Below are 56,690 nucleotides of genomic sequence, written 5' to 3'. Positions count from 1 at the left end.
GCGACCGGCGGCCAAGCGCGCCAGGGCGCGGGCAAAGTCCGGCAATCCTTTGAGTGCGACCCGGACCCGCTCGCGGCGAAGCGCGTCCTCATGCAGCCAGGCGACCAGTGCGAGGCGGGCATCGATCGCCGGCTTGTCCGTGAGCGGTGCGGCAATGTCCTCGCTGAGAAGGCGTCTCCCGCCCGCCGTTTGACAGCGGTCGATCTCTCCGAGCAGGCTTCCGGCGGCACTTCCGGAGACCGAGCGCACGAGTTCGAGGCTGTCGCGGCTGGCAGCGTCGATCGCCATGTGGCTGGCGCGCGAGATTCGACGCGGCGCCTCGAGCAGAATGCCCGCGCCCTTTTGAGTCGCGTCGAGATAGGTGAGAAGGCCGCCCGCGGCGGCGAGCTCGGCCCGCGAGGGCGATCCAAGGCCGTCGAGGGTCGCGAGACCGAACCGGCTCTTGAGCGACCGCTCGCCGACGACGCTGTCAAACCCGCCTTTGCCGGGAATTGTTTCGATTCCCGGAACTGCAGAGTCCGCGATCACTTCGGCCGCCGCCAGCCGTGCGAGCTCAGCGGCAAGCTCGCCGGGCCCGCAGCTGACGAGTTCAAATCTGCCCGTAGAAATGTCGGCGGCGGCGATCGCCCAGTCGTCGCCGGCGCGGCCGACCGCCGCCAGCCAGTTGGCGGATCCCGAGTCGAGCAGGGTCTCCTCGGTCAGCGTGCCTGGCGTGACGAGACGGATGATGGCGCGCTCTACGAGCGCCTTAGAGCCGCGGGCCTTGCGCGCTTCGGCTGGGCTCTCGGTTTGCTCGGCAATGGCGACACGATGCCCGCCCTTGATCAGGCGCGCGAGGTAGGATTCGGCCGAATGGGCAGGGACGCCGCACATCGGGATCGGCTCGCCGGCGTCCGCGCCGCGCTTGGTCAGCGCGATGTCGAGGCAGGCTGCGGCGACCTTCGCGTCGTCGAAGAACAGTTCGAAAAAGTCTCCCATCCGATAGAACAGCAAAGCGTCGCCGGCTTCCTCCTTGAGGCGGCGATACTGAATCATCATCGGGGTTGGAGCATCGGCGCGAGCCATGGCCTTTGGTAGCGGGCGAAGGCCAAGCGCGCGAGCATCGATTGTCGCGCGCGTGACACTTTGCGGCGCTATCCGCTAAGGCCCGCGCCATGTCCGAAAGCAACGTCAAATACACCGAGGCCGAAGCGCTCGAATATCATTCGAAGGGCCGGCCGGGAAAGATCGAGATCATCGCCTCGAAGCCGATGGCGACGCAGCGCGACCTGGCGCTTGCTTATTCGCCCGGCGTTGCCGTTCCGGTTCTGGCAATCGCGGAGACGCCGACGCGCGCCTATGACTACACCGCCAAGGGCAACCTCGTCGCGGTGATCTCCAACGGCACCGCGATCCTCGGCCTCGGCAACCTTGGCGCATTGGCTTCCAAGCCGGTGATGGAAGGCAAGGCGGTGCTGTTCAAGCGCTTTGCCGACGTCGACGCGATCGACATCGAAGTCGCGACCGAGGATGCGCAAAGATTCATCGACGCGGTCGAGCTGCTCGAGCCGAGCTTCGGCGGGATCAACCTCGAAGACATCGCCGCCCCCGACTGCTTCGTGATCGAACAGACGCTGCGCGAGCGGATGAAGATCCCGGTCTTCCATGACGACCAGCACGGGACCGCGATCATTACCGCCGCGGGACTGATCAACGCATGCCTGCTGACCAATCGCGCGCTGGCCGACGTCAAGGTCGTCGTGAACGGGGCCGGAGCCGCGGCGATCGCGTGCACCGAGCTCGCCAAGGCGATGGGGGTGCGCGGCGACAACGTCATAATGTGCGACCGCAAGGGCGTGATCCACAAGGATCGCACTGACCTCGACCAGTGGAAGTCGGCGCATGCGGTTGAGACGGAGGCGCGGACTCTGGCCGACGCCTGTGTCGGGGCCGACGTCTTCCTCGGCCTGTCCGCGGCCAACGTCCTGTCGCCCGAGATGGTGAAATCGATGGCCGACGAACCGATCATCTTCGCCATGGCCAACCCCGACCCCGAGATTTCGCCGCCGATCGCGCGTGAAGCGCGGCCCGATGCGATCATCGCGACCGGGCGCTCGGACTATCCCAACCAGGTCAATAATGTCCTCGGCTTCCCCTTCATTTTCCGCGGCGCGCTCGACGTGCGGGCGACCGCGATCAATGAAGAGATGAAAATTGCCGCGGCCGAAGCACTGGCCGAGCTCGCCCGCGAGCCGGTACCCGAGGAAGTCGCGGCGGCCTACGGCGGGCGGTCGCAAAGCTTCGGGCGCGACTACATCATTCCGGCGCCGTTCGATCCGCGGCTGATGGAGGTCGTCGCCTCAGCGGTGGCCGAGGCCGCGATCCGGACGGGAGTCGCGCAAAAGCCGATCGACGACATGGAGGCCTATCGGCAGGAATTGCGCGCTCGGCTCAACCCGACGGTCGGGGTGATGAGCCTGGCCTATGAATCTGCGCGCACGAACCCCAAGCGCGTCCTGTTCGCGGAGGGAGAGGAGCCCAACGTGCTGCGCGCCGCAATCGCCTTCAAGGAGGGCGGCTACGGAACGCCGGTGCTGGTCGGCCGCGACGAGGTGTACAATCTTCTGAAGGAGTTAGGGGTCGAAGACCCGCAATCCTACGAGGTGCTGAACAGCCGCAACTCGCCGCTGGTCGGACGCGCGGTCGACTACATTTACGAGAAGCATCAGCGCCACGGGCTGCTGCGCCGCGAGATCGAGCGCATGGTCAACCAAGACCGCAACTTCTTCGCCGCCGCGATGCTCGCGCTAGGCGAGGCGGATGCGATGATCACCGGCACCACTCGCCCGTTCAGCCAATCGCTGAAGCAGGTGCGCACCGTGATCGATGACGAGCCGGAAGCGACCCCGTTCGGGATCAATGTCATCGTCAGTCGCAGCCACACCGTGCTGATCGCCGACACCGCCGTCACCGAGCGGCCGACGTGCGAGCAATATGCGGCGATCGCCTTGCGCTCATCGGCGTTCGCGCGGCGCATGGGGCTGGAGCCGCGCGTCGCCTTCATCAGCTACACGACCTTCGGCAACCCGCCCGGGATGCATATCGAAGAGCTGCGCGGTGCGGTCACCTTGCTCGACGGCTTCCACACCGACTTCGAGTATGAGGGCGAAATGGCGCCCGACGTGGCGCTCAACTATGAAATGCAGCAGCGGTTTTATCCGTTCAGCCGCCTGTCCGGCCCAGCCAACATCCTGGTGATGCCGGGGCTCCAGTCGGCCAGCCTGTCGACCAAGCTGCTGCGCGCGGTGAGCGGCGAGAGCGTACTCGGCCCCTATGTGCTTGGCCTCGAATATCCGGTGCAAATCGCACCGATGACGGCAAGCGCCTCGGATCTGGTGATGCTGGCCGTGCTTGCCGGCGGAGACGCGCAGGCCCGCCAGCAGCGCGAAGCTGCGCGGGTGTAGTTGCCCCTCCCAGCCTTCGGCCAGGGAGAAACGTCAGATCCGCTCGACGCTCGAAACCGGCTCGGCATCCCGAAGCGCAGCGATGATCGCGTGCAGGTGCGCGAGATCGTGTACCTCGATGTCGAGGTGAAAGGTGTGGAAGTTGCCGTCGCGGTGGACGAGCTGAAGATTGATGATGTTGGCGTGCTTCGCGCCGAGGATGCCGGACATCGTTCCAAGCGCGCCCGGAATGTCGCGAAGGATCACCGCGAGCCGCGCCGCGCCGCCGTCTGAGCCTTCGCCCCAGGCGAGGTCGAGCCAATCGGCATCGACTCCGCTGGCCAGCGTGTCGCAGCCGATGACATGCACCTCGATCTCCTCGTCTTCGCGGCGCAGCCCGACGATGCGGTCGCCGGGAATCGGATGGCAGCAGCTCGCGAGATGGTAGGCGACGCCGGGTGTCAGGCCTTTGATCGAGATGGCCTGGCGTTGACCGAGCGGACGCGGGGCGACGTCGGCGCCGGCTGAGCCGGGCATCAGCGCTTCCATCAGCGCTTCGTCGTTTACGCGCTTGCGCGCGATCGCGATCATCAGCTCGTCCTCGCCCTCGATCTTCAGCTTCTTGAGCGCGCGCTTGAGCGCGTCCTTGTCGAGTTCGGCGGGCAAGCGCGCGACGATCTCGTCATAGATCTTGCGGCCAAGCTCGACCGTTTCCTCGCGCTCCTTGTGGCGGACGAATCGGCGAACGCCGGCGCGGGCCTTGCCGGTGGTGACGAAGCGTAACCAGGAGGGCTGCGGGTGCTGCGCTTCGGATGCGAGGATTTCGACCTGGTCGCCGTTCTCGAGCATCGTCCGCAGCGGGACGACGCGGCCGTTGACCTTGGCCCCGACGGTGCGGTCGCCGAGATCGGTGTGCACGGCATAAGCGAAGTCGACCGGCGTCGCGCCCTTGGGCAGCTGGATCAGCTCGCCCTTCGGAGTGAAGGCGAAGATCCGATCCTGGTACATCGCCATCCGGGTGTGCTCGAGCAGTTCTTCCGGGCTTTCCGCATGTTCCAGAATCTCGACCAGGTCATCGACCCAGGGGACATGGATATCGGCGGCCGGCTTGCCTTCCTTGTAGGCCCAGTGCGCCGCCAGCCCGCGCTCGGCCTGGTCGTGCATCCCCCGGTCGCGGATCTGGATCTCGATCCGCATCTTGGAATCGTGGATCACCGACGTGTGCAGGGAGCGGTAGCCGTTGCGCTTGGGGGTCGAGATGTAATCCTTGAAGCGGCCGGGGACCATCGGCCAGCGGCGATGGATCAGGCCGAGTGCGCGGTAGCATTCGGTGGGGTCGGCGACGATGATCCGAAACGCCATGACGTCGGACAATTGCTCGAAGCTGATGTGCCGCTCGGCCATCTTCTTCCAGATCGAATAGGGATGCTTCTGGCGGCCGATGACCTCCGCCTCGAGGCCATTGTCGGCGAGGTAAAGCTGGAGCCCGAGGCCGATGCGACTGACGAGATCGCCGCCCTGCTCGTGCAGCTGCTTGAAGCGCCGGGTGATCGAGGCGTAGGCGTCCGGCTCGAGCTCGCGGAAGGCGAGCGTCTGCATCTCGGTCATCATCTCGTACATGCCGATACGCTCGGCCAGCGGGGCATAGATATCCATCGTCTCGCGTGCGATCCGGTGGCGCTTCTCCTCCGACGGGATATGATGGAGTGTGCGCATGTTGTGCAGGCGATCGGCGAGCTTCACCAGCAGCACGCGAATGTCGTCGCTGAGCGCCAGCAGGAACTTGCGAAGATTTTCGGCGGCGCGCTCATTCTCCGATTGCGCCTCGATCTTCGACAGCTTGGTGACCCCGTCGACCAGGCGAGCGACGTCCTTGCCGAACAGCCGTTCGATTTCCTCGGTGGTGGCCAGCGTATCCTCGATCGTGTCGTGGAGGATCGCGGTGACGATCGTCTGGTCGTCAAGCTTCAGGTCGGTGAGGATCCCGGCGACCTCGATCGGGTGGCTGAAATAGGGATCGCCGGAGGCGCGAACCTGGCTGCCATGCGCCTTCATCGAGAAGACGTAGGCGCGGTTGATCAGGCCCTCGTCCGCATCGGGGTCATAGGTCCTGATCTTCTCGACCAGCTCATATTGCCTCAGCACGGCGCTAAGATGGGGCGGGCGGGCGCTTTTGTGCAAGCGCGAAAGAAGGGTGGGGCCGCGGGGAGGGGATCGAGTCGCGGCCCCGAGGGAGGTTTATTGCTTGGCCGCGAGCTTCTGGTCGGCCGCCGCCTTGGCCGAAGCGTTGCAGCGATCGAGCTCGGCCGGAGAAAGCGCAAAGCCATTGATCACGAACGAATCGACGCGCCCGGCGCGCTTGGCTAGCGACTGGCAGAGGACGACCGGACGGCCGTTGTCGGTCGCGCCCTGGCACGCCTGGGGACCACAACTCCAGACAATGTCGCGGGCGATGAAGCGGTCGGTCGTCGGCTCGGCGAGCTTTGCCGAATAGCTCGCTGCGGCTGCCGGCGCGGCCGCCAGCACAAAAGCCGAAAGGGCGAGAGCGGAACGGAACATCGCGGTGCCTCCTGTTATAGTTGCGATTTGAAACTAAATAGCGCGTTCAGTATCATTCAGCAACTGTTTTTTGGAACCGTTGTGTGCTTTGATGAGATTCGGCAGGGGAGTAAGGTGTAATGCCGGCAGACACGCTCACGTCGGACATCGATCGCTTCAAGGAAGCCGCGCTTTCGTGTCCGATCCCGGCGGCCGTGGACCTGATCGGGGAAAAGTGGGCGTTCCTCATCCTTCGCGGGACGTTCAACGGGCTTCATCATTTCGAGGAATTCCAGGCCGGCCTCGGGATTGCCCGCAACATCCTCTCCGACCGGCTGAGCAAGATGGTCGCCGGCGGGATCCTCGAGCGCTCGCCCGATCCCGCCGACCGCCGCCGTGTCATCTATTCGCTGACCCCCAAGGGCGAAGGCCTGCTCCCGGTCGTACTCGCGATGCGGCAGTGGGGCGACGAATGGGGCTATGGCAAGATGGAGATCGTGCTCGCCGACCGGCGCGACGGCAAGCCAGTGCGCAAGATCTGCGTGCTCGCCCACGACGGCCGCGAGCTTTCGCTGCATGATCTGACGTGGGTCGACCGCGAGGGCGAGCGGATCAGCTCCTTCCGCACTGCCGCCGAATAAGCGTCATTCCAGCCCGAGGATGTGATCGCGCAGCGCGCGCGCATCGTGCAGCGCGTTATGTGGCACCTTGCTGTTGGCGGCGGTGCTGAAGCCGCTGAGCTCGACGAACCTGAAGGTGATCGGCGGCACTTCGACCATCATTCCCGGCCCGGTGACGAGCAGCGCGCTGATCAGCGCGATGTCCTCGGGCCAGTCGGCGACGATCAACGGCTCGGCGTCGCCGGCGAGGAAATGCGCGACGGTTCGCGCCGCGTCTGCCCGGCTCAGCCGCGGAGAGATCAGTGGCTCGGGAACCGTGTCGAGGTACGGCACCACGTTGCGTTCGACCCATGGCTCGAGCGCGCCGTTCCAAGCCAGCGTCAGATACAGCTCCTCGCCGTGCTCGGAGACCAGCGCCAGGCTGAGCAAATTGCCGCCCCAGCCATTATATTCGGTGTCGAGGAAGTAGCGCATGCTTCGCTATTCCCGGTCGTCGGCACCCTGTCCATCTGGACTTTGCCGTCGTTCCCCTTTTAGCTGCTGGCCTGATCTTGGGGGAGAATCACGGATATGAAAATGCGCGCCTTCGCCGCCACTTGCGCGGCCCTGCTATCCACCGCTGCAATGGCCGAGACTCCGAACCGCCCGGAACTCGCGGCCGCGCTCAAGGCGGCGCACCCCGCCAGCCTCAAGCGGCTGCAGGACTGGATTGCGCATCCGACCATCGCCGCCGAAAAGCTCAACGTCGAAGGCGGCGCGGACTATATGCGCCAGTTGCTGCTCGACGCCGGCTTCCAGCAGGCGAAGGTGATCCAGACCGACGGCGTGCCCGGCGTGTTCGCGACGCTCGACGCCGGCGCCCCGACGACGCTTGGCCTCTATTTCATGTACGACGTCAAACAATACGTGCCGTCGGAATGGTCGTCGCCGCCGCTCGAAGGGCGGCTGGTCGATCGGCCCGAAGGTAAGGCGATCATCGGCCGCGGCGCGGTCAACCAGAAGGGCCCGGAGACCGCATTCCTGGCCGCGCTCCACGCGTTCAAGGCGACCGGGCGCAAGCTCCCGGTGAACCTCGTGCTGGTCGCCGAAGGCGAAGAAGAGATCGCTTCGCCGCATTTCAAGCAAATCGTCCAGAACCCCGAAGTGTTGCCGGCGATGCAGAAGGTGGTTGGGGTGTTCATCCCCGGCGCGGGGCAGGAGAGCAACGGCGCGACGACCATCGACCTGGGTGCCAAGGGCGTGATGGAAGTACAGCTGATCTCCAGCGGCGAGCATTGGGGGCGCGGCCCGGCCAAGGACGTTCACTCCAGCCTCAAGGCCAATGTCGACAGCCCGGTGTGGCGGCTGGTCAAGGCGCTCGATACGTTGGTCGCGGAGGACGGGCAGACCCCCGCGATCGACGGCTGGTTCGAGAATGTGAAGCCCCTGTCGCCGCGCCAGAGGGCGCTGATCGCCGAGGGCGTGTCCAAGTCCAACGAAGCCGACGTTATGAAACAGCTCGGCATCAGGCATTGGTACAAGGATGAGGATTATCTGACCGCCTCGTACCGGCTCGCGTCGCAGCCGACGGTCAATATCGAAGGCCTGGTCAGCGGCTACACGGGCCCGGGCGGCAAGACCGTGCTCCCCGGCCGCGCCGAAGCCAAGCTCGACCTTCGTCTGGTGCCCGACATGACCCGCGAGGAAGCCGAAGCGAAGCTCAAGGCGCACCTCGCCAAGCGCGGCTTTGGCGATATCATCGTCAACGTCAGCGGCGGTTACAGTCCGACCGAGACCGACGAGAACAGTCTCCTCGTCAAATCACAAATGGCGGCGCTCAGGAAGGCGGGAGTCGAATATTCGATCAACCCGCGCCAGCCGGGCTCATGGCCGGGCGTGACCTTTACCGGCCCGCCGCTGAAGCTGGCCGCGGTCGGCTTCGGGCTCGGCACCGGCGGCGGCGCGCACGCGCCCGACGAATGGTATTTGATCGACAGCAACACCCCCAAGGTCGCGGGACTCGACGAATCGGCGATGTTTTACGTCGATTATCTCTACGAGCTGGCGGCGATGACCGGGCAGTCCGGCGGGCGGCGCGGTCAGCGCGGGCGGTAGGACGAGCAGTCGTCGGTCGGGAGCGGTCTGCTCTTGCGGCAGCGCTCCTCGGCCAGCCGCAATTGCCGGCCGCGTTCCTCTTCCGCCTTGCGGATCTCGCGGCCGCGCTTCTCATCCGCCTCGGACTGGCTGGTCGTCGCGGCGTCGACGCCGGCCGACGCAACCTTGACCGGAAGAGTGACGACATCGACCGCGGTCTGCGCCACCGCGCCGACCACGCAGCCGCCGAGGGCGAGCGGAAACAGGATGATCAGCGCGCGAAGCATGGCGACAGAGTCGCAGAGAAGCTGAGCGATTACAATTGCATCGCTTCGGCTGCGAGCGCTTCGGCTTGCGTCAGCAGCGCTTCGTCGGCCTCGGCGCCGGGCGGCAGCGATTCGCGGCCGACGATGACCATCAGCGGCACCGCCATCGGGGTGATCCGGCCGGTCTCGACATGCAGCATGGTCGCGGACGCGCGGTCGACCAGGCGGACGAGGCGGCCGAGTTCGGTCATCCGCCGCCGCGCATCATCCCATGCGGCGCGGAGCAGCAGGTGCTGGGGCTCGTAGCGCCGGAGCACGTCGTAGATGAGGTCGGTCGAGAAGCTGACCTGCCGCCCGGTTTTCCTCTTCCCCGGATGCTGCCGTTCGACCAACCCACCGATCACCGCCACCTCGCGGAATGCGGTTTTGAGCAGGTACGAGCTTTCGACCCAGTCGACGAACTCCTGCTCCAGGATGTCGGCCGAGAACAGCGCTTTCGGGTCGGTGATCGGTTCGAGGCCGTAGCAGGCCAGCGCATAGTCGTTGGCGACGAAGCCGAAGGGCTTCAATCCGGCGCTCTCCATCCGGCGCGTGATCAGCATGCCGAGCGACTGATGCGCGTTCCAGCCCTCGAAGCTGTAGGCGACCATGAAATGCTGGCCCTCGTGCGGGAAGGTCTCGACCAGCAGCTGGTGCGGCTCCGGCAGCACCGAGCGCTCGGACTGCACTTCGAGCCATTCGCGGACATCGTCGGGAAAACGCGACCAATCGTTGCGGTCGGCGAGCATCTGCCGGACCCGGTTGGCGAGATGGGTCGACATCGACATCCGCTGCCCGCCGTAGGTGACGATTTGTCCGCGCTTGGACGACGCGTGGACAATGATGTCCGTATCCTTGAACTGCTCGACCTCCAGGCTGAGGCCGGCGAAAAAGAAGCGGTCGCCGGGCGCCAAGGCGGATGCGAACCCTTCCTCGACGGTGCCGAGCTTGCGGCCGTTCTTGAAGCGGACGCTCATCAGCGGCTGCTCGACGATGACTCCCGCGTTTAGACGGTGCTGCTGGGCGACCGCAGGCTTGGCGATGCGCCACATGCCGCCCGTCTCGGGCACCAGCCGGCGAAAGCGATCATAGGCCTTGAGCGCATAGCCGCCGGTGGCGATGAAATTGAGGATTTCCTCGAACGTCTCAGGCTTGAGCCCGGCATACGGCGCGGCCGAGTGAATTTCCCGAAGCAACTCGTCCTGCTGGAACGGTGCGGCGACCGCCATCGCGAGGATGTGTTGGGCGAGCACATCGAGCGCGCCGGGCCGGAATACTTCGGGGTCGAGCTCTCCGTCGTCGATCGCGTCGAGCGCGGCGCGCGCTTCGAGATATTCGAAGCGGTTGCCGGGGACGATGATGCCCTTGCTCGGCTCGTCCAACCGGTGGTTGGCGCGGCCAATCCGCTGGAGCAGGCGGGAGCTGCCCTTGGGCGCACCCATCTGGATCACGAGGTCGATGTCGCCCCAGTCGATGCCGAGGTCGAGGCTGGCGGTTGCGACCAGGCCGCGCAGCTTGTTTGCGGCCATTGCGGCTTCGACCCGGCGCCGCGCCTCGACCGACAGGCTGCCGTGATGGATGCCGATCGGCAGGCCCTGGTCGTTTTCGTCCCACAGCTTCTGGAAGATCAGCTCGGCAAGGCCGCGCGTGTTGCTGAAGACGAGCGTGGTTTTATGCTGCTCGATCAGCCGCATGACGTCGGCGATCGCGTGATAGCCCGAGTGACCGCCCCACGGGATCTTGTTCTCGGGAATCAAGATCGACAGGTCGGGCTCGGCACCGGGATCGCCGATGACGAGGTCGACCAGCTCCATGTCGGCGTCCGGCGCCAGCCATGAGCGATACGCGTCGGGATCGCTGATCGTTGCCGACAGCCCCACCCGGCGCAGCCCGGGCGCCAGCGTTTGCAGCCGCGACATCGACAGCGATAGGAGGTCGCCGCGCTTCTCCCTGGCGAAAGCGTGAAGCTCGTCGACGACGATTGTCCGAAGTCCCTCGAACATCGTCGCGGCGTCGGGATAGCTCAGCAGCAGGCTCAGCGACTCCGGCGTCGTCAGCAGCATTTGCGGCGGCTTCACCCGCTGCCGTGCCTTGCGATCGGAGGGCGTGTCGCCGGTGCGCGTCTCGACCCGGATCGGCAGGCTCATCTCCTCGATCGGCCCGATCAAATTGCGCTGGACGTCGACCGCGAGCGCCTTGAGCGGCGATACGTAGAGCGTGTGCAGGCCTTCGCTGGGCTGGTTGGCCAGCTCGCAAATACTGGGCAGGAAGCCCGCGAGCGTCTTCCCGGCACCCGTTGCCGCCACCAGCAGCGCGCTCCGACCGCCGCGGGCGCGTTCGAGCATCTCGAGCTGGTGCCGCCGCGGCGCCCAGCCCTTGGAGTCGAACCATTCGCTTACGACGGCGGGAAGGTTGCTCAGAGGTCGTCAGACCCCTCGCGGCGCCGCTGCTCCTCTTCGGCATAGAGCTCGCGCGTGCCGGCCTCGGTCTGGTCGGTGGTCCGGTTGGAGCGGCGGCGCATCACCAGCCAGATCAGCACGATCAGCAGGATGACCGGGCCGACGATGTCGATGATCCACCACGAAGCTTCGTCCATGTCTCACTCCTCCCGCGGGAACTTGTCGCCGTCGCGCCTATATAGCTCGCAATGGCGCGATTGGGTTCCTGGATCGAGTCCCATCCCGAGGGCATTTACGTACGGCCCGCCGACGCGTGGATCGATCCGTCGCGGCCCAAGGCGAAGGCATTGGTCACTCACGGGCACGCCGATCATGCGCGGGGCGGCCACGGCGCGGTGCTGGCCACCCCGGAGACCCTCACCATTATGGAGACTCGCTACGGCCCGCAGTCGGGCCAGGGCATCATCTATGACGAGACGATCCGCGTCGGCGAGGTCGATGTCCGGTTCGTCCCCGCCGGGCATGTGCTCGGCTCCGCCCAGATCGTGCTGGAACACAAGGGCGAGCGGGTCGTCGTCTCCGGTGATTACAAGCGCCGACCCGACCCGACCTGCCCATGCTTTGTTCCCGTGCCGTGCGACATCTTCATTACCGAGGCGACCTTCGGCCTGCCGGTGTTCCGCCATCCCGACACCGGCAGCGAGATCGATCGCTTGCTGCACCGCCTCCATTCAGACCGGTCGCGGTGCGTGCTCGTCGGCGCTTATGCCTTGGGCAAGGCGCAGCGGATCATCACCGAGTTGCGGGCCCGCGGCCACCACGCCCCGATCTATTTCCATGGTGCGATCGAGCGGCTCAACGAGCTGTATGAGAGCTTCGGGGTCGAGCTCGGCGAGCTTCGCCCCGCGACCGGCGCGACCAAGCGGGAAATGGCCGGCCACATCGTGATTGCGCCGCCCGGAGCGCTCAACGACCGCTGGTCGCGCCGGCTGCCGGACCCCGTGACCGCCATGGCCTCAGGTTGGATGCGCATCCGCCAGCGCGCGCGCCAGCGCAACGTCGAGCTGCCGCTGATCATCTCCGATCACGCCGACTGGGACGAATTGACGATGACCATCCGTGAGCTCGCGCCGACCGAGGTGTGGATCACCCACGGCCGCGAGGAAGCGCTCAAGCATTGGTGCATGACCCACCAGATCAAGGCGTGCGAGCTAAACCTAGTCGGCTACGAAGACGAGGACGAATGAGTCATTGTGGCGATCGAGCGGAGCGCGGCCTGGGCGCGTTCACGGTCGATCACCAGGGCCGCCGTCTGAGTCACCAGATCGACCAGCATCAGGTCGCGAATGGTCGGTTCGCGCGGCTCGCGGTGGTACATGGCGAAGGTGCCCAGCACCTTGCGCCCGCGGGTGAGAATGGGGGTCGACCAGCAAGCTCGAAGCCCGTGAGGAAGCGCGACCTGTTTAAAGTCTGCCCATAAGGGATCGGTTTCGATGTCCGACACGAACACGGGTTCGGCGGTGAAGGCGGCGGTCCCGCACGAGCCGGCGCACGGGCCGATCTCCGCGCCGTCGATCGCCTCGCTATAAGCCTTGGGCAGGGTCGGCGCAGCCCCGTGGCGCAAGTGCTTGCCGTCCGCATCGAGTAGCAGGATCGAGCCGAGTACGTCGGTGCGTGATGTCGTTTCGACAATCCTGATCAGCTCACCCAGCGTCGTCTCGAGCGGGCTGTCGCCGATCGCGAGCTCGAGAACCCGGTTGTGCGCGGTGCGAAGTGTCGCGTTCCGCTTGTCGTCGGTGACATTGTGGCCGGCGACGAAGATTGCCGTTTGCTCGCCGGCCGCGTCGAGCACCGGTTGAAAGACGAGATCGAGGAACATCTTTTCCGTCCCTCCGTCCGTGCCGGGCAACCGCAGCGGCATCACATGGCCGACATAGGGTTGGCCGGTCGATGCGACCTGGTCGAGGATCTCGACGAAGCCCTGGCCGGCAAATTCGGGGATGGCATTGGCGACCGTCCGCCCGACGAGGTCGCGGTCGCCGACAAGCTCGTGGAACGCGTGGTTGGCTACCGTGAAACGGTGGTCCCACCTTCGAGCAGGGCCATGAATCCGGGTGCCTGTTCGAACATGTTTTGGAGCCGCTCGCGCTCGTCGTGATCCACAGCAACCGGGGTCAGCATCGCGCCGACATACAACAAGGGTGTCGCCTCGTCACGGCGCAGAAAGTCAGGCGGGCTTACGCCAGGTCGCGGCGGTCAGCGGCCGGCAGAAGCGTTGCTGCTCTTCCGCTGAGGAGCGCAGGCGCGTCTCCAGATAATAATCCGCGGCCTCGCGCGCATAGTCCTTGTGCGCGGCATCAATGAACCTCGCGGCATCGCGCGACCAGCCGTCGACGCAGGTCTTTTTGCCGGCGGTGGAATGGCCGCATTTGACGAAATTGTCATAGGCCGTGCGCCACTCGGCGAAATCGGCCCGGCTCATCACCGCTCCGTGGCCCGGAATCAGCACCGTGAAGGGTACCTTGGCGACCTCGCCCAGCGCCTTGCTCCAGCCGTCGGGACAGGCGCTATCCATGAACGGCACGATATCGACGACGAGATCACCGACAACCGCGACTCGCGTCTTCGGGTCGTAAAGCCACACGTCGCCCTCGGTCGCAGCAATTTTGGCCAGATGGACGTCGAGCGGACGGCCGGCGATGGCCATCTTGCCCGACTTCACGACGATGTGATTGGGCTTGATGCGCTCGGGATGGTCGAGGACGGAGCGCCCACGCAGAATCTGGTCGCGCGCCGATTGCGTGGTCTTGGGGTCGGCGAGCGCCTTTTCGGCATCGGCCTTGCTGTCGGCGAGGAAGGTGACGAGCGCACCCTCCAGCGCATTGCTCGCGTAGATGGCAACGCCCGGATATGCTTGGCGGATATCCCAATTGCCCGTCGTATGATCGAGATGCCAGTGCGAGTTGACGATGGCGGCGATCGGTTTGCCCTGCTGCCTGGCATAATCGATGACCGCCTGCGCATGTTCGGGGTGGCGGCCGGTATCGACCACGATCAGGCCCTTCGGAGCGTCGATGACGATCGAGTTGCCGTCGGGCCCGCTGTCGAGCGGCACTGCACCGGGGATCAAATGATAACCGGTCGGAAGCGACGGAGCCGCGGTGGCGCTCGCCGGACTGGTCATTATGAGTAGGAACAGGCTCAACCGCATTTGCTCTCCCCCCGATGGACTTCGGTGAAGCTAGCTACTCAAATTTGCGGCGAAAAGTGAAACTCGTCGGTTGCTTTAGAAATATCTGCAAAAGGGAGCCGCGACTTGCATTTCCCTAGGCTCTATGCGGCCAAAGCCTCAGGCGGCCCTCAATACACCCGCGCCTTGGGCTTGATGTACTGGATGTCGTCGGTGAGCGTGAAGTCGTGGACCGGGCGGTAGTCGATGCGGACGTCGCCGCCATTTCCGCCCCAGCCGTCGAACCAGGCGATAGTGTGCTTCATCCAGTTCTTGTCGTCGCGCTCGGGATAATCCTCCTGCATGTGGGCGCCGCGGCTCTCCTTGCGGTTGGCGGCGCAACGCATGGTAACCACGGCTTGGCCGAGGAGGTTGTCGAGCTCGAGCGTTTCGACCAGGTCGCTGTTCCAGATCAGGCTGCGGTCGGTAACATGCACGTCGGCCATGCGCTGATAGACCTTGTCGATCTTGGCGACGCCGTCGCCAAGCGTGCGGTCGGTGCGGAACACCGCGCAATCCGCCTGCATGACCCGTTGCATGTCGAGGCGGATTTCGGCGGTCGGGCTGCCGCCCTCAGCGTGGCGGAACTTGTCGAGCCGGGACAGCGCGAGCTCGGCGGAGTCCTTCGGCAGCTCTTCCTGGATGATGCCCGTCTTGAGCGTCTCCCCCAGGCGCAGGCCCGCGGCGCGGCCGAATACGACGAGGTCGATCAGGCTGTTCGAGCCGAGGCGGTTGGCGCCGTGGACGCTCACGCAGGCCGCTTCGCCGACCGCGAACAGGCCCGGGACGACCATATCGGGGTTGCCGTCCTTAAGGGTCACGACCTCGCCATGATAGTTCGTTGGGATGCCGCCCATGTTGTAGTGGACTGTCGGAACCACCGGGACCGGCTGGCGCGTGAGGTCGACGCCCGTAAAAGTCTTCGCCGTTTCTGTAATGCCGGGCAGTCGCTCGTGCAGGATCTTCGGGTCGATGTGGTCGAGGTGAAGCCAGATGTGGTCCTTGAGCTCGCCGACGCCGCGGCCCTCGCGAATTTCCATCGCCATCGAGCGTGAGACGACGTCGCGACTGGCGAGATCCTTCGCATGCGGCGCATAACGCTCCATGAAGCGTTCCCCGCTCGCATTGGTCAGATAGCCGCCTTCGCCCCGCGCGCCCTCGGTAATCAGCACTCCGACACCGTAGAGGCCGGTCGGGTGGAACTGGACGAACTCCATGTCCTGGAGCGCCAGGCCGGCGCGAAGGACCATGCCATTGCCGTCGCCCGTCTGGGTGTGGGCGCCGGTGCAGGAGAAATAAATGCGGCCATAGCCGCCGGTTGCAATGACAACCGCCTGGGCCCGGAACCGGTGCACCGACCCATCATCAAGGTTCAGCGCGACGACCCCGCGGCAGACGCCGTCTTCCGTGATCAAGTCGAGCGCGAAATATTCGATGAAAAAGTCGGCGTCGCGCTTGAGGCTCTGCTGGTAGAGCGTGTGGAGCATCGCGTGACCGGTGCGGTCGGCGGCTGCGCAAGTTCGCAGGGCGGCCGGCCCCTCGCCCATATTCTGGGTCATCCCGCCAAACGCGCGCTGGTAGATTTTCCCGTCGGCCGTGCGGCTGAACGGCAGACCGGCATGTTCGAGCTCGATCACCGCGGCGGGCGCCTCGCGCACCATATATTCGATGGCGTCCTGGTCGCCGAGCCAGTCGGAGCCCTTGACTGTATCGTACATGTGCCAGGTCCAATGATCCGGGCCCATATTGCCGAGCGCCGCAGCGATCCCGCCTTGCGCGGCGACGGTATGGCTGCGGGTCGGGAAAACCTTGGTGATGCAGGCCGTCTTCAGGCCCTGCTCGGCGGCTCCCATGGTGGCGCGCAGCCCGGCTCCGCCCGCCCCGACGACCACCACGTCGTAGCTGTGGTCGACGATCTGGTAAGCACTCAAGCCCCGCCCCCGAGGGTGATGCGAGCGAGTGCGAACAGCGACAGCGCAGCGCCGCCGACGGCAAGGAACAGCAGCAAGGTGTTCAAGGCGAAATTGTTGCCGGGCTCATGCACATAATCGTCGACGACGACCTTCATCCCGTCGAGCGCATGCTTGAAGCCGACAATGATCAGCAGCGCCATCGGCACCGCGCCGCTCGGCGCGCGCAGCCATTCGAAAACGGTGCGCTGGTCCAGGCTCGGCAGCAACAGCAGCGAGGCGATCAACCAGGAGCCGAGCAGAAGCAAGGCGACACTGGTGACTCGTTCAGTCAGCCAATGCTCGCCACCTTCGCGGGCCGAGCCGAGGCCGCGAGCGCGGCCAAGCGGGCTGGCGCTCTCGCCGAGGCTCATGCGCGGTACTCCAGGATGTAGACCCACAGGAGCGCGGTCAGTAGCACCGAGCCGACGAGCGTCAGGATGGCGAAACGCTTGTTGGTGTCGAGCTCGAAGCCGGCGCCGGTGTCCATCACCAAGTGGCGGATGCCCGAGAAGAGGTGCTGGAAAAAGGCCCAGGTCAGCCCGACGAGGACGATGATGCCCAGCGGGTGGACGGCCGCCTTGGCGAAGGTGGCATAGGCCTCGGTCCCGCCGGCGAGCGCCATCAGCCACCACGTCAGCACGGCCAGGCCGGCGATCGACAGCCCGACGCCGGTCACGCGGTGAAGGATCGAAATGAGCATGTGGGGTCCCCATCGCCAGACGGTCAGATGGGGCGAGAGTGGGCGCGGTGGAGCTTTTGCCATGGAGCCGCCGCTTAAGGCCGCCTCCGATGCGAGGCAAGTTTTGGGCATCGTCTAACCCGGTCTTAACCATTGTGCGGCAAGAGCGTCGGCAACACGACAAAGTGAAGCACGGAGAGCGACGGATGACTGGCGAGACCGCACAGCTGCAGCGATTGACCGACGAACAGGTGAGCGCACGGCTGAAGGCCTATAACCCGGGCGGTTCGCTCGAGCGCGACGTTAAACTGTTCAGGGACCATATGCTCGGGTTCGTGGTCGCCGAGATTGGGGCACAGTTCGGATCCGACCGGGCGGACCGGTATTCCGCGATTTATTCGGGCAACATCGATGCGACCTGGATACAGTCGATCGCCGAATATGGACGGCAGCTCTACCACGACCATACTTCCGTGCCGGAATATATCGCGGATCGTTTCGAGATCGCGGATCGGATCTTCAGCTCATTGACCAAGCAGCTCGATGGCGATTGCGATCAGCTCGCGCGCTGCATGTCGGCCTATTACCGCATAGACATCATCGAGACGGACATCATCCTCGCGCAAGTGGCGGTGCTCCAGTCGATCGAGGCCGCCGACCAGCGGGGTCATGAAAGCGAGCAGTTCGAGCACCGCGTCGGCGAATTGGTACGGGCATCGACTGACCAGTCGAAAAGCCTGACCGACCGCACCCGCGCTACCGCGGCCTCGGCCCGCGGCATGCTCGGCAAAACCAGCGAAGTCGCCGCCGCTGCCGAGCAGTCGGCCGTCGCCATGCGCGAAGCCGCCCAGACCGCCGCCGGCCTCATTCGCGCGATCGAAGATGCGCGGACCGAGGTCGAAACCGCAGCCGAGGTCGCGACGCGCGCGGGCGATCAGGCGAGCCAGGCGGTCAAGGTCAGCCAGGCGCTGTCCGCGCACGTGGAGGCGATCGAATCGATTCTCAGCCTGATCCGCGACATCGCGGGCCAGACCAACCTTCTCGCGCTCAACGCGACCATCGAGGCGGCACGCGCCGGGGATGCCGGCCGCGGCTTCGCGGTCGTCGCCCAGGAAGTGAAGAGCCTAGCCTCACAGACGGCGCGGGCGACCGACGATATCACCGCCAAGATCACCGCGATCCAGCAGGCGACGCGCCAGACGGTCGAGGCCAATGGGTCGATCCAGGGCACCGTCGAGGAAGTGCAAACCTCCGCCGACCGCATCCGCCAGGCGATGGAGTTGCAGGCGCAGACGGTGACGATGATCACCGCCGCGGTCGACGAGACCGCGCTCGCCGCCGACTCGATGAGCTCGACCATCGCCGCGATCCGCACCGATACCGAGAACGTCGCCCAGGACATCGACGAGGTGGAGCAGGGCTTCGGCCGCTTCAGCGAGCAGATCGCCAACTTCAAGTCGACCGCCAAGGCCTTCGTCAACGGCATGGTCGCCTGACTTCTTCCCCCGCCGCGCCCGGAAGGGTAGGCGGGCGCCATGAACATCCTCATCACCGGCGCCAGCCGCGGCATTGGCGGCGCCGCTTACGCGCTCCTCAAGCGCCACGGCCATAACGTCCTTGGTCATTCGACGCGGGGCAGCGACCTGCTGATCGCCGGTGACCTTGCCGATCCCGGCGCGCCCCGGGCGATCTGGGATACCGCGCTCGATGAGCTCGATGGGCGCATCGACGTGCTGGTCAACAACGCCGGCATCTATGAAAGCGTCGCCGACAACGCGACCGACGACGAGTGGCACTCCGCGTGGCACCGCACGCTGACCATCAACCTGCAGGCCGCGGCCGATCTCAGCCGTCTCGCCGTCTCGCACTTCCTCGATCGGGGCGAAGGCGGGCGGATCGTCAACGTCATCAGCCGCGCAGCCTTTCGCGGCGACTCGCCCCAGCACTGGCATTACGCCGCGTCGAAGGGCGCGCTGCTGGCCGTCATCAAGACCATCGCCCGGGGTTATGCGGCGGACGGCATCCTCTGTTTCGGAGTGGCGCCCGGTTTCACCGTGTCCGAGATGACCGAGGAGTATCTGCAAGGGCGCGGCGGCGCGAAGATCATCGCCGACATCCCGCTCGGCCGCGTCGCCTCGACCGACGAGGTCGCGGAGACGATCCGCTGGCTGGCGGTGGACGCGCCGGCTTCGGCGACCGGCAGCGTCATCGACGTCAATGGCGCCAGCTATGTTCGCTAAGGCCGTCATCGCCCCGGCGTTGCTGCTTGCCGCCCAGATCTCGATTCCGTTCGGCAAGCCGCCGCCTCGCGTGGCGGCGCCCATCGCGCCGATCGAAACCGCCGGGCCGCTGTGGGCCGACGCCTGCAGGGATTCGGACGATTGGGAAAAGCCGGCGCCGCCGGTGCGCATCCACGCCAACACCTATCTCGTCGGGACGTGCGGCATCTCCTCGATCCTGATCGTCGGCGACAAAGGCGACATCCTGATCGACGGCGGTCCGGAAGCCGCGGCGGACCTGATCGCCAACAACATTCGCGAACTCGGGTTCAGCCCGCGCGACGTGCGCATCATCCTCAACAGCCACGAGCATTTCGATCATGCCGGCGGCATCGCCCGGCTGCAGCAGCTGACCGGCGCCCAGCTTTATGCGTCGGCCGCCGCGGCGAACGTGCTGAGGACCGGCTCGCCCAGCGCGGACGATCCGCAGGCGGGTGTCCTAAAGCCGTTTCCGCCGGCGCGGGTCGACCGCATCGTCCAGGAGGGCGAAATGGTGCGGCTCGGCAGTCTCGCGCTGTTTCCGGTCGCGACCCCGGGGCATACGGCGGGGGCAACGACCTGGCATTGGGGCGCGTGCGATGGCGGCGTCTGCCGCCAGATCGTCTATGCCGACAGCCTGACCGCGGTCAGCCGCGACGACTACCGCTTCTCCGCGCATCCTGCGCTGGTCGCCACCTTCCGCAAGAGCATCGCCAAGGTCGCGGCGCTCGATTGCGACATCCTGCTGACGCCCCATCCGGCGGCGAGCAACATGCCCAAGCGCCTGCTCGGCCTAGCGCCGCTCAGCGACCCGAACGCCTGCCGCGCGTACGCGGGGTCATTGACCCAGAAGCTCGATGAACGGTTGGCGAAGGAAGCCGCGGGCAAGTGAGCTTCCGGGTCAGTATCGCCTGCACTCGCGCGCAGGGCGAGGCGATCGCCGACGGCGAGGAGATCCTGCCCGGCGCGGTGCTGGTCGCCGACGAGCCCGATCCCGGGCAGCCCGACCACTGGCTGATCCACGCGTACTTCGAGCATCCGCCGACCAAGGATGAGATCGCGGCCGTGGCGACGCTCGGCCTCGACGCCCCGCAGGTCGAACAGTTGGGCGAAGCCGACTGGGTGACGATGAGCCAGGCCGGGCTGCAGCCGATCCGCGCCGGCCGCTTCACTGTCCACACCCCGACCCACGCACCTGATCGCGACCGGATCAATTTCGAGATCGACGCCGGCCTCGCCTTCGGCACCGGCCAGCATGCAACGACCGGCGGCTGTCTCGCCGCGCTCGACAAGCTGGAACGCGACGGCAGGCGCATTGCCAACATCGCCGACATCGGAACGGGGACGGGGCTGCTCGCCTTCGCCGCGCTCGCGTTGTGGCCGAACGCCAAGTGCATCGCGACCGACATCGATCCGGTCGCCGTCGACGTCGCGCGCGACAATGCCGCGATCAACCGCGTCAAGTTGGGCCATGGAGCAGGCGAGCTGCTGCTCGCGGTCGCCGACGGCATGGACTCGCCGATGCTCGCGGCGCGAGCGCCGTTCGACTTGATCGTGACCAATATTCTCGCCGGTCCCCTGACTGAGCTCGCGGCGGACTTCGCGAAGTCGTTGGCGCCGGGTGGGACGATCGTCCTTGCGGGATTGCTGGACAGCCAGGCCGATGGAGTGGCCGCGGCTTACGAGCAATTGGGGTTCGGCATCGCAGAGCGCGGCTTCGGCGAGTGGCCGGTATTGGTCTGCGAACAGCCACATTAGCGGGCTTGCCTGCCTCAACCGCGGCTGCAACAGCGGCGTAATGAAATTGCCGATCCTCCTCGCAGCGATAGTGGCCGCCTCGGCCGCGAGCGCTGCCGTCCCGCCGCACAGCAAAACGAAGCCGCCGGCGAAAACCGCCGCCGCGACCAAGCCCGACACGGCCCCGCCGGTTCGCGAATTCTTCAAGCCCGGCGAAGTCCGCTCGGCCGGCACGCTGACCGTCGGCGGCCAGCCGATTGCCTATGACGCGGTCGCGGGCACGCTCGTCATCCATGCCAAGGAGTGGGAGGACACCGACGCGGTCGAGGCGGACGCCGCGAGTAAGGACGAAAAGGACAAGAACGAGCCCAAGCCCCAGGCTTCGATGTTCTACACGGCCTACTTCAAGCAAGGCACGCCATCGCCAGGCCGCCCGATCACCTTCCTGTTCAACGGCGGCCCCGGATCCTCGACAGTATGGCTGCGCATGGGCGCGTTCGGGCCGGTGCGGGTCCTCACTGCGACCGCGCGCCACACGCCCGCGCCTTATGCCGTCGTCGACAACGACCAGAGCCTGCTCGACGTCTCCGATCTCGTGTTCATCGACGCGCCCGGCACGGGGTTCAGCCGCATCGCCGGCAAGGACAAGGAGAAGAGCTTCTACGGCGTCGACCAGGACATTGACGCCTTCACCAAGTTCATCAGCCAGTTCCTGACCAAGTATGGCCGCTGGGGCTCGCCCAAATATCTGTTCGGCGAGAGCTACGGCACGATGCGCGCGGCAGGTCTGTCGCTGGCGCTGCAGAAGGCCGACGTGGACTTGAACGGTGTCATGCTGCTGTCGGACATTCTGAACTGGGACGTGCTGCCCGACGATCCGCAGGTGAACCCGGGGATCGACATGCCCTACATCGTCGCGCTTCCGACCTATGCGGCGACGGCGTGGCACTTCAACAAGGTCGCCAACCGGCCCGCGGACTTGAAAGCCTTCCTCGCCCAGGTCGAGCAATTCGCGACGGGCGATTATGCACAGGCGCTGATCCAGGGCAACGACCTGCCCGACGCCGAGCGTCAGGCCATCGCGCAGAAATTATCGACCTACACCGGCCTGTCGGTGGCGTATTTGCTCAAGACGAACCTCCGCATCCAATATGGAGCGTTCCAGAAGGAGCTGCTGGGGGATCAGGGGCTGACCACCGGCACGCTCGACACGCGCTTCGTGGGCGCGACCCTCGATCCCCTGAGCAAGGTATCGAGCTACGATCCGCAGGACTCGGCGATCAGCGCGGCTTACATCGCCGCCTGGCAAAACTACGTCCGCGACCGGCTGCACTACACGCCCGCCATCCAGTACAAGTCCGGCATCCCGGTCTATTCGTCGTGGGACTACAAGCACCAGCCGCCGAGCGCCGACAAGCCGTTGATCGCGCTACCCAACGTGCTTCCCGACCTGGCGACCGCGATGATGCAGAACCCGGACATGAAGGTGATGGTCAACGGCGGCTATTTCGACGTCTCGACGCCTTACTTCGAGGGCAAGATGGAGATGCGGCATTTGCCGGTTCCGCCGACGCTGCGCGGCAACGTGGAGTTCCATTATTACGAGTCCGGCCACATGGCCTATCTCAGGCCCGAGACGCTCGGCGAGCTGCACGCCAATGTCGCCGACTTCATCCGCCGGACGAGCGGGGTTCGGTAGCGCAGTTGAGCGCCGGCCGCAGTCGCAAAGGCCGCACCGGCTGCGAGCAGCACCATCGTCTTGCGCATCCTGGCTCCCTTCAACGGCCGCGAACGAAGATGTTGGCGGTCAGCCGGCCCTGACGCGGGTCGCCGGTCAACGGCATGTCGGGCGGGATGAGCCCCGAATGGAGCAGGCTGCCTTGAAAGATGATCATCCGGTCGGGGACGGCCTCGACTGCGCCTATCTGCTCGAAAAATTCGTCCGAGCCGTGGAAGTAGCCCGAGCCCGCAGGCAGCTGCGCATTCTGAACTTCCCCCACCGGGACGTAGACTGAGACATTTAATTCCGTCACTCGCTCGATGCCCGTTGCCCGCTGGCGGTAAAAGGCCGTCCCCGCATCGGGCGGCACGCGAAGGTAATGCAGCAAAGCGAGATCCTTCTGGTCGGTCGTGTCGAAATGCGGCGCTCGCTGCGGCGGAGTTAGCTCCGTCGGTTTCAGCGTCACCATCGAGAAGCTTGCTTCGACAAGATCGAAGGCGTCGATGTCGAAGGCGTCGGCGATAAACTGCGCGGCGCGCTCGCAAGTCTCTTCGACATAGGCGTTCGCGGCCGTGTCGGCGACGGTGAAGATGCGTCTGAGGCCCGGGTAATAATTGGTGTGGCGAGGGTAGGGTGCGAGCGCTTCCGCAATTTCGAGAATATGTTCGAGCGAGCCGCTGAAATCGTCGATCACGACGACCGGGGTTTGCGTGTTTCCAAAATGCCGAAGTTCGGCCTTCACTTTGGGCTCCCCCCAAAAGCGTCCGCAACGATTTTTGCCCATTCTTCTTCCGTGGCGACGCGGATGCCCAGCTCCTCGGCCTTCTTGAGCTTGGACCCCGCGCCGGGACCCGCGACCACGAGGTCGGTTTTGGCGCTGACCGAGCCTGCCGAGCGCGCGCCGAGGCGCTCGGCTTGCTCCTTGGCTTCGTCGCGGCTCATGGTTTCGAGGCTGCCGGTGAAGACGATGGTCTTGCCGCTCCATTCGGTTTGGCGCGCGTCGCTGACGAAGGGCGCAGGCGTAACCTCCGACAGCAAATCGTCGAGCGCTTCGCGGTTGTGCGGCTCATGGAAGAAATCGACCAAAGCCTCGGCGACGACCGGCCCGACGCCGTGCACGGATGAGAGTTCGGCCTCGCCGCCTTCCGACACTGCAGCGCGCCGCAGCCCGTCGATCGTTCCGAAACATTTCAACAGGTCACGCGCGGTGACGATGCCGACGTGGCGGATGCCGAGACCGAACAGAAAGCGCGGGCCGTCGGGGCGACGCTTGGCCTCGATCGCCGCGAGGAGGTTATCGACCGATTTCTCTTTCCACCCCTCGCGGCCGAGCAGTTCATCGCGATGATTATGCAGGCGGAAGATGTCGGCCGGCGAGTGCAGCCAGCCGAGCTCGATGAACTCGACGAGCGACTTCTCGCCCAGCCCTTCGATGTCGAGCGCGCCGCGCGACACGAAATGGCGCAGCCGCTCGAACCGCTGCGCCGGGCAGATCAGGCCGCCGGCGCAGCGGACATCGACCTCGCCTTCCTCGGCCACCGCTTCGCTGGCACACATCGGGCAGTGGTCGGGAAAGACGTAGGGTTTGCGCGGCTCGTCCCGCGTCAAATTCTCGACCACCTGCGGGATGACGTCGCCCGCGCGCTGGATGCGAACGCGGTCGCCGATGCGCAGGCCGAGGCGGGCGATCTCGTCGCGGTTGTGGAGCGTGACGTTGGCCACCATCACCCCGCCGACGCCGACTGGCTTCAGTCGCCCGACCGGGGTCAGCTTGCCGGTACGGCCGACCTGAATGTCGATCGCCTCCAGTGTCGTCTCGGCCTTCTCGGCGGGGAACTTGCGAGCGATCGCCCAGCGCGGCGCGCGGCCGACTTGGCCGAGGCGCTCCTGCCAGTCGAGCCGCCCGACCTTATAGACCACGCCGTCGATGTCGTAGGGCAGGTCGGCGCGCGCTTGCTCGATCTTGCGATAATGCGCGAGCGCTTCCTCGATGGTGTCGCAGCGGACGAGCAGGTCGCTGATCGGGAAGCCCAGCGATCCGAGCTTCTTCATCGCCAGCAGCTGCATCGCCGCCAGCGGCTCGCTAAGCTCGCCCCACCCGTGGGCATAGAAGCGCAAGGGCCGCGCGGCGGTGATGCCCGGATCCTTCTGCCTGAGCGAACCGGCCGCAGCATTGCGGGGATTGGCGAAGACCTTGCCGCCCGACGCCTCCTGCCGCGCGTTCAACGCCGCGAAGTCCGCCTTCGACATATAGACCTCGCCGCGCACCTCCAGCACGTCGGGAGCGGCTACAATCGATTGCGGGATGTCGCGGATCGTCCGGACGTTGGCGGTGACGTCCTCGCCGACCGCCCCGTCGCCGCGGGTCGCGGCGAGCACCAGCTGGCCGTGCTCGTAGCGCAGCGAGCAGCTGAGGCCGTCGATCTTGGGCTCGGCGGTCAGCGCGATCGGCTCGTCCGCCGGCAGCGCAAGGAAGCGGCGGACGCGGCTGACGAACTCGGCCAGCTCCTCGTCCGAGAAGGCATTGTCGAGGCTGAGCATCGGCCGCGCGTGCGGCACCTTAGCCAACGCCGAAGTCGGAGCGGCGCCGAGCCGCTTCGATGGCGAATCGGCGCGCACCAGCTCGGGAAAGCGCGCTTCGAGCTCCCGATTCTCGCGAACCAAGGCGTCATATTGGGCGTCGGAAGCCTCCGGCGCGTCCTGGTCGTGGTAAAGCTTGTCGTGGCGCGCGATCTCCGCGGCCAGCCACGCCAGCCGTTCCGCGGCATCCGCTTCGGTCAGGCTCTCAGCCAAGCACTTCCTCGAGGAAGTTGATGAACGCAGTCCAGGAGCGTTCGGCGGCGAGCTCGTGATAGAGCACGCCGTCGATCCCGATCTCGTGCGCCTTCGGGTTGGTGAAGCCGTGGCCGACATGGCCGTAGGCGTGGATCTGCCAGTCGGCGCCGGCCGCGGTCAGCTCGTTCCCCAGCGCCACGACGTCGTCGGGCTTGACCATCGGATCGTTCCAGCCGTGCATGGCGAGGACTTTGGCCTTGATCTTGCCGACCTCCCAGCCGGGTGGGTCGAACAGCCCGTGGAAACTGGCCACGCCCGCCACATCCGCGCCGGTCCGCGCCACGTCGAGCGCGCACTTGCCGCCGAAGCAATAGCCGGCAACGACGACCTTGCCCTCGTCCACCTCGCCGAGCCCACGCGCCTGCTCGACCACGGCCAGCAGCCGGCGGCGCAGGGCGACGCGGTCCGATCCCAATCGGTTCATCTCGCCGAAGCACACATCTCTGGGCGCGCCGCGGAACTTCTTGCCGAACAGGTCGGCGACGAAGGCGTTGAAGCCGAGCTCGACCAACTGGCGGCCAAACTTCAGCTCGAGGTCGGAAACCCCCATCACCGTCGGGATCAGGATCACCGTCGGCCGGGCCTGCCGGTCGCGCCGCCCGACGAACACGCTTTCGAGCTGCTCGCCCTCGAACTCTAGCGGGACGTTGGTTTCCTTGCTCATGCCATCTCCTCCGCCAACTCGGCGAGCTTCGTGACTGTGTTCATGTTCCGGGCGGTACCCGATGCCATGGCTGGAATGCGCAGCTTCGATTGGCCCATGCCGCTTGGGTAATGCACATAGATTTCGCGAACGCCCAGCGCCATGCGTTCATCCGCCACGCCTTTGGCGGCGTCCAGCGCGTGCGCAGGCGGCGGCTCGTCAAGGAAGATCGCGGCGACACGATTGCGGGGCTCATTGCCAAACGGATTGCCCATGACCGCGTCGGCCATCTCTCCTGCGGTCCGGACAAGGACATCAACTGTAACGCCCCAGTGGTTGCCGATGGCCGTCTCCAGCGCGGACTTGAGCGCGCGCTCGGATTTATCGCTGGTGAAGACCAGGTTGCCGCTGGCGATGTAGGTGCGGGGGGAGCCGAGCTTCAGCTCTTCCGCGATCCGCATGAGGTCGGCCATCTTCAGCTGGCGTCCGCCGACGTTCACCGCGCGGATCAGCGCCACATACGCCGTCATGCGGCGTCGAGCAGCCGCGACGCCTGCGCCCGCGCTTCGTCCGTGATCGACGCCCCTGAAAGCATCCGCGCGATCTCTTCGCGCCGCTCTTCGTCGCCGAGCTTGCGGACCGTCGTGCGAGTGCCGCCATCGCCATGCCTTTTCTCGATCCGGTAATGGTGGGAGGCGCGCGCCGCGACTTGCGGCGAGTGAGTCACGACCAGGACCTGGCTCTGCTGCGCGAGGCGCGCGAGCCGCTCGCCGATCGCGCTTGCGACCGCGCCGCCGACCCCGCGGTCGACCTCGTCGAAGATCATCGTCGCGGCGCTTCCGGCCTCCGCCAGCGCGACCTTGAGCGCCAGAATGAAGCGCGACAGCTCCCCGCCCGACGCGATCCTGGTCAGCGGGCCGAACGGCGCGCCGGGATTGGTCGACACCTCGAACTCTACGCGATCGGTCCCCGCGGGCCCGGGCTCGGCTTCGCCAATGGCCGTGCGGAACCGCGCCGTGTCCAGCTTCAGCGGCGCAAGCTCGGCGGCGACTGCCGAATCGAGCTTGATGGCGGCTTCGCGACGGTCCGCGCTGAGGGCGGCCGCGGCAGCGGAATAGCCGGTGCGGGCGGCAACGAGCTGGCGGTCGAGCTCGGCGATATGCTCGCCCCCGGCCGCGATCGCCGCCAGCTGCTCGCGCATTTGAACGCCCAGGGCGGCCAGCGCATCGGGCTCGACGCGGTGCTTGCGGGCGAGCGCGCGGATTTCGAACAGCCGCGCCTCGGTCTGGTCGAGCCGTGCCGGATCGAAGGCCAAGGCCTCGGCGGCGCGGCCGATGCGGTCCTCGGCCTCGCATGCCTCGATCAACGCGCGGTCGAGCGAGGCCAGCGCCTCGGCAAGCAATTCATGATCGGCCGCGCCGCGCTCGATCCGCCGCGCCGCCTGGCGGAGCTGGGGAATCGCGCCTTCGGACCCGCCGAGCAGCTCGTCGAGACCGGTCAGCGATTCGCCGGCCTTGAGGCCGGCCTGCATCGCGCTCCGCTCTTCGGACAAGCGGCTCTCCTCGCCTTCCTCGGGCGCCAGCGCCTCGATCTCAGCGCAGGCGTGGGTCAGATAGTCGCGGTCGCGTTCGGCGGCGGCTGCTTCGGCGCGGGCGTGGGCTAGCTCATGCTCGATCCGCGTGACTTCGGTCCAGGCCTCGGCGACCGCGCCGGTGTCGAGCTTGCCAAAACTGTCGAGCAGGTCGCGATGGCCCTTCGGATTCAACAGGCCGCGGTCGTCGTGCTGGCCGTGGATCTCGACCGCGAGCGCGCCGAGGTCGCGGAGCACGCCCGCCGGAACCGCAGCGGTGCCGACGAAGGCGCGGCTTCCGCCGTCGCCCTTGAGCGTCCGGCGGATGATCAGCGGCTCGCCCGGCTCGAGCGTAATTCCCTGCTCGTCGAGAAGCGCGACGGCCGGGTGGCGCGAAGGCAACAGGATCTCGGCCGACACTGCGGCGCTGTCCTCGCCGGCGCGCACCAGGCCGGTGTCGGCGCGCGCGCCGAGCGCCAGACCCAGGGCATCGAGCAGGATCGACTTTCCCGCGCCGGTTTCGCCGGTGAGCACGCCAAGCCCCGGCTCGAACTCCAGCTCGAGCCGTTCGACCAGGACGATGTTGTGGACGGCGAGCTGCCTCAGCATGCTAGGCTGATAGGCGCGGCTTCGTCGCCTTGCCTATCACTTGTTCGTTTTCGGTCCCTCGGCGGTCCAGATGCCGGTGTGCTTCTGCTCCGCGATCAGGAGGCGCAGCGACTGGCGGTACCAATAGGATTCTGGGTAATTCTTGCCGAGCACGGCGGCGACCCTGCGCGCCTCGTCGGGCAAGCCCAGAGCGAGGTTGGATTCGACCAACCGCTCGAGTGCTTCCGGCGCGTGGCTCGTGGTCGAAAATTTGTCGACCACGGCGCGGAAGCGATAGGTCGAGGCGAGCCAGTTTCCCGAGCGCTGATAGAAGCGGCCGACCTCCATCTCCTTTCCCGCCAAATGGTCGTTGATGAGATCGAGCTTCAGCCGCGCGTCGGCGGCGTAGCGCGATTCGGGGAAGCGGCGAATCAGCTCGCCGAACGCGTCCGACGCCTGCTGGGTGATCGCCTGGTCGCGGCTGACGTCGGCGATCTGCTGATAATAGCTCATCGCGATCAGATACTGGGCGTAGGGGGCTTCACTGTTGCCGGGGTGAATGGTGACGAAGCGCTGCGCCGAGCTGACGGCATCCGGGAATTTCTTGGCGAGATAGTAATTGAACGCGCTCATCAGCTGGGCGCGGCGGGCCCATACCGAATAAGGGTGCTGGCGCTCGACCTCGTCGAACAGCTTCGCCGCCCGCTCATAGTCGCCCTGGTCCATGGTCCGCTTGGCGGCCGAGTAGAGCGTGCTGACGTCACGCGCGACATAAGCGGTGTCGCCGCCCTTGACGCGGTCCTTGGCGCAACCGGCAAGGGGAACGGCGAGCACGCAGGCGCCAAGCAGGAGCGCGGAACGGGAAAGCTTCAGCATGGGAACCTCATTAGCGTGGCGGTCGGAACAGGCCAAGCGCATGGATGGACGGGAAAACCTTGGTCTCAGCTGAACGGTCAGGCGGGCTGCGCCTCCGGCGCATCCTTATCGTCCGACTTGAGGAAGCTGTCGGGTTGAATCCCGAGCCACACCAGCACCGGCGAGGAGATGTAGATCGACGAATAGGTGCCGATGAGGACACCGAGGAAGATGGCGATGGCGAGGCCGAAGATCACCTCGGGACCGATCAGCATCAGGACGCCGAGGGCGATCAGCACCGTCAGCGACGTGACCACCGTCCGCGCCAACGTTTCGTTGAGCGACAGGTTGAGCAGCGGCAGGATCGCCATCTTGCGGTACTTGCGCAGATTCTCGCGGATACGGTCGTAGATGACGACCGTGTCGTTCAAGGAGTAGCCTACGATGGTCAGGAAGGCGGCGACCACGTTGAGGTCGACCTGGAGCCTCGTGAAAGCGAAGAAACCAAGCGTCATCGCCACGTCGTGAGCGAGGGTGAGCAGGGCGCCGACCCCGAACTGCCATTCGAACCGGAACCAGATGTAAATCGCAATGCCGAGCATGGCCAAGCCGATGGCCATGGCGCTACCGCTCGCCAGCTCCTCGCTGACCTTGCCCGAGACGGTGTCGACAGATTCGATCTTCGCGCCCGGAAAGTCTTTCTCGATCTCGGCCTTCACCTGCGTAGCGACGTTGTTCGCGGCGGCATCCCCGCCCGGCGGCTTGGGCAGGCGGATCTGGAAGCTCTTGGGCCCGCCGAACCGTTGGACGTTCGCTTCACCGAGGTGCAGCGAATCGACCTTCGAGCGCAGCTGCTCGTCGTCGACCGGCTGCGGAAAGCTGACCCGGATCAGCTGCCCGCCGACGAAATCGACGCCAAGGTTGAGCCCGCGGTAGAAGGTGAAGGCGATCGACGCGACGGTCGCCACCAGCGACAGGATCAGCGCCAGGTTGCGCCAGCGCATGAAGTCGAGGTTGGTATGGTCGGGAACGAGCTTGAGCAGCTTCATTTCAGCATTTGCCTCAGATGTGCAGTTCGCGCGGCCGCGTGCGCCGGATCCACAGCGCGACGAGCATGCGGGTGAAATAGACCGCGGTGAACACCGAGGTGACGACGCCGATCATCAGCACGACGGCGAAGCCGCGTACCGGGCCCGAACCGAAATAGGCCATGATGCCGGCCGAGATGACGTGGGTGACGTTGGCGTCGAAGATCGCGCGGAAGGCTTCGTGATAGCCGGTCTCGACCGCGTCGATCAGCCGTCGCCCGCGGCGGATTTCCTCGCGGATGCGCTCGTTGATCAGCACATTGGCGTCGACCGCGGCGCCGATGGTGAGGATGAAGCCGGCGATTCCAGGCAGCGTCAGCGTGGCGTTGAAGATCGACATGATCGCCAGGATGAGGAAGGCGTTCACGACCAGCGCGATGTTCGCGTAGACGCCGAACCGGCCGTAGGTGATGAGCATGAACAGCATCACCAGCACGACCGAGACGCCGCTGGCGATCGCGCCCTTGTGAATGGAATCCTTGCCGAGGTCGGGGCCGACGGTCCGCTCCTCGATCACGTTGAGCTTCACCGGCAGCTTGCCCGAGGCGAGGCTGACGGCGAGGTCGTGCGCGGTCTGGACCGTGAAGCTCCCTGAGATCTGCGCGCGCCCGCCAAGGATCGGCTCGTTGATGTTGGGCGCCGACAGGATCTTGTCGTCGAGGATGATCGCGAACGGCTTGTTGACGTTCTCCTGCGTGACCCGGCCGAAGCGGCGCGCGCCGGCGGTGTTGAAGGTGATGTCGATGTCCGGCGCGCCATCCTGGTTGAAGCTTTGCTTGGCGTCGGTGAGCTGGTCGCCCGAGACCATCACCCGGCGCTTGACCGCCATGAAGCCGGTTCCGTCGGCCAGCGGCAGCACCTGGCTCCCGGGAGGCGCATGGCCCTGCTGGACGTCCTGCGGATTGGCCGAGAGATCGACCAGCTTGAATTCGAGCCGGGCGGTCTGGCCGATCAGCTTCTTCAACGCTTCGGGATCTTCGACCCCCGGGACCTGGACAAGGATGCGGTTGGCGCCCTCGTTGATGACCGTGATTTCCTTGGTGCCGCCCGGATCGATGCGGCGGCGGACGACGTCGCGCGCCACGCTCATAGCGTCCTTCAGCGCCTTGGCCGATCCGCTCGGCGTGGGGATCATGACGACGCGGGTTGAATCGACGACCTGGACATCCCAGTCGCGACTGCCGGTGAGCCCTTGCGGCCGAGTGAGGGCCCGCATCCGCTCGACCGCGGTGTCAACCTGGGTGGCGTTCCGGACGAGGAATGACAGCCGTCCGCCAGCTGTGGAAATGTCGCCGATCTCTACCCGCGGATCGCGGCGAAGCTCGGTCGCGACCGAATCCTCCATCGCCTGAAGCCGCTGCTTCTGGGCGTCGGCGGCATCGGCTTCCTCGACCAGGTGGCTTCCCCCGGCGAGATCCAGGCCGAGGCTGATCTTGTATTGCGGGAGCCATTTCGGCCAGCTCGCCGCATATGGCGTGCCGCTGATCAGGCTGGGAATCGAGAAGAGGACGCCGGCCGCGATGACGAGGCCGATCAGCCACACCTTCCACTTCGGAAATTCGAGCATCAGTCGTTGGCCGGCTTGGTGCCGCTCGAGACGATTCCGCTCAGCGTCGACTTGATCACACGCACGCGAACGCCGTTCGCGATCTCGACCTCGGCGTCCTCGTCCATGACCTTGGTCACGCGGCCGCGAATGCCGCCCGCGGTAATGACTTCGTCACCCTTCTTCACCGCCGCAATTGCCGCCTGATGCTCCTTCGCCCGGCGCTGCTGCGGGCGGATCATGAGGACGTAGAAGATGACGAAGATCAGCAGGAACGGAAAGAATTGCAGAAAGGCGCCGGTAGCGCCGCTTGACTGTCCGGCGGGAGCCGCCTGGACCATCGTCATCACCATTGAAGAGTTCGACATTCGCGGATTTCACGCTTTCCGTTGAAATGGTCGGGGCGACTGGATTCGAACCAGCGACCTCCACACCCCCAGTGTGATGCGCTACCAGGCTGCGCTACGCCCCGACTTGGCCGGGCGCATCTAGGCAGGGCCAGTACTCAAGGCAAGGTGCGAACGGGAGTCCGAGTGGCGCGGCGACGGCGAAAAGGCAAATCAGGCAAGTGGGTTGGGCGTGCGCTCACCGTCCTGCTCGCCATTCCCGCGCTGTACCTGGTCGCGGCGCTCATCGGCTCGCTGGTGCCGGTCAATCGCCAGTGGAGCGAGCCGGGCCGAGGGGCCACGATCTACCTCGCCGACAACGGCATCCACGTCGACATCATTATGCCGGTTGCGGCGGAGGGACTCGATTGGCGACCGCTGATCCCGCCGGGCGACTTCGCGGCGGCCGACCCGAACGCCGGCTGGATCGCCTTCGGTTCGGGTGAGCAGCGGGTCTATCTGAACACACCGGCGTGGTGGGACATCACGCCGCGAACGCTGTGGTCGGCGCTCGCCGGGGGCAAGCGCGTGATGCACGTCGAATATGAAACGGGCCCTTATTATGCCGTTCGCGAAATTCGCCTCCGCCCAGAGGAATATCGGCGGCTGTGGACCGCGATCCGCGCCGATTTTGTGCTCGACGCGGAAGGTCGGCCGATCCGGATCGACCATCCCGGCTACGGCCCGTCCGACGCTTTCTATCGCGCGACCGGCAAGGCGAATGCGGTGCGCAGTTGCAACGCCGTCGCCGCCAACTGGCTGAGACTTGCGGGGATCAGGGCCAGCCTGTGGCCGCCGTTCGCGGAAGGGTTGGTGTGGCGCTACCGAAGGGCGGTCAGAGCACGTAGCGGCTGAGGTCGGCATTGCGGGCGATGCTGCTGAGTTGCTGGTCGACGAAGGCCGCGTCGACCGTCAGCGTCTCGCCGCGGCGGTCTTCGGCCTCGAAACTGACGTCCTCGAGCAGCTTTTCCATCACCGTCTGCAAGCGCCGCGCGCCGATGTTCTCGACGGCCTCGTTGACCTCGGCGGCGATGCGGGCGAGCGCTTCGATGCCGTCGTCGGCGAAGGTGATGGTCACGCCCTCGGTACCGAGCAGCGCCTGATATTGTTCGGTGAGGCTGGCGCGCGTCGACGACAGGATGCGAACGAAATCTTCCTGCGTCAGCGCCTTCAGCTCGACCCGGATCGGCAGCCGGCCCTGGAGTTCGGGCAGCAGATCGGCGGGCTTGGCGAGGTGGAACGCGCCCGAAGCGATGAACAGGATGTGGTCGGTCTTGAGCGGCCCGTACTTGGTCGCGACCGTGGTCCCTTCGATCAGCGGCAGGAGGTCGCGCTGGACGCCCTCGCGGCTGATCGACCCGCCGCGCACGTCGCTGACCGCGATCTTGTCGATCTCGTCGAGGAACACGATGCCGTTGGCCTCGGCATCGGCGAGCGCGGCGCGATTGATGTCGTCCGGATCGATGCGCTTGTCGGCTTCCTGCTCGGTCAGCCGGGCGAACGCCTCGGCGACCTTCAATTTGCGGCGCTTGCGTGGGCCACCGCCCATGGCCTTGCCCATGATCGATTTGAGGTCGAACACCTGCGCGCCCATGCCGGGGATCTCGAACGGCATTGCCGGCGCTTCGTCGACATCGATCTCGACCTCGGCCTGGTCGAGGCTGCCGTCGGTGAAGCGCTGGCGGAAGCTCTGGCGAGTCGCTTCGCTCGAGCCCTTCCCGGTCAGCGCGTCGAGCAGCCGGTCCATGGCGGCATCCTCGGCTCCGGCGCGGACCTTGGCGCGGCGGCGCTCGCGCTCGAGCCGCACCGCCTCCTCGACGAGGTCGCGGGCGATCTGCTCGACGTCGCGGCCGACATAGCCGACCTCGGTGAACTTGGTCGCTTCGACCTTGACGAACGGCGCGTCGGCGAGCCTCGCGAGGCGGCGACTGATCTCGGTCTTGCCGCACCCCGTGGGGCCGATCATCAGGATGTTCTTCGGCGTCACTTCGTCGCGCAGCTCGGGGCCGAGCTGCTGGCGGCGCCAGCGGTTGCGCAAGGCGACCGCGACCGCCTTCTTGGCGTCGTCCTGCCCGACGATATGCTCGTTCAATGCGGCGACAATCGCCTTGGGCGTGAGCTTGTCCTTGAGCATCTGCGATGAATCCCCGCCGCTTGGGGAAATGGGCGAATGATAGTTCATTGGTCCGTTACATCGGAAGCGCGCGGACCTCGTTCAAGCGGCGCAGCGGAAGCTGTCGAAGAAGCGCTTGTGCGAGGCGACGATGCGGGCGATGGCCGCGGGCTGTGGGGTCGCATCCCACTCATCGATCTCGAACGTCCCGCCAAGGATGATCCCGTCGGGTCGCGGGAACATGTAGCCGAAGTCGCCGAGCGCGGCGTAGCGCACCTCGGGCTGCGGCTCGAGGATGGCGAGTTGGCCGCGCGCGGGATGCAGACCCAAGTCGTTGAACAGGTTGCGGCTGCCGAGCCCGGTGCAGTTGAACACCAGCGGCTCGGGCAGCGCGGCGATGTCCGCGGGCGAGGCGAACCGCCGAATCTCGATCTTACCCCCGGCGATCTCGAAATCGCGCAGCATCTCGCGAAGGTAGCGTCCGGTTTCGACGTACATGGTGTCGTACCGCCGCATGCTGTCGATCGGGAACGGATGTTCGGCGGGCCGCAGCATCCGGTTGACCGGCGGGAAGGTGGCGATGACTTTTTCTTCCGGGCTGTCCGATTCGACATAGGTCGGCAGCCAGCGGACTCCGTAATCCTCGCCGACCATGATCTGGAAGCGCCGCCAGCTGTAGTCGAGGGCCCGGGCGAATTGCGCCCTGAACTCGGCGGTCACTTCGCTGTCGCGGAACACCGAGAACGGATGGAACTGGCCGCCGGCGATGTTCGACGTGGTGTCGGGCGGCAGCGCCGCGGTGTAGATCGTCACCGGGAAGCCGGCTTCCTGCACCAACCGCGCGGTCGACAGGCCCATTACCCCCGATCCGATCACCGCGACGGGGCCGCTGTGGCCTTGGAGCCCAAGCTCAATGGCGAGCTTCGATGAGCCCCAGCTCAGCGTGATCCCGCCGCCGCCGTGGCCGTAATTGTGGACCAGCGCCTTGTCGCCCAGCGCCTCGCGGCGGACCACGAAGCCCGAGCGGCGGTAGGGCCTCAGGCCGGCGACGGTGCGGATCACCCGGCTTTCGTCGGCCAGGACCTTGGGCAGTGGCGTGCAATCGGCGAAGGTTCGCGGCCGCCCGCCGACCGTCGCGCAGCCGGTGAGCAGTGCGGCGGAGCCAAATGAAAATGCGCGGCGATCGAGCAGCATCGCGCCACACTGCCGTTCTTACTCGACGATTTCCAGCGTCAGCTGATCGTTGGTGAAGACGCAAACCTCGGCCGCGATCTGCATCGCGCGACGGGCGAGCACTTCGGGGTCCTGCTCGTAGTCGGCGAGCGCACGCGCGGCCGACAGCGCGTAATTGCCGCCCGAGCCGATCGCCGCGATCCCGCCTTCGGGCTCGAGCACGTCGCCATTGCCGGTGAGGATCAGCAGCTGCTCCGCATCGGCGACGATCATCATCGCCTCGAGATTGCGGAGGTACTTGTCGGTGCGCCAGTCCTTGGCGAGCTCGACCGCGGCGCGCAGCAATTGGCCGTTATATTGCTCGAGCTTCTTTTCCAGCCGCTCGAACAGGGTGAAAGCGTCGGCGGTCGCACCGGCAAAGCCGCCGATGACGTTGCCGTCACCGATGCGGCGGACCTTCTTCGCATTGGGCTTCATGACCGTGTTGCCCATCGTGACCTGACCGTCGCCGGCGATCACCGTCTTGCCGCCCTTCTTCACCCCCAGGATCGTGGTTCCATGCCAATTGTCCAAAGCCCATCTCCAAATTCACTTTGGCGGCGAGGTGGGAGCAAGCGGTGGCGCTTGCAAGCCGAGCGTGAAATCGAGCGCCTCGAGCAGGACCTTGCCCTCGATCTGGTGATCGCCCGCAAACGGCCGGAACACGAGGTTGGCCCCGCCGCCGCGCAATTGGCGCACGATGGTCTCACTGGTGTTCTGGAACGCCAGGACGTGATCGCTACGGCCGTGGGCGATGAAGATGCGCTGCTCGCGATCGACGCGATCGGGGGGCACGAACATTCCGGGCGACAAGCCGACGACGGCGCTGAACAGCTGCGGGTTGGCAGTGCCGAGCGACAGTCCGTAGCTTGCCCCGTCGGAGAAGCCGAGGAGGACGACGCGCTTCCGATCGACGGAGGCGCGGGCGAACAGGTCGCCGAGCGACTGGTCGATCCGGTGCGCATCGAGGCCGCCGCGCCATGGATCGCGCTCGGCGGCGAGGTTCTGGATGAAATCCCAGGTTCGGCCGCGCGAATGGGGAAACAGAAGCATCAGCCCGCGCTGGTCGGCGACCGGTTTCATTTGCTCGAGGAAGTCGAGCGGGTAGCCGCCGGCACCGTGCAGGAGAATCAGAACCGGGGCCGGGCCGGGCGGCAGGGAGGCGGGCCGATAGGCGACGGCTCCGTTGGCGAGCGTGGTCTCGCCCGGCGCGAGGGTCGCGGCAGTAGCGGCCGGACGCGAGCTGAGCTGAGGCGCTGCGGCCACCGCGGGGGAGGCGGCCGCCAACAGCGCCGCGAGGCCGGCGGCTCGACGCATCAACCTTTCCGTTCGAAGCGCCGGTCCGGCACCAGCCAGATCACCGCGACCGCCATGTAAAGCGCGATCGAAAGCCACGGCGAGACAAGGAAGGCGGCAGCGCTTCCGACGACGTAGAGAATGAAGCTCAGCCATTCCTTCATGCGCGAGCCGACCGCCTCCGCCACGCCCGACGACTCTCCTTCCGCCGCGATCAGCGCCTTTTCGAGCACGAGATAAGAGATCGAGGCCATGGTCAGCACGACCCCGAAGGCGGCAACCGGGAAGCTGGTCACGCCGCGCTCGTCGATCCAGCGGATGACGAACGGGAACAGGCTGAGCCAGAACAGCAGGCCGAGGTTCGACCACAGCACGCGCCCGTCGACGCGCTTCGCCGTCTGCATCATGTGGTGATGGTTGTTCCAGTAGATGCCGACGTAGATGAAGGAGAGGACGTAGGCGCCAAAGATCGGCAATTCCGGACGCAGGGCCGCGAGGCCGGTCCCTTCCGGAACGCGCATCTCCAGCACCATGATGGTGATGATGATGGCGATGACGCCGTCGGTGAATGCGTTAAGGCGGTCCGGCTTCATGGTGTCCGATACCGCCTACGGCTGATTGCTGTCGACCTCATGCTGTTGTCGGACCCATTTGATCAGCTCGTCGAGCTGGATGGCTTGCTCGGTGGCTGTGAGGGCCTCGCTGGCAGGAAGTCGATCTTCCGCGGCAGCTGAAGCAAGTTTGCCGAAGGCAGCGGGAACGCCGGGCACTGCCGAGCCTCCGCGAGCACTGGGATTGGCTGCGGCGGTTGGGGCTTCGAGGCGCAGGCGCTCAGCGCGAGCGCGAGCATCGGCCAGACGAGTTTCGAACGCATTGTTGCTCCTTTGGTTGATGGCGGCCTGCTCGGCGCGGACGCGCTCGGCAGTGGCTCGATCGGCGTCCTCCGTCCGGGCGGCGGCGGCGCGATAATTGGCGACGGTGCCGGCGAAGGCCGATTGCTCGTGCTGATAGAGCTGCTCGAAGTGGCCGGATTGCTTGCGCCAGTGGCGGGTCTCGCCCTTTTGCAGGATGAACAGGACGGCGAGGCACAGCGAAGCCGTGATCCCGGCGATGCCCTGGACGTTAAGAAGCCGAAGCAGGGTCACGGCCGCGCCTCCGTTTCCAGTGAAGCGCCGTCGCGCGTCGCGGCCACCTTGAAGCGGCCGACCGGCCCGCCGGTGAGCAGGCCGACGATCACCGCAACCATGGCGAGGATGAAGCCGCCGAGCGACCAGCCGAAGATGGTGACGATGCTATGCTCTTCGGACCGCGACCACCCGCCCCACATCAGCAGCGCGACCATGGCGACCGCGCAGGCGCCGCTCCATTCGAATGTTCGCGAATGTTCGCGGTGCCTCCGCGTGGGCGCGCGGGTCAGTGCTCACCAATTCGGTTCGCCAGCCAGCCGTAGAGGAACGCCTCGTTGGCTGGGCGGCGCTCGGCAAGACGGAGGTAGCGCTCGCCCTGGAGCGCTTCGAGCGCGCGCAACAGCACGGTCTCTCCGCTGGTTTTGCCGCGCGTCGCGAGAAAGGCATCGAGCGCGAACAGGGTCATCGGGCCAATCCGCCCGTCGGGAACCAGATCGGGATAGTCCTTGCCGCTGCGGTTGAGCGCGGTCAGCGCCCGCTGAAGGAAGGTCGCGGCGACCGCCGGCCCCATGTTCACGCCGGAATCGAACAGCTCGGCGGCCAGGCGCCAGCTGCGCCTCGCGATGTCGTCGAAGCGCGGGCGCAGCCAGTAGAGTCGCTCATAGATCGTCGCTGCCTCCTCGCGCGGCAGCAGGCGCATCGGCCCGACGTAACCATGAGCACGCGCCACCGCCTCGGTGATCCCGAAGCAGGTCGGCCCGCCCTTGTCGGCCGGGTGGCTGACGAAGCCGCCTTCCCGCTCGATCAGCGCATCGATCAGCCGGTCGATGTCGGCAATGTCTTCCATTTACGCCTCCCAGGTATCCCGAGTCGGCGCAGTGTGTAACCAGAAAGGTTATCTGTAGGAAAGAGGAATGAACCTGTGGTCCATGGTGACGAAGACCGATTGCCTCGCTAACGTGCCGTCATGACATCACGACCTTCGCTTTTACTGCTGGTGCTCGCGCTTCTGCCGACACCCGCCGTCGCCGCGCTGAGCCGCGCGGAGCAGACCATGATCCGGACCGTGGACGCGGAGCAGCAGCGCACCACCGATTTCCTCGCCACCATCGTCAACCAGAACAGCGGGACGATGGACCTTGCCGGAGTCGAGGCCGTGCGCCGGATGGTCGAGCCGGAATTTGCGGCACTCGGCTTCAAGACCGAGTGGATCGATATGAAGGAGGCCGGGCGCGCCGGGCACCTGGTTGCGCGCCACACCGGAGCCAAGCGCGGCAAGCGGCTGCTCCTGATCGCGCACCTCGACACCGTGTTCGAGCTCGATTCGCCGTTCCAGCGCTGGCAGGTCGAGGGCGCTCGCGCCCACGGCCCGGGCGCGGGCGACGACAAGGGCGGGATCGCCGTGATCGTCGCTGCACTGCGCGCCATGCAGGCGGCGGGGACGCTCAAAAATGCGAACATCACGGTGTTCCTGACCGGCGACGAGGAGGACGCGGGCCCGCCGCTGACGGTGTCGCGGCGCGACCTCGTCGCCGAAGGGAGAAAGGCCGACGCCGCGCTCGATTTCGAGGATCTGGCGATCGACGACGGCCCCAATGGCCCGGTCGAGATGGGCTCGATCGCGCGGCGCAGCGCGGGCAGCTGGACGCTCACCGTGACCGGGCGCAGCGCCCATTCGGCGGGCGTCGGCGCCGGCAATTACGGCGCGATCTACGAGCTGGCGCGGATCATCGACCAGTTCCGCCGCGAGCTGCCCGAGGAGCGGCTGACCTACAATGTCGGCCTGATCGGCGGAGGGCAGAGCGCGACCCTCGACGCCGGCCGCATTCGCCTCGAGGCAACGGGCAAGACCAATATCATCGCCGCCACCGCGGTTGCGCGCGGGGACTTGCGCGCGATCAGTCCCGAGCAGATCGAGCGTGCCCACGAAAAGATGCGCGTGATCGTCGCCCAGTCGCTGACCGGCGCAAAGGCCGAGATCAGCTTCGATGAGGATTCGTACCCGCCGATGCCGCCGACCGAAGGCAATCGTGCGTTGCTTGCCCGGCTCAACGGCGTGAATCGCGACATGGGCCTCACCGAAATGGGCGAGCTCGACCCGTCCAAACGCGGCGCCGGCGACATCAGCTTCGTCGCCGCGGACCTCGATGGGCTGGTCGGCCTCGGCCCGTCGAGCGACGGCTCGCACACCGACAAGGAGGTCGTCGATGTGCCCTCGATCTTCAAGCAGGCGAAGCGCGCCGCAATCCTGATGAGCCGGCTGGCGAACCAACGCCGGTGACGCGACGCCGATTGTCGCGGCGAAGGCACACACGGCGAACTCCTGTTGTTTCTCGTGAAACCACGGAGGAGTTTGCGGGTTAAGCTTCCCAGCGAGGTGCGCGCCGGCGTTCGCGGCGCGCTTTGAGGGGGTCCGGAAGGCATAGTGAAAGAGCCGATGTTCGAGGACCCGTCGAAGCTGCTCCTGCAGTCGATCGTCGATTATGCGATCTACTTGCTCGACCCGGATGGCTGCGTGACGAGCTGGAACGTCGGTGCCGAGCGGATCAAGGGCTTCAAGACGCACGAGATCGTCGGGCAGCATTTTTCCCAATTCTACACCGATGAAGATCGGGCGGCAGGCATGCCTCAGACGGTCCTTGACACTGCGCGGCGCGAGGGCAAGTACGCGGGCGAAGGCTGGCGGGTGCGCAAGGACGGCAGCCGCTTTTGGGCAAGTGTCGTCGTCGATGCGATCAAGGACGACAACGGAAAGCTGATTGGTTTCGCCAAGATCACGCGCGACATGACCGAGCAGCGCGAGGCGCAGCAGGCGCTGATCGAGGCCGAGCGCACGTTCCGCATCCTGATCCAGGGCGTCACCGATTATGCGATCTACATGCTCGACCCCGAAGGGCGCGTGACCAATTGGAACGCGGGCGCGCAACGCATCAAGGGGTACGCGCCGGGGGAGATCATCGGCGAGCATTTCAGCCGTTTTTATACGCCCGAAGACTTCGACGCCGGCGTGCCGAAAAGGGCGCTTGAGACGGCGCGCGAGACTGGCCGATACGAGGCCGAAGGGTGGCGTGTGCGCAAGGACGGCACGCGATTCTGGGCGAGCGTGGTGATCGACGCGATCCGTGACGAGGACGACAATCTGATCGGTTTCGCGAAAGTGACGCGGGACATGAGTGAGAAGCGCGAAGCCCAGCTGCGGCTCGAGGAATCGCGCGAACAATTGTTCCGCTCGCAAAAGATGGAGGCGCTCGGCCAGCTGACCGGCGGGCTCGCCCACGATTTCAACAATCTGTTGACGGCGATCCTGGGCGCGTCGGACCTTGGCAGGCGGAATCTCGACAAACCCGAAAAGCTGGCGCGAATGCTCGACGGAATCCGCAACTCCGCGCAGCGCGGGGCCAGCCTCACCAAGCAGCTTCTGGCGTTCGCCCGAGCGCAACCGCTCGACATCCAATCCATCGACCTCACGAGCTTTCTCGATGACGTGACGATGCTGCTGCGGCCGTCCCTCCGCAGCAATATCGAGGTCATCATCGAGATGTGTGACAAGCTGTGGAACGTCGATGCCGACGCCGGTGCCCTGGAACTATCGCTGCTCAATCTCGCCTTCAACGCACGGGATGCCATGAAGGACGGGGGCACGCTCAGGATCAGCGCGACGAACGAGACTCTCAACGGCAAGCCGGAGGGTCTTCGCGGCGACCATGTCGCGCTGCGCGTCGCCGATACCGGGACGGGCATGTCGCGCGAAACCATGGATCGCGTATTCGAGCCATTTTTCACCACCAAGAGCTTCGGTGAAGGGACCGGGCTGGGGCTGAGCCAGGTGTTCGGCTTTGCCAAGCAGCTCGGCGGGGCAGTGACGGTTGAATCCAGGATCGGCGACGGCGCGAGCTTTACCATCTATCTTCCGGCGAGCCGCGATGCGGCCGCGACCGGAGTTGCGCACGCGAACGGCGTCCACGCGCGGGGCCGCATCCTCGTCGTCGAAGATGACGTCCTGGTCGCGGAGCTCGCCGCTGGAATGCTCGGCGAACTCGGGTTTCAACCCGAGGTCAGCCATAGCGCGAAGGAAGCGCTCGAGCGGCTGGCTGGCGGCGATCGTCCCAAGCTGGTTTTTTCGGACATCGTGATGCCCGGAGGAATCAGCGGAATTGAGCTCGCGGAAAAGGTACGCAAGCGCTTTCCCGAGCTGCCGATCCTGTTGACGACGGGATACAGCGAAGACGTCGGCGGATCGCACGGCTTTCCCGTCTTGCAGAAGCCATATGAGCTCGATTCGCTCGCAAGCGCTCTGGCCCTGATCCTCAAGCAGGAATTGACCGTCAATTGAGGGGCTTGCCGGCGCGATCTTGACGAGGCCGGGGGATCGGCGCCTGATAGGTTGAGGCCGCTCGACTGGACCGGCGGCGAGGAGGGGACGGAAGATGCAACAAGCCGTGACCGCGCGGACGCCCATGCACTTGTGGATCGTCGGTTTCCTGGCGCTGCTGTGGAACGGGTTCGGCGCGTACGACTATCTCATGACCCGCATGCGCAACGAGGATTATCTCGCCAGCGCGATGCCGGGAGTCGATCCCAATGCGATGCTCGCGTGGATCGACGGTTTCCCTTTGTGGGCGCAGATCGGCTGGGGGCTTGGGGTGTGGATGGGCCTGCTGGGCGCGATCCTGTTGCTGGTCCGCAGCCGCTGGGCGGTGTGGTCGTTCCTGCTGTCGCTGATCGGCGCGCTGCTAGGCCTCGGCTACCAGATGGCGATGGCGCCGCCGATGCCAGGCGGCGAGGGCGCGATGGCGAAAGCGATGCCGGTTGTCGTCATCGTCGTCGCCGGCGCGCTGTACCTCTACGCTCGGGCAATGGAGCGCAAGGGCGTGCTCCGCTAGTCAGCCGCGCCGCCCGCCGAACCGCGTCCGCTGCTGTTTGCCAAACCGCCCTTTGCGTGTGCCCGGTTTCCCCTCACTCGAATTGCCGAGCGGGCGCGGGGCGACGCGCTGGTCGTGGGGGATTCCGAGGTCGTCTTCCTCGAGGCGGCGGATCTCGTCGCGGAGGCGGGCGGCTTCCTCGAACTCGAGGTCGGCGGCGGCCTTGCGCATGCGCTCTTCGAGGTCGCCGAGATAGGCCTTGAGGTTGTGCCCGACGAGGTGCGGGCGGTCCTCGTCGCCGGTGTCGACGACGACCCCGTCGCGGGTCGAGAGATGGGCGAGGACGTCGTGGATGTTGCGCTTGATGCTCTCGGGCGTGATGCCGTGCTCGGCGTTATATTCGAGCTGCTTCTCGCGCCGGCGATTGGTCTCGGCGAGCGCGCGCTCGATCGAGCCGGTGATGGTGTCGGCGTAGAGGATCACGCGCCCGTCGACGTTGCGCGCGGCGCGGCCGATGGTCTGGATCAGCGAAGTCTCCGAGCGCAGGAACCCCTCCTTGTCGGCGTCGAGGATGGCGACGAGGCCGCATTCGGGAATGTCGAGGCCCTCACGGAGGAGATTGATGCCGACGAGCACGTCGTAGACGCCGAGCCTGAGCTCGCGGATCAGCTCGATGCGCTCCAGGGTTTCGACGTCCGAGTGCATGTAACGCACCTTGAGACCCGCCTCGTGCAGATATTCGGTCAGGTCCTCCGCCATCCGCTTCGTCAGCGTGGTGACGAGCGTGCGGTAGCCCTTCTTGGCCGTCAGCTTCGCTTCGTTGACGAGGTCGTCGACTTGGTCCTCGACCGGCTTGATCTCGACCGGCGGGTCGATCAGCCCGGTCGGCCGGATCACTTGCTCGGAGAAGACGCCGCCGGTCTCGTTGATCTCCCACGGTCCGGGAGTCGCCGAGACGAATGTCGTCTGCGGGCGCATCGCGTCCCATTCGTTGAAGCGCAGCGGGCGGTTGTCGATGCAGCTCGGCAAGCGGAAGCCATATTCGGCGAGCGTGATCTTCCGCCGGTGATCGCCGCGCGCCATCGAGCCGATCTGCGGCACCGTCTGGTGGCTCTCGTCGACGAACAATAAAGCATTGTCGGGCAGATATTCGAACAGGGTCGGCGGCGGCTCGCCCGGCAGGCGGCCGGTGAGGAAGCGCGAGTAATTCTCGATGCCCGCGCAGGAGCCGGTCGCGGCGATCATCTCGAGGTCGAAGTTGGTGCGCTGCTCGAGCCGCTGCGCTTCGAGCAGGCGCCCTTCGGCAGTGAGCTCCTTCAGCCGCTCGGCCAGCTCGTGCTTGATCGCCTCCATCGCCTGCTTGAGCGTCGGCCCGGGCGTCACATAGTGCGAGTTGGCATAGACCTTGATGTAATCGAGGGTCGCGACCGACTTGCCCGTCAGCGGGTCGAATTCGGTAATCGTCTCGATCTCGTCGCCGAAAAAGCTGACTCGCCAGGCCGTGTCCTCATAGTGCGACGGGAAAATCTCCAGGCTGTCGCCGCGCACCCGGAAATTGCCGCGCGCGAACGCCTGGTCGTTGCGGCGGTACTGGAGCGCGACAAGCTTGCGGATGACTTCGCGCTGGTCCTCGCTCGCGCCCTTCTTGAGCGAGAAAGTCATGGCCGAATAGGTTTCGACCGAGCCGATGCCGTAAAGGCAGCTGACCGAGGCGACGATGATCACGTCGTCGCGCTCGAGCAGCGATCGCGTCGCCGAGTGGCGCATGCGGTCGATCGCCTCGTTCACGCTCGATTCTTTCTCGATGTAGGTGTCGGTGCGCGCGACGTAGGCTTCGGGCTGGTAGTAATCGTAGTAGCTGACGAAATATTCGACCGCATTGTCGGGGAAGAAGCTCTTGAATTCACCGTAGAGCTGGGCGGCGAGGATCTTGTTGGGCGCGATCACCAGTGCCGGCCGCTGCAAGGTCTCGATGACCTTCGCCATGGTGAAGGTCTTGCCCGACCCGGTGACCCCGAGGAGCACCTGGCTCGTTTCGCCATTCTCGGCGATGCCTTCGACCAGCTCGCGGATCGCCGTTGGCTGATCCCCGGCCGGCTCATAGTCCGCGACCAGTGTGAACGGCTTTCCGCCCTCGGCCTTGTCGGGTCGCGGCGGGCGGTGCGGAACGAAGCTCTCGGTTTCGGGCTCGGCCAGCGAGGTGCGGATTTGAATCGCCATTCTCGCCGATATGGGAGCTACGGCGGCTCCGGACAATTCGAGAGATTGCCGATCGTCAAAACCAGAAGGTTAGCGCTGCAAACAGCAGGATCACGAGGCCGAGGAAGAATAGCCGGTCGGCGATCACGTCGAGGCGTTTGTCGCTCCGGCCGAGCGCGAGATGCGCCGTCATGCAGCTGCCGATGAACAGAATCGCCGCGGCGAACGCAACCTCGTCCGCGATCGAACGGTTGCCGTGCCCGCTGATGTGGACGACGGTCACGATGAGCAGCGCCACGCCCAGCAACGACGCGCTGGCGCCCAGGATGTTGTCCGACTTCATCGCGACCCCGTCATTGGAGCGACCAACTGTACGGAGCGACGGGCAAGTTGCAATCGGGGACCAATGGCCCCGGGGCGGTGGGCAGCCCCGGGACCATCATCGACGTCAGAACTGGAAGCCGACGCCTCCGTTCGCTCCGACATGCTCGCTGCTGTCGTAGGTCACGCCGAGCTTCAACACGGTTTGTCCGTTGTCGGTGCGATGCGATGCGCCGATCGCCAGGGCAGTCCGGCCCCGATAGGTTCCGAAGCCGGCCGCCACCATGCTCCGGCCGGGGTCGGACGCCTGCGGCATGCCGGCGGCGGCAAGCGCCGCGGCGCTGCCGGCACGGGCTTCGCGGCGCGCACTGCGAAGGTCGAAGTTCACCTGCTGCAGGCGGACGTCGGTGTAGTGGTTGGAGCGCGTCACGGCATTGTCAGCGACGTCGTTGAGCTGGTCGAGGTTGACCGCGTCGGTGCCCGCCGTGCCGGCCGCGACGTTATGCAGGCCGACCGGCGTCCCGGCATTGCCGAGCGTCACCGAACTGTGGTCGGGACCATCATATTGGACGCTGTTGTTGGCGAGATCGAGCGCCTCGTCGGCGGTGTCCTGGGCGGCGGCCGCAGCGACATTGGTGAGGTACAGCTGCCCGCCGTTGACGGCGTCGGTCGAGCCGGCCGCGACGGTTCCGGCAGCGACGTTGTGAACCCGAACCGGGCCTGCCCCGCCGCTGACGATCGTGACGTCGTTCGTCGCCGTTCCTCCGTTCGGTGTCGTCGGCGTTCCCGGGTTGCTATACTGCACCGGCCCGTCCGCGCCGAGCGAGATGTTGTCCACCTGAGTCTGCAGGGTGGTGAAGTTCGTCTGCAGGTTGGTGATGTCGGTCTGGACGTTCGTGATGTCTGTCTGGATGCCACCGATGTCGGTTTGCAGGTTGGTCACGTTCACCTGGACGTTCCCGAGGTCGGTCTGGAGGTTGGTGATGTCGGTGGTGTTCGCCTGCACCTGCTGGTCGACCGCATAGAGCTGCGACCCGTTGACGGCATCGGTCGAGGTCGCGGTCACGGCGCCGGCAGCGACGTTGCCGATGGTCGTCCCGGCGGCGCCATCGAGCGTGATGGTCGCGTGGGTGCCGTCGTCATATTGCACTACGTCGGTCGGGATCAGCGCGGCGACCGCCTGAACCTGAGCCAGATTCGCGGCGTCGGTCGGAGCGGAGCCGGCAGCGACATTGGTAATCTGACGCTCCGCGCCCGACGCGCCCACCGACACTTCGCCGGCGGAGTTTTGCAGGCCCACGAGCAACGGGGCGACATAGTTCGCCTGGGCGCCGCGCGCCGCGATCGAGTCGGCGCCGAGGGCGACGCTGTTAGCGGCGGTGACCAAGCTGCCGGTGCCGAGCGCGACCGACCCGATACTGTTCGCCCCGACAGTGGCATCGGTGCCGAGCGCGATCGCGCCGGTCGCGGTCGCATCGGTCGCGGCATTGTTGCCGATCGCGATCGAGTCGATCTCGCCCGCCTGGGCTTCCTCGCCGGTGGCGCCGAGCCCGGTAACCGCATTGCCGCCGATCGAGATGCCGGCGGGCGTGTCGAGCGTATAGCTGTCGGCCTGCGCATTGCACTCGTCCGACGGACCGACGAGCGTGCCGTCGGATGCGATTACATTGAGGCCGATATCGCCGCCCGCGGCGGCGGTCGTAAGCAGGCCGTTCACATCGACGCTGAGCGGCGACGGCAAGCCAAGAGCGCCAAGCGTATCGTTCACCGTGCTTTCGATCGGGTCGTAGATGCCGGTGACGACGGGATCCATGATCCCGGTCACGACCGATGGCGGCAAGCTGACCCCGGAGCAGACGCTGACCAAGGTGTCGGGCGTCGGCGCGGCGTAGGCCGGCGCCGGTGCAAACGACGCTGCGAGCGCGGCGGAGCCGCATGCGCGGTGGAGGAGAAGTCTCGTCCGTGAAGCGCAGGAACGGCCTGGCTGCGTACGTGCCTTGGCTGACATGGGGGTGCCCCTTCTGTGTTAAACAGACCGAGCACCGCTGAGGATGAGCGAAAGCGATTAACGAAACGATAACCCTGCTCGGCTGGCCTGTGCCTCGACCGGGCTTTATGGTGGCCGAGTCAACGAGGGGACCGGAGATGAAAGCAGCCGTTCTGCTGATCGCCTGCGCACTGCCGCTGGCCGCGTGCAACAAAGGGCCCGAGGTCGACGAGAAGGACGCGAGCGTGGCCGAGGTCGCCGCGAAGGTTCGGCAAAGCGCCGGCGACCAGACGTTCGTTCGGCCCGGCCTGTGGGAATCGAAGGTAACCATCGAGAAATTCGACGTGCCCGGAATGCCGGCCGACATGGCGCAGCGGATGAAGACGATGATGGCGGAGAACCAGGAGCATGGCTTCCAGACCTGCCTGACGGCCGAGGACGTCAAGCGGCCAAGAGAGGATTTCTTTGCGGGCAAGAACAACCAATGCCGTTACGAGCATTTCACCATGGACGGCGGGAAGATCGACGCGGCGATGCACTGCGGCGGCAAGGACGGCGGCACGCAGGTGATGCAGATGGCGGGCACCTATTCGCCCGACAGCTATCAGATGCAGACGTCGATGAAGTTGAGCGGCACCGGCCCGCAAGGCGGCATGAACATGTCGATGCGGGTCGAGGCGCAGCGGGTTGGCGAATGCAAGCAGGGCCAGAGCTAAGGGAGGGAGGCAGGAATGATTGGATATGTGACCGTCGGCAGCAACGATATCGATAAAGCTCGCAACTTTTACGACAATCTGATGCCCACGATCGGCGCGGGCCGGATCATGGAATTCGGCGACAATTTCACGATGTACGGCACCGGCATGGGCAAGCCGGGCTTGGCGGTGTGCAAGCCCCATGACGGCAATGCGGCGACGGCCGGAAACGGCAACATGGCGTCGATCGCCTGCGACAGCCGGGCCAAGGTCGACTCGCTTCACGCCAAGGCGATGGAGCTCGGCGGCAAGTGCGAAGGTCCTCCCGGCGTTCGGGGCGACGAGGGCGAGCGGGCGTTCTATGGCGCCTATTTTCGCGACCTCGACGGGAACAAGCTCGCAGCCTTCTGCATCGGCCCAGCCAGCTAAAGCGTGCCGGTCGCGGTCCTGCTCAACCGCGGTGGCGGCGCGGTCGCCGCGGACGCGGGGATCGCGGACAAGGTCGCGACGGCGCTTAGTGAAGCGGGTGTCGATGCGGCGGTCGAGCTGATCGACGGCGGTGACTGCGAAGTGCGCAGCAAGGCGGTCGCCGAGCGCGGCGATGCGCTGCTCATCGTCGGCGGCGGCGACGGCACCATCGGCGCCGCAGCGTCGGCATTGATCGGGACCGGGACCAGGCTCGGCATCCTGCCCCTCGGGACACTCAACCATTTCGCGCGCGACCTCGGGATCCCAGCCGACCTCGGCGAGGCAGCGAAGCTAATCGCGTCTGGAATCGAGAAGCGCGTCGACGTCGCCGAGATGAACGGGCGCATCTTCATCAACAACAGCGCGATCGGTTTGTACCCGCTGATGGTTGTGGACCGCGACCTCCAGCGACGAAGGCTTGGCCGGAGCAAGCGCCTGGCGATGCTGGTCGCCTCGCTTCGCACCCTGGCGCGCTTCAACCACCAGCGGCTGACGCTTACCGTCAACGACGACAAAGCCCGCGTCGATACGCCGCTGCTGTTCGTCGGCAACAACGATTATCGGCTCGATCTCGGCGCGCCGGGGCAGCGCGAAAGCCTCGATGATGGCCAATTGTGCGTGCTGGTAATGCGCAAGAAGACCCGGGCCGGGCTGATCGCCGCGAGCATTCGCGCGCTGCTCAGGCGCACCCGGCGCGATGACATGGTGAGGATCGACGGCGTCGAGCGGCTGCGGGTCGACAGCCATCGCAGTCATCTGACGGTCTCACTCGACGGGGAAGTGGTGCGCTCGGCTCCGCCGCTGGACTATCGCATCCGCAAGCAGGCGCTCGCGGTGATCGCGCCGCGCTAGGATATACGTTCGGCGGGCGCGACTTGGCCCTCGGCCGTGATCAGTTCGAGGCGGACGACGCGACCATCCTTGCGGAAGAATTGGATACGGTCTCCTGTCGCGGGCATCTCGAACAGATCCCCGCCGAGATATTTGAGCGCGAACGGCGGGCGGCCGTCGCGCTGGTGGATGAGTTTGCCTCTTTCGAGGTGGATCGAACGCGGGCCGAAGCGGCCGGTGAAATCGTTCCACGACGGCCGCTCGCTCGCGGGATCGAGGACCCAGCTGCGCTTGTTGGCGGGATCGAGCACGATGGTGAGGTGACGGATGACGGCAAAGCCGATGTTCGCGGTCGAAGCCGGCATCGAGAAGCTCACTTCGGGATCCGTTACGCGATAGGGGCCGACAACGAGCGCGCCGGCCAGCGTGCCCCCGAGTACCTTGCGTTCCGCGAGCGCCGATTTGGCGATCCCAACGACCTTCGCGGGCGACTTGAGGGCCGTCGTTTTGACGAGGTCGCCGCCCAGGATCAGCGTGCTGTCATTTCCGGTGTCGATCATCGCTTCGCGCCGTTTGCCGGCAACTGAAATTTCCACCGCGGGCAGGTTTTTCTTGTAGGCGTGCCCTGAGCCGGGAGGGACGAACCCGCTGTTCCTCGGAATGATCCTGACCCGGTTGAGGCCAAGCTCGATGACGACGTAGCGGTCGCCGAAACTATAGGGTCCAAAGACGCCCATCTCGTCGCCAGAGCGATACTGGAGCAGTTGCACGGTCTTTGTTTCGAGCGGCACCCCGCTGAGACGCGGGTCGGGAGTCGCCACCACCGGAACTTCCAGCGTATTGCCCGAGGCGCCATCGACGACTGTCGAATGGCCGACGACCTTGAGCGAAGCGCGCGTTCCATAGGCCGCATCGAGAATGTTTTCGTCGGTCCCCGTGTCGAACACAACGGGCAGTGGCGCGCTGTCGCCGATGGTCAGCATGGCGAGCGGCCGGCTCGTCGAGACATAGAGCGGCACAATTTCGGTCGCTGGAGCCACCGTGTGGCCCTTCGCCCCGCCTTGCGATAACGCCGCGCTTGCGCCCATTGCCGCAATGAAGCCTGTGATCAAAAGACGACCAACCATAACGCCCTCCCGAAATATGATACGATTCGTACCAAACACGGTGGATTTCGACAATGCGTACTGAACGCCAGCTGACTGAGCTCGAAGGCGCAGTCCTCACCGAGATCGCGCTGCGCGGAAACGATACCGCCTACCAGGTTCGCCGCGCGTTCCAGCTGTCGCCCAGCGTCCAGTGGCGTGGCAGCGCCGGAGCGGTTTCGCCGGCCATCCGGCGCCTGAAGGCGGCGGGGTATGTCGCCGCGGATGCGCATCCGCGCCGCGCTGGACACACATTGGCAGTCACCCCAGCGGGCCGCCGAGCGCTCGACGCATGGGCCAGCACCCTCGAGCTGGCAACGGGCATCGGTGTCGATCCCTTTCGCCTTCGTTCGGGCGTATGGGACTATCTCAGCACCGCGAAGCGTCGAGCGCTGTTCGAGAAGCTGGAAAAGGCGCTGCGTGCGGACCTGATGGCGTTGCAGGCGCGTAGCGAACCGGATGCGGTCGACCGTCGCCAAACCCAGCTCGCGATCGCGCTTCTCGAAGCACGGCTTGCTTGGCTCGGCGCCGAATCGGATGAGGGAACCTGAGCGCATCCGGCTGGTTCGGGACCGCGACACAAGGGGCATCAACGTGGCGACTCGACCCGGCTTGTCCGATTATATCCGCGCCCGGGCCGTCCGCGTGGCGGGCATCGCGATCATCCTGCTTGGCGGGGCCGCCGCGCTGCTGCCGAGCGAGAAAGGCATATCGTCGGACATGATCGGCGGGCTCTTGATCGCAGCGGGCCTGATCGAACTCGTCGCCGGCTCGCTGCGCCGGGAAGTGCGCCAGCTGGCGATGGCCGCCGGCGGGGTGACCGCGCTCGCCGGGCTGCTGTTCATCATCAACCCCGAAACCCAGTTCTTTCCGAGCGTGGCCCCGGTCGTCGCCTGGCTCGTGATCCGCGGCCTGATCCTCGCCATTGCTGCCACCCGCACCGCGGGCTCGGTGCAGACGTGGATGGCGCTTTCCGCCGGGATGGACGTCCTGCTGGCAGCATTGCTGATCACCGGCCTGTCGATCGCGACGATCGTCGTCAGCCTGTTCGGCCCGACCGCGCCGCTGATTGCCACGTTCGCGTGGATTCTGGCGGCCAGCTTCGTCGTCAACGGGCTGCTGCTGCTCGAAGTCGCGAGTTGCGAACGGGACGCGGCAGCCTAATACGCCCCGATGTTCGAAAGCTCGCCCGACCTGTCGGTCAACACGGTTGGAGAAATCGTGCGGCTGGCGCTCGCGCCGGTGTTCCTGCTCAGCGGCATCGGCGCGTTCCTCAATGTCTTGGCGTCGCGACTGTCGCGGATCGTCGACCGCTCGCGGGACATCGAGCCGCTGCTCCTTGCCAGCCGAGGCGCCGAGCACGATCGCTGGATCGCGGACCTCAAGGTGCTGGACCGGCGGATGTCGCTGATCAGCTGGGCAACCGCTCTGTCGGTCACCTCGGCCATCCTGACCTGCCTGGTGGTGGTGCTGCTGTTCGCCGCCAACCTCATCCGCACCCATCTCGGCAATCCGATCGCGCTGCTGTTCATCGGCTCTATGTTGAGCATCGGCGCGGGCTTTGGCGTTTTTCTCCTCGAAACCGCGATCGCGGCGCGCGCCGTGCGCGTCCGTTCGGACCTGCTCCAGCATCGCGTGGAGGAGGGCGACTAGCTGGAAGTGCGGCCGCCGGGCTGATAGTCTGCCGACGGTAATTCGGGGGAATGATGATGCGGTCGATCATGATTGGCGCAGTGCTGCTGGCGCTGGCGTCGCCGGCTTTGGCGAAGCCGAGTGCGGCGAAGGCTCCGCCGAAAAAGGAGGCGCCGGCGGCAAAGGCACCGGACTTCGACATCGGCCAGATGATGGCGGTGATGGACAAGCTGTTTCCCGCTCAGCCCGACCCGGCGCCGGCGCGGCTGGCCTTGTCGCGAACCGCGGTCCAGGGCCTGCTCCCCGATGGCACTTACGCGCGCATGATGGATGGCGTGATGCACGGCGTCGCCGACCGGGTCCTCGGGCTGACCGAAGCGGATCTCGGCAAGACCGATGCCAAGGGCAAGGCCGCCGATACGACGACGCTGCGCGAAAAGATGGCCAAGGACGACCCCAATTTCGACGAGCGGATGCGGATCATCGAAAAGATCGTCGGCGAGGAGTTCGCCAAGATGACCGCGATGATCGAACCGCGCCTGCGCGAAGGGCTGGCGCGGTCGATGGCGCGGCGGTTCGACGAAAAGCAGCTGGCCGACCTCAACGCCTTCCTCGCGACCGACAGCGGGCGCGCCTTCGGCCGCCAGAGCATGGCGATGTATGTCGACCCCGACGTGATGCGCGCCATGGTCAGCACCTTGCCCGAGATGATGAAGGGGATGCCGGACGCCGCAAAGCGCATCGAAAGCGAAACCGCGCATTTGCCAAAGACCAAAGGCGACAAGGCCAAGCCCGCCAGCTGATCGCTCGACAAGCCTGCGACCCCTCGCCTATCGGCTCGTCATGAGCCGCGCAGATTCGTCCGCTTCGTCCGTCCTCGATCGGGTTCTGGTCCTCGAGATGGTCCGGGTCACCGAGGCTGCGGCGATCGCCGCCTCGAAGTGGATCGGGCGCGGCGACAATGACGCCGCCGACGCTGCCGCAGTCGAAGCGATGCGCATGGCGCTCAATGAGCTTCCGCTGTGCGGCACGGTGGTCATCGGCGAGGGTGAACGCGACGAGGCGCCCATGCTCTACATCGGCGAAAAGGTCGGCTGCGAGCAGTCCGACGGGCCTAAGATCGACATCGCGCTCGACCCGCTCGAAGGCACCACCCTGACCGCCACGGCCGGCCCGAACGCGCTCGCCGTCCTCGCCATTGCCGAGAACGGCTGCCTGCTGAACGCGCCCGACACCTATATGGAAAAGCTGGCGATCGGCCCCGGCTGTCCCGATGGCACCATAGACCTTGCCAAGTCTCCGGCGGACAATGTTCGGGCGATCGCCGCGGCAAAGGGCGTCGCGCCCGGCGACATTACCGCCTGCGTTCTCGACCGGCCGCGCCACGAAGCGATCATCCGTGAGCTGCGCGCGCTCGGATGCAGCGTCCGCCTGATCCCCGACGGCGATGTCGCGGGGGTGATCGCAACTTCCGACCCGGACACCGGGATCGATGTCTACATGGGCACCGGCGGAGCCCCCGAGGGAGTGCTTGCCGCCGCCGCGCTGCGCTGCGTCGGCGGGCAGATGCAGGGGCGCCTGGTGTTCCGCAATGATGACGAAATTGCCCGCGCCCGCCGCTGGGGGATCGAGGATCTCGAGCGGATCTACCGCCTGGAGGACATGGCCAAGGGTGATTGCATCTTCGCCGCCACCGGAGTGACCGACGGATCGCTGCTCGACGGGGTGCATGTGCGCAAGGGCTGCACGACCACCCACAGCATTGTCATGCGCGCGAGCACGGGCACGGTGCGCCGGGTGTCCACAGAATATCACGACCTCATGCACCGCGGACTCTAGACCGGGGAGTCCGCCGCACTTACGTTCCCTTGCGTGGGGACCGTGCTCAACATCGACCGATCGATCAGCGGCCAGCCGTGGCGCTGGCGGCGCGTTGGCGAGCCGGGGTTGAGCATGGATGCGCTGGTCGACGAGTTGCTGCTCGCCCGCGGTGTCGAGCGCGACGATCTTCCCCGCCACCGCGATCCAAAGATCCGCGACTTCCTCCCCGACCCGTCCTGCTTTCGCGACATGGACAAAGGCGCGAAACGCCTGGCCGACGCGATCCAGAGCGGTGAGACGATCGCCATCTTCGGCGATTACGATGTCGATGGGGCGACCAGCGCCGCGCTGCTGACCCTGCTGCTGCGCCGGCTCGGTTCCGATCCTATCGTCTACATCCCCGATCGGCTGATGGAGGGCTACGGGCCATCGGGCAAAGCGCTGGTCGAGCTCCAGGCGAGGGGGGCCAGCGTCGCCGTCTGCGTCGACTGCGGAGCGCAGGCCTTCGAGGCGCTGGAGGAAGCGCGGACGGCGGGCCTCGACGTGATCGTGGTCGACCACCACCAATGCGCGAGCCTGCTTCCCGCAGCCTTCGCGCTAATCAATCCCAATCGCCTCGACGAGAGCGCGGACGGCGCCGCCCAAGGGCATTTGGCCGCGGTTGGGATGGCATTCCTGCTCGGCGTGGCGCTGCTTCGCGAGCTGAGGACGCGCGGCGCGTTCGAGGCGATCGCCGAGCCGAAGATCCTCGATCTGCTCGACCTCGTCGCACTCGGCACGGTAGCCGACGTCGCTCGTCTCAAGAACCTCAATCGTGCGTTTGTGACGCAGGGCCTGAAGGTCATGGCGGGGCGGCAGAATGTTGGGATGGCCGCGTTGATCGAGGCGTCCCGGCTGGTGAAGCCGCCGAGCTGCCGCGATCTCGGCTTCGCCCTCGGTCCGCGGATCAACGCCGGCGGCCGGGTCGGCAAATCGGACCTCGGCGTGCGCCTGCTGACCACCGCCGATCCCGAGGAGGCGCGGACGATCGCGGCCGAGCTCGACCGCCTGAACGAAGAACGCCGGGGAATCGAGCTGCTGGTCTGCGAGCAGGCCGAGCAGCAGGCCGCCGACCAGACCGAAGCGCCGGTGATTACGGTGATGAGCAGCGGCTGGCACCAGGGCGTGATCGGGATCGTCGCCGGACGGCTGAAGGAGCGCTTCGGCCGGCCCGCGATCGTCATCTCCGAATGCGAGGACGGCAGCGGCAAGGGCTCGGGCCGGTCGATCTCCGGGGTCGATCTCGGTGCGGCGGTGCTGGCGGCGAAGCACAGTGGGCTGCTGCTGGCGGGCGGCGGGCATGCCATGGCTGCCGGCCTGACGCTTCCGCAAGGCGGGCTCGAGCCGTTCCGCGAGTTCATCAACGCGCGGCTCGCCGACGATGTCGAAAGGTCGCGCAGCGATCGCGCCTTGCTGCTCGATGCGCTGCTTGCCCCCGGCGGCGTCGCCGCGGCATTGTGCGACGCGCTCGACCTCGCCGGGCCTTATGGCGCGGGCTGGCCCGGGCCGCGTGTCGCCGCCGGACCGGCGCGGCTGCTGAAGACCGGAATCGTCGGCGAGGGCCATGTTCGCGGCATCGCCACCGGCGACGACGGCCGCAGCTTCAAGTTCATCGCCTTCCGCAGCGCGGGCACCGACCTTGGACAGGCGCTGCTCGAATCCGCCACGGACCGGCGCTGGTGGCTGGCCGGGACGATCAAGCGCGACGAGTGGAACGGCGGCAACGCCGCCGAGATGCACGTCGAGGACGCCGCGCTTGCTTGACGCTTTTAGGCCCCTCGCCTAACCGGCACCGGCCTTCAAGCGGCCCCATCGTCTAGCGGTCTAGGACGTCGCCCTTTCACGGCGAAAACACGGGTTCGAGTCCCGTTGGGGTCACCACAGGCCGGTTCGCGTTCGTCTAGCTTTTCAACTCGTGCGGTCGGGGCTCGTGAATTCACCAGGGCGCCAAGGCAATGTGATGCAGCGCATCGGCCTCGCTGCCGCGGCTGCTGTCCTGACGGCCGGCTGCAATCGCGGCATCTTCGATCCGATCGGCCCTGTCGCCAGCGCCGAAAAGCAGATCCTCATCAACTCGACCGCGATCATGCTGGCCATCATCATTCCCACGATGATCGCGACCGTCGCCTTCGCCTGGTGGTTCCGTCGCGGCAACCGCAAGGCGACCTATCTCCCCGACTGGGAATATTCGGGTGCGGTCGAAATGGTGGTGTGGGGCATTCCGATCCTGACCGTCATGCTGCTTGGCGGCATCGCTTGGATCGGCAGTCACGACCTCGATCCGGGCCGGCCGCTGAAATCGAACGTGCCGCCGCTCAAGGTCGAGGTCGTCTCGCTCGATTGGAAATGGCTGTTCATCTACCCCGACCAGGGGATTGCGACGGTCAACCAGCTCGTTATCCCGGCCGGAACGCCGGTCAGCTACCGGCTGACGTCGGCGACCGTGTGGAACACCTTCTGGGTGCCGCAGATGGGGTCGATGATCTACACCATGCCGCG

General features: G+C 66.1%; 56 protein-coding genes and 2 tRNA genes (2 of these 58 cut by a window edge). 24 read left to right on the top strand and 34 right to left on the bottom strand.

The features are described 5' to 3' along the window. Positions 1-1,065: the 5' end (the start) of a DNA mismatch repair protein MutS gene (gene mutS, locus N539_RS0107445; protein WP_028969769.1), read on the bottom strand. It extends 1,542 nt beyond the left edge of the window; 1,065 of the gene's 2,607 nt are visible here — the first part of the coding sequence; the start codon lies at positions 1,063-1,065; its stop codon lies off the left edge, out of view. A gap of 89 nt (positions 1,066-1,154) precedes the next feature. On the opposite strand from mutS, the gene N539_RS0107440 reads away from it, so the two are divergent. After that, positions 1,155-3,443 (top strand): NADP-dependent malic enzyme, encoded by a 2,289-nt coding sequence (locus N539_RS0107440; RefSeq protein WP_028969768.1) that lies wholly within the window; start codon positions 1,155-1,157, stop codon positions 3,441-3,443. Positions 3,444-3,476: 33 nt separating this feature from the next. On the opposite strand, the gene N539_RS0107435 is transcribed toward N539_RS0107440, so the two are convergent. Then, entirely contained in the window at positions 3,477-5,567 is a 2,091-nt protein-coding gene (locus tag N539_RS0107435) for a RelA/SpoT family protein (RefSeq protein ID WP_028969767.1), read from the bottom strand. Between the two features lie 93 nt (positions 5,568-5,660). Further along, the gene (locus tag N539_RS0107430; RefSeq protein WP_028969766.1) at positions 5,661-5,981 is read right to left on the bottom strand and encodes a CC_3452 family protein; all 321 of its coding nucleotides are present in this window, start codon (positions 5,979-5,981) and stop codon (positions 5,661-5,663) included. A gap of 119 nt (positions 5,982-6,100) precedes the next feature. Here N539_RS0107430 and N539_RS0107425 point away from each other — a divergent pair, with 119 nt between their 5' ends. Further along, entirely contained in the window at positions 6,101-6,601 is a 501-nt protein-coding gene (locus N539_RS0107425; protein ID WP_051531612.1) for a winged helix-turn-helix transcriptional regulator, read from the top strand. A gap of 3 nt (positions 6,602-6,604) precedes the next feature. Here the strand turns inward: N539_RS0107425 and N539_RS0107420 are convergent, their stop codons facing one another. Continuing rightward, the gene (locus tag N539_RS0107420) at positions 6,605-7,054 is read right to left on the bottom strand and encodes a hypothetical protein (RefSeq protein ID WP_028969764.1); all 450 of its coding nucleotides are present in this window, start codon (positions 7,052-7,054) and stop codon (positions 6,605-6,607) included. A 150-nt stretch (positions 7,055-7,204) separates the two neighbouring features. On the opposite strand from N539_RS0107420, the gene N539_RS15950 reads away from it, so the two are divergent. Then, on the top strand, positions 7,205-8,674 hold the full coding sequence (locus tag N539_RS15950; RefSeq protein ID WP_231462948.1) for a M20/M25/M40 family metallo-hydrolase: 1,470 nt from the start codon (positions 7,205-7,207) through the stop codon (positions 8,672-8,674). Here the strand turns inward: N539_RS15950 and N539_RS15945 are convergent. From N539_RS15945 to N539_RS0107400, 3 genes are read right to left on the bottom strand one after another with little or no spacing between them, the layout of a single operon-like run. Further along, positions 8,659-8,940 (bottom strand): hypothetical protein, encoded by a 282-nt coding sequence (locus N539_RS15945; RefSeq protein ID WP_037552539.1) that lies wholly within the window; start codon positions 8,938-8,940, stop codon positions 8,659-8,661. The genes N539_RS15950 and N539_RS15945 overlap by 16 nt on opposite strands. 29 nt (positions 8,941-8,969) lie before the next feature. Next, positions 8,970-11,378 (bottom strand): ligase-associated DNA damage response DEXH box helicase, encoded by a 2,409-nt coding sequence (locus N539_RS0107405; protein ID WP_028969763.1) that lies wholly within the window; start codon positions 11,376-11,378, stop codon positions 8,970-8,972. Further along, positions 11,375-11,554, bottom strand: coding sequence for a hypothetical protein (locus tag N539_RS0107400; protein WP_028969762.1), 180 nt, complete (start codon positions 11,552-11,554; stop codon positions 11,375-11,377). Before N539_RS0107400 ends, N539_RS0107405 begins: the two co-directional genes overlap by 4 nt. A 60-nt stretch (positions 11,555-11,614) precedes the next feature. Between N539_RS0107400 and N539_RS0107395 the strand changes: the two genes are divergently transcribed. Continuing rightward, positions 11,615-12,604: a ligase-associated DNA damage response exonuclease gene (locus tag N539_RS0107395; RefSeq protein ID WP_156029829.1), complete on the top strand. Its 990-nt coding sequence runs from the start codon at positions 11,615-11,617 to the stop codon at positions 12,602-12,604. Here N539_RS0107395 and N539_RS15940 read toward each other — a convergent pair. From N539_RS15940 to sdhC, 5 genes are all read right to left on the bottom strand, one after another. Then, positions 12,583-13,467: a GAF domain-containing protein gene (locus N539_RS15940; protein ID WP_231462960.1), complete on the bottom strand. Its 885-nt coding sequence runs from the start codon at positions 13,465-13,467 to the stop codon at positions 12,583-12,585. The two genes, N539_RS0107395 and N539_RS15940, sit on opposite strands and share 22 nt — an antisense overlap. Before the next feature lie 117 nt (positions 13,468-13,584). Further along, positions 13,585-14,541 (bottom strand): MBL fold metallo-hydrolase, encoded by a 957-nt coding sequence (locus N539_RS0107380; protein WP_028969759.1) that lies wholly within the window; start codon positions 14,539-14,541, stop codon positions 13,585-13,587. A 176-nt stretch (positions 14,542-14,717) separates the two neighbouring features. Continuing rightward, complete coding sequence (gene sdhA / locus N539_RS0107375) at positions 14,718-16,517, bottom strand: succinate dehydrogenase flavoprotein subunit (protein ID WP_028969758.1); 1,800 nt, start codon at positions 16,515-16,517, stop codon at positions 14,718-14,720. Further along, entirely contained in the window at positions 16,514-16,909 is a 396-nt protein-coding gene (gene sdhD, locus N539_RS0107370; protein ID WP_028969757.1) for a succinate dehydrogenase, hydrophobic membrane anchor protein, read from the bottom strand. The genes sdhA and sdhD overlap by 4 nt, the downstream gene beginning before the upstream one ends. Continuing rightward, a complete protein-coding gene (gene sdhC / locus N539_RS0107365) occupies positions 16,906-17,301 on the bottom strand; it encodes a succinate dehydrogenase, cytochrome b556 subunit (protein ID WP_028969756.1) in 396 nt (131 codons plus the stop codon). Before sdhC ends, sdhD begins: the two co-directional genes overlap by 4 nt. Before the next feature lie 122 nt (positions 17,302-17,423). On the opposite strand from sdhC, the gene N539_RS0107360 reads away from it, so the two are divergent. From N539_RS0107360 to N539_RS0107340, 5 genes are read left to right on the top strand one after another with little or no spacing between them, the layout of a single operon-like run. Continuing rightward, positions 17,424-18,713, top strand: coding sequence for a methyl-accepting chemotaxis protein (locus N539_RS0107360; RefSeq protein WP_028969755.1), 1,290 nt, complete (start codon positions 17,424-17,426; stop codon positions 18,711-18,713). A 39-nt stretch (positions 18,714-18,752) separates the two neighbouring features. Continuing rightward, entirely contained in the window at positions 18,753-19,457 is a 705-nt protein-coding gene (locus N539_RS0107355; protein WP_028969754.1) for an SDR family NAD(P)-dependent oxidoreductase, read from the top strand. Continuing rightward, on the top strand, positions 19,447-20,367 hold the full coding sequence (gene bla, locus N539_RS0107350) for a subclass B3 metallo-beta-lactamase (RefSeq protein ID WP_028969753.1): 921 nt from the start codon (positions 19,447-19,449) through the stop codon (positions 20,365-20,367). Before N539_RS0107355 ends, bla begins: the two co-directional genes overlap by 11 nt. Continuing rightward, a complete protein-coding gene (locus N539_RS15935) occupies positions 20,364-21,233 on the top strand; it encodes a 50S ribosomal protein L11 methyltransferase (RefSeq protein WP_037552534.1) in 870 nt (289 codons plus the stop codon). The genes bla and N539_RS15935 overlap by 4 nt, the downstream gene beginning before the upstream one ends. A 40-nt stretch (positions 21,234-21,273) precedes the next feature. Then, the gene (locus tag N539_RS0107340; protein ID WP_028969752.1) at positions 21,274-22,911 is read left to right on the top strand and encodes a S10 family peptidase; all 1,638 of its coding nucleotides are present in this window, start codon (positions 21,274-21,276) and stop codon (positions 22,909-22,911) included. A gap of 79 nt (positions 22,912-22,990) precedes the next feature. Here N539_RS0107340 and N539_RS0107335 read toward each other — a convergent pair whose 3' ends face one another. The 10 genes from N539_RS0107335 to N539_RS0107290 all read right to left on the bottom strand — a co-directional run bounded on the left by N539_RS0107335 (position 22,991) and on the right by N539_RS0107290 (position 32,529). Further along, entirely contained in the window at positions 22,991-23,674 is a 684-nt protein-coding gene (locus N539_RS0107335) for a DUF6445 family protein (RefSeq protein ID WP_028969751.1), read from the bottom strand. Continuing rightward, on the bottom strand, positions 23,671-25,725 hold the full coding sequence (gene ligA / locus N539_RS0107330) for an NAD-dependent DNA ligase LigA (protein WP_028969750.1): 2,055 nt from the start codon (positions 25,723-25,725) through the stop codon (positions 23,671-23,673). The genes N539_RS0107335 and ligA overlap by 4 nt, the downstream gene beginning before the upstream one ends. Continuing rightward, a complete protein-coding gene (locus tag N539_RS18985; RefSeq protein ID WP_037552533.1) occupies positions 25,718-26,431 on the bottom strand; it encodes a dienelactone hydrolase family protein in 714 nt (237 codons plus the stop codon). The genes ligA and N539_RS18985 overlap by 8 nt, the downstream gene beginning before the upstream one ends. After that, positions 26,428-26,940, bottom strand: coding sequence for a DUF1697 domain-containing protein (locus N539_RS0107320; RefSeq protein ID WP_028969749.1), 513 nt, complete (start codon positions 26,938-26,940; stop codon positions 26,428-26,430). The genes N539_RS18985 and N539_RS0107320 overlap by 4 nt, the downstream gene beginning before the upstream one ends. Then, the gene (gene recN, locus N539_RS0107315; protein WP_028969748.1) at positions 26,937-28,589 is read right to left on the bottom strand and encodes a DNA repair protein RecN; all 1,653 of its coding nucleotides are present in this window, start codon (positions 28,587-28,589) and stop codon (positions 26,937-26,939) included. Before recN ends, N539_RS0107320 begins: the two co-directional genes overlap by 4 nt. A gap of 36 nt (positions 28,590-28,625) precedes the next feature. Then, positions 28,626-29,444 (bottom strand): outer membrane protein assembly factor BamD, encoded by an 819-nt coding sequence (locus N539_RS15925; RefSeq protein ID WP_051531609.1) that lies wholly within the window; start codon positions 29,442-29,444, stop codon positions 28,626-28,628. Between the two features lie 77 nt (positions 29,445-29,521). Then, positions 29,522-30,472, bottom strand: coding sequence for a protein translocase subunit SecF (gene secF, locus N539_RS0107305; RefSeq protein ID WP_028969747.1), 951 nt, complete (start codon positions 30,470-30,472; stop codon positions 29,522-29,524). Positions 30,473-30,485: 13 nt separating this feature from the next. Next, positions 30,486-32,078 carry a protein translocase subunit SecD gene (gene secD, locus N539_RS0107300; protein ID WP_028969746.1) on the bottom strand — a complete coding sequence of 531 codons (1,593 nt, stop codon included), beginning with the start codon at positions 32,076-32,078 and terminating at the stop codon, positions 30,486-30,488. Continuing rightward, positions 32,078-32,425 (bottom strand): preprotein translocase subunit YajC, encoded by a 348-nt coding sequence (yajC, locus tag N539_RS0107295; protein WP_231462945.1) that lies wholly within the window; start codon positions 32,423-32,425, stop codon positions 32,078-32,080. Before yajC ends, secD begins: the two co-directional genes overlap by 1 nt. 27 nt (positions 32,426-32,452) lie before the next feature. Continuing rightward, a tRNA-Pro gene (locus tag N539_RS0107290) sits at positions 32,453-32,529 on the bottom strand. A gap of 61 nt (positions 32,530-32,590) precedes the next feature. Between N539_RS0107290 and N539_RS15920 the strand changes: the two genes are divergently transcribed. Beyond that, entirely contained in the window at positions 32,591-33,298 is a 708-nt protein-coding gene (locus N539_RS15920) for a TIGR02117 family protein (RefSeq protein WP_051531608.1), read from the top strand. Here N539_RS15920 and hslU read toward each other — a convergent pair. The 8 genes from hslU to N539_RS0107245 all read right to left on the bottom strand — a co-directional run bounded on the left by hslU (position 33,279) and on the right by N539_RS0107245 (position 39,038). Further along, positions 33,279-34,577, bottom strand: coding sequence for an ATP-dependent protease ATPase subunit HslU (gene hslU / locus N539_RS0107280; protein WP_028969744.1), 1,299 nt, complete (start codon positions 34,575-34,577; stop codon positions 33,279-33,281). The two genes, N539_RS15920 and hslU, sit on opposite strands and share 20 nt — an antisense overlap. A gap of 81 nt (positions 34,578-34,658) precedes the next feature. Next, positions 34,659-35,750 carry an FAD-dependent oxidoreductase gene (locus N539_RS0107275; protein WP_051531607.1) on the bottom strand — a complete coding sequence of 364 codons (1,092 nt, stop codon included), beginning with the start codon at positions 35,748-35,750 and terminating at the stop codon, positions 34,659-34,661. An 18-nt stretch (positions 35,751-35,768) separates the two neighbouring features. Beyond that, complete coding sequence (hslV, locus tag N539_RS0107270) at positions 35,769-36,302, bottom strand: ATP-dependent protease subunit HslV (RefSeq protein ID WP_156029821.1); 534 nt, start codon at positions 36,300-36,302, stop codon at positions 35,769-35,771. 15 nt (positions 36,303-36,317) lie between these two features. Then, positions 36,318-37,085 (bottom strand): alpha/beta hydrolase, encoded by a 768-nt coding sequence (locus N539_RS15915; RefSeq protein ID WP_051531606.1) that lies wholly within the window; start codon positions 37,083-37,085, stop codon positions 36,318-36,320. Continuing rightward, entirely contained in the window at positions 37,085-37,657 is a 573-nt protein-coding gene (locus tag N539_RS0107260) for a TMEM175 family protein (RefSeq protein WP_028969741.1), read from the bottom strand. Before N539_RS0107260 ends, N539_RS15915 begins: the two co-directional genes overlap by 1 nt. Before the next feature lie 15 nt (positions 37,658-37,672). After that, positions 37,673-38,209 (bottom strand): hypothetical protein, encoded by a 537-nt coding sequence (locus N539_RS0107255; RefSeq protein WP_028969740.1) that lies wholly within the window; start codon positions 38,207-38,209, stop codon positions 37,673-37,675. Next, entirely contained in the window at positions 38,206-38,406 is a 201-nt protein-coding gene (locus N539_RS0107250; protein ID WP_028969739.1) for a hypothetical protein, read from the bottom strand. Before N539_RS0107250 ends, N539_RS0107255 begins: the two co-directional genes overlap by 4 nt. Positions 38,407-38,477: 71 nt before the next feature. After that, positions 38,478-39,038 carry a glycoside hydrolase family 108 protein gene (locus N539_RS0107245; protein WP_028969738.1) on the bottom strand — a complete coding sequence of 187 codons (561 nt, stop codon included), beginning with the start codon at positions 39,036-39,038 and terminating at the stop codon, positions 38,478-38,480. A 120-nt stretch (positions 39,039-39,158) separates the two neighbouring features. Between N539_RS0107245 and N539_RS0107240 the strand changes: the two genes are divergently transcribed. From N539_RS0107240 to N539_RS0107230, 3 genes are all read left to right on the top strand, one after another. Continuing rightward, entirely contained in the window at positions 39,159-40,472 is a 1,314-nt protein-coding gene (locus N539_RS0107240; protein ID WP_051531604.1) for a M20/M25/M40 family metallo-hydrolase, read from the top strand. A gap of 144 nt (positions 40,473-40,616) precedes the next feature. After that, a complete protein-coding gene (locus N539_RS0107235; protein WP_028969736.1) occupies positions 40,617-42,524 on the top strand; it encodes a hybrid sensor histidine kinase/response regulator in 1,908 nt (635 codons plus the stop codon). 94 nt (positions 42,525-42,618) lie between these two features. Next, positions 42,619-43,074, top strand: a complete 456-nt coding sequence (locus tag N539_RS0107230) for a hypothetical protein (protein ID WP_037552529.1) — start codon at positions 42,619-42,621, stop codon at positions 43,072-43,074. On the opposite strand, the gene uvrB is transcribed toward N539_RS0107230, so the two are convergent. The 3 genes from uvrB to N539_RS0107215 all read right to left on the bottom strand — a co-directional run bounded on the left by uvrB (position 43,075) and on the right by N539_RS0107215 (position 47,386). Next, the gene (uvrB, locus tag N539_RS0107225) at positions 43,075-45,273 is read right to left on the bottom strand and encodes an excinuclease ABC subunit UvrB (protein ID WP_028969734.1); all 2,199 of its coding nucleotides are present in this window, start codon (positions 45,271-45,273) and stop codon (positions 43,075-43,077) included. Between the two features lie 55 nt (positions 45,274-45,328). Continuing rightward, positions 45,329-45,595 carry a hypothetical protein gene (locus tag N539_RS0107220; RefSeq protein ID WP_028969733.1) on the bottom strand — a complete coding sequence of 89 codons (267 nt, stop codon included), beginning with the start codon at positions 45,593-45,595 and terminating at the stop codon, positions 45,329-45,331. Positions 45,596-45,700: 105 nt separating this feature from the next. Further along, a complete protein-coding gene (locus tag N539_RS0107215; RefSeq protein ID WP_028969732.1) occupies positions 45,701-47,386 on the bottom strand; it encodes a YadA family autotransporter adhesin in 1,686 nt (561 codons plus the stop codon). A gap of 332 nt (positions 47,387-47,718) precedes the next feature. On the opposite strand from N539_RS0107215, the gene N539_RS0107205 reads away from it, so the two are divergent. From N539_RS0107205 to N539_RS0107195, 3 genes are read left to right on the top strand one after another with little or no spacing between them, the layout of a single operon-like run. Beyond that, entirely contained in the window at positions 47,719-48,276 is a 558-nt protein-coding gene (locus tag N539_RS0107205; RefSeq protein WP_028969731.1) for a DUF3617 domain-containing protein, read from the top strand. A 15-nt stretch (positions 48,277-48,291) separates the two neighbouring features. Then, complete coding sequence (locus N539_RS0107200) at positions 48,292-48,684, top strand: VOC family protein (protein ID WP_028969730.1); 393 nt, start codon at positions 48,292-48,294, stop codon at positions 48,682-48,684. A 3-nt stretch (positions 48,685-48,687) separates the two neighbouring features. Beyond that, positions 48,688-49,575: a diacylglycerol/lipid kinase family protein gene (locus tag N539_RS0107195; protein ID WP_028969729.1), complete on the top strand. Its 888-nt coding sequence runs from the start codon at positions 48,688-48,690 to the stop codon at positions 49,573-49,575. Here N539_RS0107195 and N539_RS0107190 read toward each other — a convergent pair. Continuing rightward, positions 49,572-50,681, bottom strand: coding sequence for a hypothetical protein (locus N539_RS0107190; RefSeq protein WP_156029820.1), 1,110 nt, complete (start codon positions 50,679-50,681; stop codon positions 49,572-49,574). The two genes, N539_RS0107195 and N539_RS0107190, sit on opposite strands and share 4 nt — an antisense overlap. A gap of 53 nt (positions 50,682-50,734) precedes the next feature. Between N539_RS0107190 and N539_RS0107185 the strand changes: the two genes are divergently transcribed. The 8 genes from N539_RS0107185 to cyoA all read left to right on the top strand — a co-directional run. Further along, entirely contained in the window at positions 50,735-51,250 is a 516-nt protein-coding gene (locus N539_RS0107185; protein ID WP_028969727.1) for a PadR family transcriptional regulator, read from the top strand. 43 nt (positions 51,251-51,293) lie between these two features. Continuing rightward, positions 51,294-51,863 (top strand): hypothetical protein, encoded by a 570-nt coding sequence (locus N539_RS0107180; RefSeq protein WP_156029819.1) that lies wholly within the window; start codon positions 51,294-51,296, stop codon positions 51,861-51,863. Between the two features lie 9 nt (positions 51,864-51,872). Beyond that, positions 51,873-52,352: a DUF2721 domain-containing protein gene (locus N539_RS0107175; RefSeq protein WP_028969725.1), complete on the top strand. Its 480-nt coding sequence runs from the start codon at positions 51,873-51,875 to the stop codon at positions 52,350-52,352. 53 nt (positions 52,353-52,405) lie between these two features. Beyond that, complete coding sequence (locus N539_RS0107170) at positions 52,406-53,134, top strand: hypothetical protein (RefSeq protein WP_231462943.1); 729 nt, start codon at positions 52,406-52,408, stop codon at positions 53,132-53,134. 40 nt (positions 53,135-53,174) lie between these two features. Then, the gene (gene glpX, locus N539_RS0107165; RefSeq protein ID WP_028969723.1) at positions 53,175-54,170 is read left to right on the top strand and encodes a class II fructose-bisphosphatase; all 996 of its coding nucleotides are present in this window, start codon (positions 53,175-53,177) and stop codon (positions 54,168-54,170) included. 33 nt (positions 54,171-54,203) lie between these two features. Continuing rightward, positions 54,204-55,955, top strand: a complete 1,752-nt coding sequence (gene recJ, locus N539_RS0107160; RefSeq protein WP_028969722.1) for a single-stranded-DNA-specific exonuclease RecJ — start codon at positions 54,204-54,206, stop codon at positions 55,953-55,955. A gap of 41 nt (positions 55,956-55,996) precedes the next feature. Then, a tRNA-Glu gene (locus N539_RS0107155) sits at positions 55,997-56,072 on the top strand. 79 nt (positions 56,073-56,151) lie between these two features. Beyond that, positions 56,152-56,690: the 5' portion of a ubiquinol oxidase subunit II gene (cyoA, locus tag N539_RS15910; protein ID WP_051531602.1), read on the top strand. 343 nt of this gene lie beyond the right edge of the window; 539 of the gene's 882 nt are visible here — the first part of the coding sequence; the start codon lies at positions 56,152-56,154; the stop codon falls past the right edge of the window.

The sequence above is a fragment of the Sphingomonas sp. URHD0057 genome, from assembly GCF_000620665.1.
GTDB lineage: Bacteria > Pseudomonadota > Alphaproteobacteria > Sphingomonadales > Sphingomonadaceae > Sphingomicrobium.
The sequence above is the reverse complement of the archived record's forward strand: the minus strand, read 5'-3'. Positions and strand labels throughout refer to the sequence as shown.

Bases quoted from the DNA above. Each gene is read 5' to 3' on its own strand.
- N539_RS0107440 (WP_028969768.1), top strand. From the start codon at position 1,155: ATGTCCGAAAGCAACGTCAAATACACCGAGGCCGAAGCGCTCGAATAT.
- N539_RS0107430 (WP_028969766.1), bottom strand. From the start codon at position 5,981: ATGTTCCGTTCCGCTCTCGCCCTTTCGGCTTTTGTGCTGGCGGCCGCG.
- N539_RS0107425 (WP_051531612.1), top strand. From the start codon at position 6,101: ATGCCGGCAGACACGCTCACGTCGGACATCGATCGCTTCAAGGAAGCC.
- N539_RS0107420 (WP_028969764.1), bottom strand. From the start codon at position 7,054: ATGCGCTACTTCCTCGACACCGAATATAATGGCTGGGGCGGCAATTTG.
- N539_RS15950 (WP_231462948.1), top strand. From the start codon at position 7,205: ATGGCCGAGACTCCGAACCGCCCGGAACTCGCGGCCGCGCTCAAGGCG.
- N539_RS15945 (WP_037552539.1), bottom strand. From the start codon at position 8,940: ATGCTTCGCGCGCTGATCATCCTGTTTCCGCTCGCCCTCGGCGGCTGC.
- N539_RS0107400 (WP_028969762.1), bottom strand. From the start codon at position 11,554: ATGGACGAAGCTTCGTGGTGGATCATCGACATCGTCGGCCCGGTCATC.
- N539_RS0107380 (WP_028969759.1), bottom strand. From the start codon at position 14,541: ATGACCAGTCCGGCGAGCGCCACCGCGGCTCCGTCGCTTCCGACCGGT.
- sdhD (WP_028969757.1), bottom strand. From the start codon at position 16,909: ATGAGCCTCGGCGAGAGCGCCAGCCCGCTTGGCCGCGCTCGCGGCCTC.
- sdhC (WP_028969756.1), bottom strand. From the start codon at position 17,301: ATGGCAAAAGCTCCACCGCGCCCACTCTCGCCCCATCTGACCGTCTGG.
- N539_RS0107360 (WP_028969755.1), top strand. From the start codon at position 17,424: ATGACTGGCGAGACCGCACAGCTGCAGCGATTGACCGACGAACAGGTG.
- N539_RS0107355 (WP_028969754.1), top strand. From the start codon at position 18,753: ATGAACATCCTCATCACCGGCGCCAGCCGCGGCATTGGCGGCGCCGCT.
- bla (WP_028969753.1), top strand. From the start codon at position 19,447: ATGTTCGCTAAGGCCGTCATCGCCCCGGCGTTGCTGCTTGCCGCCCAG.
- N539_RS0107340 (WP_028969752.1), top strand. From the start codon at position 21,274: ATGAAATTGCCGATCCTCCTCGCAGCGATAGTGGCCGCCTCGGCCGCG.
- N539_RS18985 (WP_037552533.1), bottom strand. From the start codon at position 26,431: ATGAGCAAGGAAACCAACGTCCCGCTAGAGTTCGAGGGCGAGCAGCTC.
- N539_RS0107320 (WP_028969749.1), bottom strand. From the start codon at position 26,940: ATGACGGCGTATGTGGCGCTGATCCGCGCGGTGAACGTCGGCGGACGC.
- recN (WP_028969748.1), bottom strand. From the start codon at position 28,589: ATGCTGAGGCAGCTCGCCGTCCACAACATCGTCCTGGTCGAACGGCTC.
- N539_RS15925 (WP_051531609.1), bottom strand. From the start codon at position 29,444: ATGCTGAAGCTTTCCCGTTCCGCGCTCCTGCTTGGCGCCTGCGTGCTC.
- secF (WP_028969747.1), bottom strand. From the start codon at position 30,472: ATGAAGCTGCTCAAGCTCGTTCCCGACCATACCAACCTCGACTTCATG.
- secD (WP_028969746.1), bottom strand. From the start codon at position 32,078: ATGCTCGAATTTCCGAAGTGGAAGGTGTGGCTGATCGGCCTCGTCATC.
- yajC (WP_231462945.1), bottom strand. From the start codon at position 32,425: ATGTCGAACTCTTCAATGGTGATGACGATGGTCCAGGCGGCTCCCGCC.
- hslU (WP_028969744.1), bottom strand. From the start codon at position 34,577: ATGCTCAAGGACAAGCTCACGCCCAAGGCGATTGTCGCCGCATTGAAC.
- N539_RS0107275 (WP_051531607.1), bottom strand. From the start codon at position 35,750: ATGCTGCTCGATCGCCGCGCATTTTCATTTGGCTCCGCCGCACTGCTC.
- N539_RS15915 (WP_051531606.1), bottom strand. From the start codon at position 37,085: ATGCGTCGAGCCGCCGGCCTCGCGGCGCTGTTGGCGGCCGCCTCCCCC.
- N539_RS0107260 (WP_028969741.1), bottom strand. From the start codon at position 37,657: ATGAAGCCGGACCGCCTTAACGCATTCACCGACGGCGTCATCGCCATC.
- N539_RS0107250 (WP_028969739.1), bottom strand. From the start codon at position 38,406: ATGGTCGCGCTGCTGATGTGGGGCGGGTGGTCGCGGTCCGAAGAGCAT.
- N539_RS0107245 (WP_028969738.1), bottom strand. From the start codon at position 39,038: ATGGAAGACATTGCCGACATCGACCGGCTGATCGATGCGCTGATCGAG.
- N539_RS0107240 (WP_051531604.1), top strand. From the start codon at position 39,159: ATGACATCACGACCTTCGCTTTTACTGCTGGTGCTCGCGCTTCTGCCG.
- N539_RS0107230 (WP_037552529.1), top strand. From the start codon at position 42,619: ATGCAACAAGCCGTGACCGCGCGGACGCCCATGCACTTGTGGATCGTC.
- uvrB (WP_028969734.1), bottom strand. From the start codon at position 45,273: ATGGCGATTCAAATCCGCACCTCGCTGGCCGAGCCCGAAACCGAGAGC.
- N539_RS0107220 (WP_028969733.1), bottom strand. From the start codon at position 45,595: ATGAAGTCGGACAACATCCTGGGCGCCAGCGCGTCGTTGCTGGGCGTG.
- N539_RS0107215 (WP_028969732.1), bottom strand. From the start codon at position 47,386: ATGGATCCCGTCGTCACCGGCATCTACGACCCGATCGAAAGCACGGTG.
- N539_RS0107205 (WP_028969731.1), top strand. From the start codon at position 47,719: ATGAAAGCAGCCGTTCTGCTGATCGCCTGCGCACTGCCGCTGGCCGCG.
- N539_RS0107200 (WP_028969730.1), top strand. From the start codon at position 48,292: ATGATTGGATATGTGACCGTCGGCAGCAACGATATCGATAAAGCTCGC.
- N539_RS0107190 (WP_156029820.1), bottom strand. From the start codon at position 50,681: ATGGTTGGTCGTCTTTTGATCACAGGCTTCATTGCGGCAATGGGCGCA.
- N539_RS0107185 (WP_028969727.1), top strand. From the start codon at position 50,735: ATGCGTACTGAACGCCAGCTGACTGAGCTCGAAGGCGCAGTCCTCACC.
- N539_RS0107175 (WP_028969725.1), top strand. From the start codon at position 51,873: ATGTTCGAAAGCTCGCCCGACCTGTCGGTCAACACGGTTGGAGAAATC.
- N539_RS0107170 (WP_231462943.1), top strand. From the start codon at position 52,406: ATGATGCGGTCGATCATGATTGGCGCAGTGCTGCTGGCGCTGGCGTCG.
- glpX (WP_028969723.1), top strand. From the start codon at position 53,175: ATGAGCCGCGCAGATTCGTCCGCTTCGTCCGTCCTCGATCGGGTTCTG.